At 63.2% G+C, this 55,197-nt stretch carries 53 protein-coding genes, 3 tRNA genes, 1 pseudogene and 1 riboswitch (1 of these 58 only partly in view); of the genes and pseudogenes, 23 read left to right on the plus strand and 34 right to left on the minus strand.

Annotation, left to right across the window (positions count from 1 at the left end; genetic code table 11):
- Positions 1-389, minus strand: a 389-nt coding sequence (locus Q0X18_RS12275; RefSeq protein ID WP_297563105.1) for a hypothetical protein, incomplete at its 3' end; no start/stop codon positions are given.
- Positions 390-515: 126 nt separating this feature from the next.
- Complete coding sequence (locus tag Q0X18_RS12280) at positions 516-770, minus strand: helix-turn-helix domain-containing protein (RefSeq protein ID WP_119358798.1); 255 nt, start codon at positions 768-770, stop codon at positions 516-518.
- A gap of 62 nt (positions 771-832) precedes the next feature.
- Here Q0X18_RS12280 and Q0X18_RS12285 point away from each other — a divergent pair, with 62 nt between their 5' ends.
- A complete protein-coding gene (locus tag Q0X18_RS12285; protein ID WP_297563107.1) occupies positions 833-1,537 on the plus strand; it encodes a helix-turn-helix transcriptional regulator in 705 nt (234 codons plus the stop codon).
- Positions 1,534-2,667 carry a recombinase family protein gene (locus Q0X18_RS12290; RefSeq protein ID WP_297563109.1) on the plus strand — a complete coding sequence of 378 codons (1,134 nt, stop codon included), beginning with the start codon at positions 1,534-1,536 and terminating at the stop codon, positions 2,665-2,667. The genes Q0X18_RS12285 and Q0X18_RS12290 overlap by 4 nt, the downstream gene beginning before the upstream one ends.
- Positions 2,668-2,676: 9 nt before the next feature.
- Here the strand turns inward: Q0X18_RS12290 and Q0X18_RS12295 are convergent, their stop codons facing one another.
- From Q0X18_RS12295 to Q0X18_RS12310, 4 genes and pseudogenes are all read right to left on the minus strand, one after another.
- Positions 2,677-3,237 carry an IS630 family transposase gene (locus Q0X18_RS12295; RefSeq protein WP_297563111.1) on the minus strand — a complete coding sequence of 187 codons (561 nt, stop codon included), beginning with the start codon at positions 3,235-3,237 and terminating at the stop codon, positions 2,677-2,679.
- Positions 3,237-3,749, minus strand: coding sequence for a winged helix-turn-helix domain-containing protein (locus tag Q0X18_RS12300; RefSeq protein WP_119361502.1), 513 nt, complete (start codon positions 3,747-3,749; stop codon positions 3,237-3,239). Before Q0X18_RS12300 ends, Q0X18_RS12295 begins: the two co-directional genes overlap by 1 nt.
- 9 nt (positions 3,750-3,758) lie before the next feature.
- Entirely contained in the window at positions 3,759-4,061 is a 303-nt protein-coding gene (locus tag Q0X18_RS12305) for a hypothetical protein (protein ID WP_297563113.1), read from the minus strand.
- Between the two features lie 97 nt (positions 4,062-4,158).
- Positions 4,159-5,202: pseudogene (locus Q0X18_RS12310) on the minus strand (YifB family Mg chelatase-like AAA ATPase); the annotation flags it as partial.
- Between the two features lie 144 nt (positions 5,203-5,346).
- On the opposite strand from Q0X18_RS12310, the gene Q0X18_RS12315 reads away from it, so the two are divergent.
- Both Q0X18_RS12315 and Q0X18_RS12320 read left to right on the plus strand, forming a co-directional pair.
- Positions 5,347-5,637 carry a hypothetical protein gene (locus Q0X18_RS12315; protein WP_297562782.1) on the plus strand — a complete coding sequence of 97 codons (291 nt, stop codon included), beginning with the start codon at positions 5,347-5,349 and terminating at the stop codon, positions 5,635-5,637.
- Positions 5,634-6,536, plus strand: a complete 903-nt coding sequence (locus Q0X18_RS12320) for an ROK family protein (RefSeq protein WP_297562785.1) — start codon at positions 5,634-5,636, stop codon at positions 6,534-6,536. The genes Q0X18_RS12315 and Q0X18_RS12320 overlap by 4 nt, the downstream gene beginning before the upstream one ends.
- Here Q0X18_RS12320 and Q0X18_RS12325 read toward each other — a convergent pair.
- Positions 6,533-7,468, minus strand: coding sequence for an aldo/keto reductase (locus tag Q0X18_RS12325; protein ID WP_297562787.1), 936 nt, complete (start codon positions 7,466-7,468; stop codon positions 6,533-6,535). The two genes, Q0X18_RS12320 and Q0X18_RS12325, sit on opposite strands and share 4 nt — an antisense overlap.
- A gap of 52 nt (positions 7,469-7,520) precedes the next feature.
- On the minus strand, positions 7,521-8,951 hold the full coding sequence (locus Q0X18_RS12330; RefSeq protein WP_297562789.1) for an ATP cone domain-containing protein: 1,431 nt from the start codon (positions 8,949-8,951) through the stop codon (positions 7,521-7,523).
- An 89-nt stretch (positions 8,952-9,040) separates the two neighbouring features.
- Here Q0X18_RS12330 and Q0X18_RS12335 point away from each other — a divergent pair.
- Positions 9,041-9,115: transfer RNA gene (locus tag Q0X18_RS12335), tRNA-Cys, on the plus strand.
- 49 nt (positions 9,116-9,164) lie between these two features.
- Positions 9,165-9,241 (plus strand) — tRNA-Val (locus Q0X18_RS12340).
- A gap of 68 nt (positions 9,242-9,309) precedes the next feature.
- On the opposite strand, the gene Q0X18_RS12345 is transcribed toward Q0X18_RS12340, so the two are convergent.
- The gene (locus Q0X18_RS12345; RefSeq protein ID WP_297562793.1) at positions 9,310-9,966 is read right to left on the minus strand and encodes a sigma factor-like helix-turn-helix DNA-binding protein; all 657 of its coding nucleotides are present in this window, start codon (positions 9,964-9,966) and stop codon (positions 9,310-9,312) included.
- Between the two features lie 129 nt (positions 9,967-10,095).
- Between Q0X18_RS12345 and Q0X18_RS12350 the strand changes: the two genes are divergently transcribed.
- The 3 genes from Q0X18_RS12350 to Q0X18_RS12360 all read left to right on the plus strand — a co-directional run bounded on the left by Q0X18_RS12350 (position 10,096) and on the right by Q0X18_RS12360 (position 12,768).
- Positions 10,096-10,440: a hypothetical protein gene (locus Q0X18_RS12350; protein ID WP_297562795.1), complete on the plus strand. Its 345-nt coding sequence runs from the start codon at positions 10,096-10,098 to the stop codon at positions 10,438-10,440.
- A gap of 439 nt (positions 10,441-10,879) precedes the next feature.
- Positions 10,880-12,289, plus strand: a complete 1,410-nt coding sequence (locus Q0X18_RS12355; protein WP_374707515.1) for an HD-GYP domain-containing protein — start codon at positions 10,880-10,882, stop codon at positions 12,287-12,289.
- A 23-nt stretch (positions 12,290-12,312) separates the two neighbouring features.
- Complete coding sequence (locus tag Q0X18_RS12360; RefSeq protein WP_297563990.1) at positions 12,313-12,768, plus strand: DUF5317 domain-containing protein; 456 nt, start codon at positions 12,313-12,315, stop codon at positions 12,766-12,768.
- A gap of 30 nt (positions 12,769-12,798) precedes the next feature.
- Here Q0X18_RS12360 and cax read toward each other — a convergent pair whose 3' ends face one another.
- The 6 genes from cax to Q0X18_RS12390 form a co-directional block, all read right to left on the minus strand.
- On the minus strand, positions 12,799-13,866 hold the full coding sequence (cax, locus tag Q0X18_RS12365; RefSeq protein WP_297563115.1) for a calcium/proton exchanger: 1,068 nt from the start codon (positions 13,864-13,866) through the stop codon (positions 12,799-12,801).
- Positions 13,867-13,980: 114 nt separating this feature from the next.
- Positions 13,981-14,391 (minus strand): GNAT family acetyltransferase, encoded by a 411-nt coding sequence (locus Q0X18_RS12370; RefSeq protein ID WP_297563117.1) that lies wholly within the window; start codon positions 14,389-14,391, stop codon positions 13,981-13,983.
- Between the two features lie 71 nt (positions 14,392-14,462).
- On the minus strand, positions 14,463-15,626 hold the full coding sequence (locus Q0X18_RS12375; protein WP_297563082.1) for a zinc-binding dehydrogenase: 1,164 nt from the start codon (positions 15,624-15,626) through the stop codon (positions 14,463-14,465).
- Between the two features lie 108 nt (positions 15,627-15,734).
- Positions 15,735-16,610, minus strand: coding sequence for a methylenetetrahydrofolate reductase [NAD(P)H] (gene metF / locus Q0X18_RS12380; RefSeq protein WP_297562803.1), 876 nt, complete (start codon positions 16,608-16,610; stop codon positions 15,735-15,737).
- The gene (locus Q0X18_RS12385) at positions 16,600-17,868 is read right to left on the minus strand and encodes an O-acetylhomoserine aminocarboxypropyltransferase/cysteine synthase family protein (protein WP_297562805.1); all 1,269 of its coding nucleotides are present in this window, start codon (positions 17,866-17,868) and stop codon (positions 16,600-16,602) included. Before Q0X18_RS12385 ends, metF begins: the two co-directional genes overlap by 11 nt.
- Before the next feature lie 43 nt (positions 17,869-17,911).
- Positions 17,912-18,060, minus strand: a riboswitch (SAM riboswitch).
- Between the two features lie 64 nt (positions 18,061-18,124).
- Positions 18,125-19,102 (minus strand): bifunctional oligoribonuclease/PAP phosphatase NrnA, encoded by a 978-nt coding sequence (locus Q0X18_RS12390; RefSeq protein WP_297562807.1) that lies wholly within the window; start codon positions 19,100-19,102, stop codon positions 18,125-18,127.
- Between the two features lie 136 nt (positions 19,103-19,238).
- Here Q0X18_RS12390 and aroA point away from each other — a divergent pair, with 136 nt between their 5' ends.
- Together aroA and cmk are read left to right on the plus strand one after the other, a co-directional pair.
- Positions 19,239-20,519, plus strand: coding sequence for a 3-phosphoshikimate 1-carboxyvinyltransferase (gene aroA, locus Q0X18_RS12395; RefSeq protein WP_297562810.1), 1,281 nt, complete (start codon positions 19,239-19,241; stop codon positions 20,517-20,519).
- Between the two features lie 47 nt (positions 20,520-20,566).
- Complete coding sequence (gene cmk, locus Q0X18_RS12400; protein ID WP_297563084.1) at positions 20,567-21,214, plus strand: (d)CMP kinase; 648 nt, start codon at positions 20,567-20,569, stop codon at positions 21,212-21,214.
- Positions 21,215-21,272: 58 nt separating this feature from the next.
- Here cmk and Q0X18_RS12405 read toward each other — a convergent pair whose 3' ends face one another.
- A complete protein-coding gene (locus Q0X18_RS12405; protein ID WP_297562813.1) occupies positions 21,273-22,574 on the minus strand; it encodes a 2-oxo acid dehydrogenase subunit E2 in 1,302 nt (433 codons plus the stop codon).
- Between the two features lie 35 nt (positions 22,575-22,609).
- The gene (gene aceE, locus Q0X18_RS12410) at positions 22,610-25,333 is read right to left on the minus strand and encodes a pyruvate dehydrogenase (acetyl-transferring), homodimeric type (protein WP_297562815.1); all 2,724 of its coding nucleotides are present in this window, start codon (positions 25,331-25,333) and stop codon (positions 22,610-22,612) included.
- Between the two features lie 406 nt (positions 25,334-25,739).
- On the opposite strand from aceE, the gene Q0X18_RS12415 reads away from it, so the two are divergent.
- Genes Q0X18_RS12415 through Q0X18_RS12435 form a run of 5 tightly spaced genes read left to right on the plus strand, consistent with a single transcriptional unit; the run spans position 25,740 to position 31,556 of the window.
- A complete protein-coding gene (locus Q0X18_RS12415) occupies positions 25,740-27,182 on the plus strand; it encodes an FAD-linked oxidase C-terminal domain-containing protein (RefSeq protein ID WP_297562819.1) in 1,443 nt (480 codons plus the stop codon).
- A gap of 6 nt (positions 27,183-27,188) precedes the next feature.
- Positions 27,189-28,262 (plus strand): FAD-binding protein, encoded by a 1,074-nt coding sequence (locus Q0X18_RS12420; protein WP_297562822.1) that lies wholly within the window; start codon positions 27,189-27,191, stop codon positions 28,260-28,262.
- A gap of 14 nt (positions 28,263-28,276) precedes the next feature.
- Positions 28,277-29,554 carry a glycolate oxidase subunit GlcF gene (gene glcF / locus Q0X18_RS12425; RefSeq protein WP_297562826.1) on the plus strand — a complete coding sequence of 426 codons (1,278 nt, stop codon included), beginning with the start codon at positions 28,277-28,279 and terminating at the stop codon, positions 29,552-29,554.
- Between the two features lie 32 nt (positions 29,555-29,586).
- Positions 29,587-30,837 (plus strand): glycerate kinase, encoded by a 1,251-nt coding sequence (locus Q0X18_RS12430; RefSeq protein WP_297562829.1) that lies wholly within the window; start codon positions 29,587-29,589, stop codon positions 30,835-30,837.
- A 29-nt stretch (positions 30,838-30,866) separates the two neighbouring features.
- Positions 30,867-31,556, plus strand: a complete 690-nt coding sequence (locus tag Q0X18_RS12435; RefSeq protein WP_297562832.1) for a carboxylesterase — start codon at positions 30,867-30,869, stop codon at positions 31,554-31,556.
- On the opposite strand, the gene Q0X18_RS12440 is transcribed toward Q0X18_RS12435, so the two are convergent.
- From Q0X18_RS12440 to Q0X18_RS12485, 10 genes are all read right to left on the minus strand, one after another.
- Positions 31,557-32,228, minus strand: coding sequence for an RNA-binding protein (locus tag Q0X18_RS12440; protein WP_297563086.1), 672 nt, complete (start codon positions 32,226-32,228; stop codon positions 31,557-31,559).
- A gap of 11 nt (positions 32,229-32,239) precedes the next feature.
- Positions 32,240-33,913, minus strand: coding sequence for an ABC transporter ATP-binding protein (locus Q0X18_RS12445; protein ID WP_297562836.1), 1,674 nt, complete (start codon positions 33,911-33,913; stop codon positions 32,240-32,242).
- A 48-nt stretch (positions 33,914-33,961) separates the two neighbouring features.
- Entirely contained in the window at positions 33,962-35,155 is a 1,194-nt protein-coding gene (locus Q0X18_RS12450) for a sugar synthetase (RefSeq protein WP_297562839.1), read from the minus strand.
- A complete protein-coding gene (gene lpxA / locus Q0X18_RS12455; RefSeq protein ID WP_297562842.1) occupies positions 35,145-35,930 on the minus strand; it encodes an acyl-ACP--UDP-N-acetylglucosamine O-acyltransferase in 786 nt (261 codons plus the stop codon). Before lpxA ends, Q0X18_RS12450 begins: the two co-directional genes overlap by 11 nt.
- On the minus strand, positions 35,927-36,370 hold the full coding sequence (fabZ, locus tag Q0X18_RS12460; RefSeq protein WP_297562844.1) for a 3-hydroxyacyl-ACP dehydratase FabZ: 444 nt from the start codon (positions 36,368-36,370) through the stop codon (positions 35,927-35,929). The genes lpxA and fabZ overlap by 4 nt, the downstream gene beginning before the upstream one ends.
- A 36-nt stretch (positions 36,371-36,406) precedes the next feature.
- On the minus strand, positions 36,407-37,369 hold the full coding sequence (locus Q0X18_RS12465) for a Gfo/Idh/MocA family protein (protein WP_297562846.1): 963 nt from the start codon (positions 37,367-37,369) through the stop codon (positions 36,407-36,409).
- 113 nt (positions 37,370-37,482) lie between these two features.
- Positions 37,483-38,247, minus strand: coding sequence for a UDP-3-O-acyl-N-acetylglucosamine deacetylase (gene lpxC, locus Q0X18_RS12470; RefSeq protein WP_297562848.1), 765 nt, complete (start codon positions 38,245-38,247; stop codon positions 37,483-37,485).
- 48 nt (positions 38,248-38,295) lie between these two features.
- Positions 38,296-39,297, minus strand: a complete 1,002-nt coding sequence (locus Q0X18_RS12475; protein WP_297562852.1) for a UDP-3-O-(3-hydroxymyristoyl)glucosamine N-acyltransferase — start codon at positions 39,295-39,297, stop codon at positions 38,296-38,298.
- Positions 39,298-39,402: 105 nt separating this feature from the next.
- The gene (locus Q0X18_RS12480) at positions 39,403-40,449 is read right to left on the minus strand and encodes a rod shape-determining protein (RefSeq protein ID WP_297562855.1); all 1,047 of its coding nucleotides are present in this window, start codon (positions 40,447-40,449) and stop codon (positions 39,403-39,405) included.
- 363 nt (positions 40,450-40,812) lie between these two features.
- Positions 40,813-40,887: transfer RNA gene (locus Q0X18_RS12485), tRNA-Val, on the minus strand.
- Between the two features lie 99 nt (positions 40,888-40,986).
- Here Q0X18_RS12485 and argB point away from each other — a divergent pair.
- The 3 genes from argB (at position 40,987) to Q0X18_RS12500 (ending at position 43,955) form a co-directional block, all read left to right on the plus strand.
- Positions 40,987-41,739, plus strand: a complete 753-nt coding sequence (gene argB, locus Q0X18_RS12490) for an acetylglutamate kinase (RefSeq protein WP_297563119.1) — start codon at positions 40,987-40,989, stop codon at positions 41,737-41,739.
- A gap of 80 nt (positions 41,740-41,819) precedes the next feature.
- Positions 41,820-42,848, plus strand: coding sequence for a zinc-binding dehydrogenase (locus Q0X18_RS12495; RefSeq protein ID WP_297563121.1), 1,029 nt, complete (start codon positions 41,820-41,822; stop codon positions 42,846-42,848).
- 540 nt (positions 42,849-43,388) lie between these two features.
- Positions 43,389-43,955, plus strand: coding sequence for an NYN domain-containing protein (locus tag Q0X18_RS12500; protein ID WP_297563122.1), 567 nt, complete (start codon positions 43,389-43,391; stop codon positions 43,953-43,955).
- A 45-nt stretch (positions 43,956-44,000) separates the two neighbouring features.
- Here Q0X18_RS12500 and Q0X18_RS12505 read toward each other — a convergent pair whose 3' ends face one another.
- From Q0X18_RS12505 to Q0X18_RS12530, 6 genes are all read right to left on the minus strand, one after another.
- Positions 44,001-44,288, minus strand: a complete 288-nt coding sequence (locus Q0X18_RS12505) for a hypothetical protein (protein WP_297563123.1) — start codon at positions 44,286-44,288, stop codon at positions 44,001-44,003.
- Between the two features lie 17 nt (positions 44,289-44,305).
- Complete coding sequence (locus tag Q0X18_RS12510) at positions 44,306-45,433, minus strand: FtsX-like permease family protein (RefSeq protein ID WP_297563125.1); 1,128 nt, start codon at positions 45,431-45,433, stop codon at positions 44,306-44,308.
- A gap of 134 nt (positions 45,434-45,567) precedes the next feature.
- A complete protein-coding gene (locus tag Q0X18_RS12515) occupies positions 45,568-46,005 on the minus strand; it encodes a 3D domain-containing protein (protein WP_297563126.1) in 438 nt (145 codons plus the stop codon).
- 370 nt (positions 46,006-46,375) lie between these two features.
- Positions 46,376-47,974: a DAK2 domain-containing protein gene (locus tag Q0X18_RS12520; protein WP_297563127.1), complete on the minus strand. Its 1,599-nt coding sequence runs from the start codon at positions 47,972-47,974 to the stop codon at positions 46,376-46,378.
- A 29-nt stretch (positions 47,975-48,003) separates the two neighbouring features.
- A complete protein-coding gene (locus Q0X18_RS12525) occupies positions 48,004-48,345 on the minus strand; it encodes an Asp23/Gls24 family envelope stress response protein (protein WP_297563128.1) in 342 nt (113 codons plus the stop codon).
- Positions 48,346-48,499: 154 nt separating this feature from the next.
- Entirely contained in the window at positions 48,500-49,174 is a 675-nt protein-coding gene (locus tag Q0X18_RS12530) for a DUF3108 domain-containing protein (protein WP_297563991.1), read from the minus strand.
- A gap of 142 nt (positions 49,175-49,316) precedes the next feature.
- Between Q0X18_RS12530 and wecB the strand changes: the two genes are divergently transcribed.
- The 4 genes from wecB (at position 49,317) to Q0X18_RS12550 (ending at position 54,493) form a co-directional block, all read left to right on the plus strand.
- Positions 49,317-50,453: a non-hydrolyzing UDP-N-acetylglucosamine 2-epimerase gene (gene wecB, locus Q0X18_RS12535; protein WP_297563130.1), complete on the plus strand. Its 1,137-nt coding sequence runs from the start codon at positions 49,317-49,319 to the stop codon at positions 50,451-50,453.
- Between the two features lie 17 nt (positions 50,454-50,470).
- On the plus strand, positions 50,471-51,013 hold the full coding sequence (locus Q0X18_RS12540) for a peptidylprolyl isomerase (protein WP_297563132.1): 543 nt from the start codon (positions 50,471-50,473) through the stop codon (positions 51,011-51,013).
- Positions 51,014-51,039: 26 nt separating this feature from the next.
- Complete coding sequence (locus Q0X18_RS12545) at positions 51,040-51,867, plus strand: alpha/beta hydrolase (protein ID WP_297563993.1); 828 nt, start codon at positions 51,040-51,042, stop codon at positions 51,865-51,867.
- Between the two features lie 136 nt (positions 51,868-52,003).
- Entirely contained in the window at positions 52,004-54,493 is a 2,490-nt protein-coding gene (locus Q0X18_RS12550) for a cation-transporting P-type ATPase (RefSeq protein ID WP_297563134.1), read from the plus strand.
- A 103-nt stretch (positions 54,494-54,596) separates the two neighbouring features.
- Here Q0X18_RS12550 and Q0X18_RS12555 read toward each other — a convergent pair whose 3' ends face one another.
- A protein-coding gene (locus tag Q0X18_RS12555) for an extracellular solute-binding protein (RefSeq protein ID WP_297563136.1) crosses the window boundary here: on the minus strand, positions 54,597-55,197 show its end. The gene runs 608 nt beyond the window's last position; only the last 601 of its 1,209 coding nucleotides appear in the window; its start codon lies off the right edge, out of view; it ends in the stop codon at positions 54,597-54,599.

Genomic DNA, 55,197 nt, shown 5'->3' on the forward strand with positions numbered 1-55,197 from the left:
TCAGGGTGTCCTTCACTCTCCACCTCCTCCAGCTCGTGGACGAGCACCTCCAGGCTTTCTCCGCGCCAGACCTGCACCTCGAGCCAGGCCAGCCCCACAGACACCAGGAGCCGCCCGCCCATTTCCATGCCCAAAGCCTGACAGGCAAAGCGGGCCCTGCAGGCCATCTCCAGCACCTCCTGGAGTGCGTCAGGGAGCAGGGACAGCGGGTGCAGCATCATCCCCATCCCTTCCAGATCGAAGGCGATCTCCGGAAGAGGTCGGGTGTCCGGGAGCCGTGACCGCATCTCCTGGGCAGAGCGCAGCAGCTCTGCGATTCTGCCCGCCGGGAGGCTCACCGCCAGGCGCTTGTGGCGGGGTGTCAGCAAGAACAAATCTCTCTCCAACAAATCTCTCTCCATTTGCATCACGTCGTGGTGCGCCCTGCGCACCCTGGTCATCTACTGACGCTAGCACGATTTCCAGCGCTCGCCGGACGAATGATGAGAAATCTCCGTTTTCGCTGTACTGACGCACTAATCGGACACGTCGTGATCTAGGTGGCACTCGAACCCCTCCGCGATCTGTAACAGCAGCCTCTCCTCGCTAACGCCCAGCCGCGACGCCAGCACCCTCGCCAGCTTGTGACTGCAAACCAGCGAGGGCCGCCGTATCCTGCCTTGCTCGTACTTGGTAAGTAGCGACAACGTAATACCAGCTCCCATTGCCAGCGACTCCTGGCTCAAACCAGCACGCAGCCGCAGCCGACGGATGATGTTGGGTTGGCCCATGCCAGCATGGTAACATATTACTAACCTGCTAGCAATATATTACATGTAATAAACTACTGTATATGCCTAAGAAAAGTTTCCGTACAGCCCCTACAGAAATCCACACACCCCAGTGGGCCCGACTTCTGCAGGCCCGGCGTGAGAAACTGGGTTATTCCCGCGAAGGCCTGGCCCTGGCCGCCGGAGTTTCCCCTTCCCTTGTTGCCAAGCTCGAGCGAGGAGCCCACGACATTCGCGACATGAGCGTGGGGCGTTTACAGGCTCTGCTGCGCACCCTGCACCTGCCCTCGATTGAAGTGCTGTTCGGCGAGGGCACAGCGGAAGAGTTTGCACCCTCTGCCCCTGGCGTTGTCGCCATACCCTACTACCCTGCCCTGGCCCCCGCGTGCGTGGGGGAGGAAGCGCCCAGCAGAAGCTACCTGGACACCCGCCTGCTTCCAACCCGCCCGGGCTACACCAGCTTCTTTCTGGCCTTGCTGGAGCGGGAGGCGCTGCGCTCAGAGGAGTTGCAGCTTAGCGAGGGCTCTGTACTGGTGGTCGAACGCAGAGCGGTTCTGGAACGGGGCGTTACCCTGCTCGGCTTTGTCGAGGAAATCCGCCGCCCCCTGATTTTCCGCCTCCCCTCCGAGGCCAGTCTGGTACGTCCGGTCGGGGGCACCGGGGCAACCTTCTGGCTTCTGCCCGACGGCTCACTCCAGACACCTGCGGGCCGGAAGGCCGCGTATGTTCCGGTGGGCATCGTTCATGGGGAGTTCCGCCAGCCATGAGGCAGTGCGCTATATATACCCGCGTATCCACCGAGGAGCAGGTTGAGCGCTACTCCCTCGAGGCTCAGAAGGAGGTGCTCACGCGCTGGGCTGAGGTACTGGGGTATGAGGTAGCGGCCACCTACACCGACCCTGGCTACTCAGGAGCCCAGGAGGATCGCCCTGCCCTGACCCGCCTGCTCGCGGACGCACAGGAGGGACGTTTTGCGGTGGTGCTGGTCTACCGGCTGGATCGGCTGGCCCGCAAGGTGCGTCTAGCCTACGACCTCATCGAGCGGTTGGAGCAGTGTGGCGTGGGCCTCATGAGCTACTCCGAGCCGAATATCAACACCACCACCTCCATCGGTAAGGCGGTGCTGGGAATCATGGCGGTCTTCGCCGAGTGGGAGCGGGACACCTTCGCCGAACGCAGCCGACTGGGCCTTCGCAAAGCCGCACAGAGCGGTCGGTATCTGGGAGGTATCGTGCCCTACGGCTACACCGTTGAGGACGGTCGCCTGACGCCCCAGCCCGAGGAGGGAGCGGTGGTGCGGCAGATATTTACCTGGGTTGCTGAACGGGGCTGGAGCACCGAGCGGGTTGCCCAGGAGCTCAACCGCCTGGGCGTACCTCCCAAGTACCGGCGTGAGGGGCGCGGGGTGCGGGGCAGACGCACCGCCGGGGTCTGGCGGGGAGGCGGGGTGCTGCGCATCCTCAAGAACCGCACGTATATCGGGGAGTACACCTACGGCAAGCGCACCCGCAAGCCTCAGCCCGATCTGGTGCCGGTAGCGGTACCGCCCCTGGTAGAACCCGCGCTTTTCCAGGCTGCCCAGGAGCAGCTAGCCCGAAACGCCCTGTTCGCCGCGCGTAACGCCCGCAGCGTGTACCTGCTCAAAGGGCTCATTCGCTGCGGAGTCTGCGGGCGGGCATATGTGGGCTCAAGCGACTATTACGCCTGTGTGGGGCGTGTGAACCGCCAGGCTTCTCCCATCCCCTCCATGCGCTGTACCGCTCCTCATGTGCGCCGGGCAGAGCTTGAGGAGAGCATCTGGCAGGACATCCGCACCTTCCTTCTGAACCCTGGTGAGGCTTTGCAGGCTTTTGTGAATGAGGAATCCCCGGAAAGGAATGATATGAAATCCTTTTGATTCATTCCCCTAACATCCCCCCGGCCACCAGTGAAATAGGGTGTAGCTCTGGATAAGCGCGGGCTGGGTTTGTAGGTAAGCGCACCGGGCTTCCACCTTGGCCCACAGCTCCTCTTCATCCTGCACCTGCCCATTGGCCACGACCGCGTCAATGAGCCCCCAGGTTCGTTCTACCGGCTGCAACTCGGGCGAGTAGGGTGGCAGATAACACAGCCCCAGGCCCTTGGCTGGCTCCACCCGCCCCGAGGTGTGCCAGCCAGCCTGATCCAGCACCACCAGTACCAGCTTGCCCGCCCCCGCCCCCCGTAGCCGGGCAAAGGCCTCCAACACCAACTGGAACCCCTCCACCGAGACCGAGGGCAGCAGCCAGTACTCGCTTTCCCCCGTACCCGGTCTTATGAAGGCGTACACATACAGCCAGCGATAGCGGGGCCGCTCCTGCGCTAGCGGCGTCCTCCCTCGCAAGGCCCATACCCGTCGGCGGATGGGCTTCAGCCCTATTCGGTGCTCATCAAAGCCCCACACCTCCAACTCCAGTTCAGGAAAGAGCAACCTGAACAGGAAAACCATCAGAAAGAGCTTTTTTTGAAAGCCTCCTGCCGCTTCGCATCCGCCTCCCGGTGGCGCGGCCGGGGGCGCAGCGGGGCCAGGCCCAGGCGACGCATCCAGTACCAGGCCCGCCGCCCATCCACCGGACGTCCCAGCCTTTCAGCCAGCCACTCCGCAGCGTTGCGAATGCTCCAAAGCCCGTCCCTGGGATGGGGCTGGAGGAGGGCCTGGCGGAAGCCCTCCTGGAGTTCGGGCGGTACGAGGGGGGCCCGGCCTTTGTTCTCGTGCCGCAGATTCTTCATGGGCAGGCCCTGATTGTAGCGGTGGATTACCTGACGCACCCAGCGATCGGTATAGCCCAGATTCCTGGCTACCTCGGGGATGCTCTGACCCCTGGCCAGCAGCCAGAGAGCGTGCCAGCGGGCGCGTTCGGTGTGGTCTTGGGACTCCCGGTAGAGGGCGTGGAGGTTATCCGGATGGTGTCGCAGTTGGAGTTCCAACCGGGGGCGGCGCTGATGTTGGGCCAGTTGCATGGCTCCATTTTAGTGGAAAGAGTCTTGAAGATTTCTTATGAGGTCTCCTTGCTGGAAAAACGCCTGCAGGCCCTCTTCGAAGCCCGGGCCCGCCTGCTGGATCTTTATCTGGAGGGAGGGGTGGAAAAGGAAACCTACTACGCCCGCCTCGAAGATCTGGACGCCCGCGTCCGGGAAGTCCAGGCGAGCGTGGAAACAGCCCGGCAGCGCTCCATCGCCGAGCGCCAGCGCAAGGAAGCCCTCCACTCCCTGGAGAGCCTCTCGGCCCGCCTGCGTGATCGGATAGACCGCCTTACCCCGGAAGAGAAGCAAGCCGTGGCACGAGAGCTGGTGGAGGGAGTAACCGTGCGGCCCGGAAAGGGAGAGGTCGAGGTTGAGGTGCGTTACCGGTTCGGGCAGATTGCACCTCACACGGGCAGGGGTTCATGGCCGCAATCAGCAAAAACCGCGCAGGATAGGTGAAGCTGGCCCGGGCCCGCGAGATGGTCACCACCCCGTCCTCCAGGGGCTGGCGCAGCACCTCCAGGGCATCGCGGGAAAACTCGGGGAACTCGTCCAGGAAGAGCACCCCCCGGTGGGCCAGGGAAATTTCACCCGGTTTGGGAATGGTGCCCCCGCCGATCAGGCCCGCATCGGAGACGGTGTGGTGCGGGCTGCGGAAGGGTGGGGTCTGGATCAGGCCGCGCAAGAGCCGTCCGGCGGCGGAATGAATGCGGGTGACCTCGAGCGCCTCCTGATTTTGCAAGGGTGGGAGCAGCCCCACTATGCGCTTGGCCAGCATGGTCTTGCCCGAGCCAGGGGTACCGGTCATGAGCAGGTGGTGGGCACCGGCTGCGGCAATTTCCAGGGCCCGCTTGGCCTTGGCCTGGCCCTTCACGTCCAGCAGGTCGAGGGCCACTTCAGCAGGTTCAGACTCCGGGCTGGGGCGGGTGGGGGCCAGGTCTTCCTGGCCTTGCAAGAAGCGCACCACCTGGGCCAGGTGGGCTGCTCCGAACACCTTCACCCCCTCGATGAGGGCGGCTTCCTGGGCCGAGGCCTGGGGCATCAGAAGTTGGTAGCCCTCCTGGTAGGCCCCCAAAGCCAGGTTCACCGCACCGGGCACCGCGCGCAGCTCGCCGTCCAGGCCCAGCTCACCCGCCGCCGCAAAACCTTGCAGGGCCTCGAGCGGAATGACCCCCTGCGCGCAGAGCAGCCCCAACGCGATGGGTAGGTCGTAGTGGGTGCCTTCTTTACGCAGCTCGGCCGGGGCCAGGTTGATCACCACCCGCCCCTGGGGGTAGGGAAACCCAGCGTTCTTGAGGGCCGCCCGCACCCGCTCCCGCGACTCCTCCACGGCTTTGTCGGGCAATCCCACCACCGCATAAAAAGGCATGCCCTGCGAAACGTCTACCTCGACCGTGATGGGCTGGGCCTCGAGGCCAAATAAGCTATAGGTTCGTACTTGCGCCAGCATAGCTACCGCCCTCCAGCTTAGCGGGAAGCTTTGCAAATCTTAGGTAATTGCCAAGGTCGAGCGTCCCAAACAGCTTAGGGCTTGGCGTACCCTCCACCCCACAAACCTCTCCCCTCCCGCAAGTGGCTGTTATGCTGTTAGCCAATGAACGACCATCACGACATGGGTGCGGAAGACCAGGACAACGCCATCCCCCGTCGCTTGATTGGGGAAGTACCGTACGTGCTGTTTGTATCGGCACCCAGGGTTATTGCCGAGGGCATCAAGACCCGGTTGGAACAAAGCCGGATTCCGGTTTACCTCGAGACCCCCTTTAGCCTGCCCGAAGCCTACCTGGGCACCTACACCGGGGATGTGAGCCTCTGGGTGCCCGAGGCCCTCTACCACGAGGCCACCCTGATTCTCGAGCGAGACCACCAAGGAGAAGCATCATGAGCGTAGTGGGAATTGACCTAGGCGGAACCAAGATTATGGCGGGGGTGTTCAGCGAGGGCGTGATTAAGGCCAAGGTGACCGTACCCACGCCGGAAGAAGGCGGCCAGGCCGTAATCGAGGCCATGGCCCAGGCCGCCAAGGCCGCCATCGAGGCCGGGGGCGTAGCCGTGCAAGCCATCGGCCTGGGCACGCCGGGGCCCCTCGACTTCAAGCGGGGCCGGATCAAGTTTGCCCCCAACATCGCCAACTTTACCGATTTCCCCATTGTGGAGTTGCTCGAGCAGGCCACCGGCTACAAGGTCTACATGGAAAACGACGCCAACGCCGCAGCCCTGGCCGAGCACAAGCTGGGAGCCGCCCAGGGCGCCGAAAGCACCCTCTACATGACCGTCTCGACCGGGGTGGGGGGCGGCTTTGTCTGGGGCAACAAGGTGCTGCGCGGTGTGAACGGCCAGGGGGGCGAGATTGGGCACATCACCATGCAGCCGGGCGGCCCCCTGTGCGGCTGTGGGCTGGATGGCTGCCTCGAGGCCCTGGCTACCGGCCCGGCCATGGAGCGCATGGCCCTGGCCTCCTTCAAGCGCGAGATGAGCACCCGCGAGCTGTTCGCGCTGTTCCAGCAGGGCGACCCCCGGGCCAGCCGCATCGTGCTGCAGGCCGCAAGCTGGGTGGGCATCGCGCTGGCCTCGCTGGTCAAGTGCTACGACCCCGAAGTTATCGTCCTGGGCGGCGGGGTGGCCCTCAACGCAGGGCCGGCCTACCTCGAGGAGGTGCAGCGCAGCTACCAGCGCTACATGGAGAACTGGATCACCCCACCCCTCCACCTGGCCAAGCTGGGGAGCGAGGCCGGGTTGTTGGGAGCGGCCCTGACCGCGGCCCTCGAGGTGGGCGAGCTCTAACCCGACCCTTCCCCACTGCTCAAAGCATCCAGCCGGGCCATCTGCGCCTCGGAAAGGCAGATTCGCAAAGCCCCAGCGTTTCCCTCGGCCTGGCGCGCGTTTTTTGCACCCGGAATGGGCAGGGTGCCTTTTTGTATGCACCAGCGCAGGGCCACCTGGGCGGGGGTGGCGCCCAGCGACTCGGCGATCTCGTTAAGAGCCTGAAGCAGTGCGGGAATCTGGGCCTTGCGGGTGACATAGCGCTGGGCCCGGTAGCGGCCTGGTGGGGGGTTGTCCAGGCTATACTTGCCGGTTAGCCAGCCCATAGCCAGCGGGCTGTAGGCCATCAGCACGATACCCTCGGCCTGCATGGCACGCAAAAGGCCCGTCTGTTCAGGTTTGCGCTCGAGCAGGTGGTATTCCACCTGGTTGACAGCCAGCGGCACCCGGTGCCGATCGAGTACCTTAGCCACGCGTTCAAGCTGCTGGAGGTTATGGTTGGAGACCCCTACCGCCCGGGTCAGCCCCTGCTCGTAGGCTTCGGCCAGCGAAAGCGCCCATTGCTCGAGCGGAACCGGCTTCCAGGGCCAGTGCAGCAGGTACAGATCTAGCTGCTGCATCTGCAAGCGCTGCAGGCTTTTTTTAAGCGCAGCAAACAGCGTTTTGCGGGAGAAGCGCCAGGGGTAGGGAAACAGTTTGCTCACCACCAGGGGCTTGGGCTCATAAGCGTGGTAGAAGCGCCCGATTAGCCTTTCCGAAAGACCAAAACCATAAAACTCGGCGGTGTCAAAAAGCCGTACCCCACCCTGCAAGGCCGCCCGGTAGGCTGCCTCGGTATCGCCTGCCTGGTAGCCATTGCCGTAGCCCCAGACCAGCCGGTCGCCCCACTGCCAGGTGCCGATACCCATGGGCGGGATGGCCGGAAGTCCCTTGATCTGAATCTGCTCGCTCACCCCTCGAGCCTACCTTGCCCATCCGGCCCGGGTATGTGACGTATGAGCCAGGCTACCCCTGCACCACATCGAAATAGGCCTCTTGCAGCCGGTCTACAATCACCTCGAGGCCTTTTTCAATGGCCCGATCCAGGTTCTCGGCCGGAATAAGGGGAACCCCGGCACCTCGAGCAAGTTCAATCAGGTGCTGCTGGATGAGGCGAATTTCGCCGAAGTGCTGCGCATAAGCCCCACTGGTGCGCGACCCCCCGGTCTCTCGTTCACGCAGGGCAAAGCGGTCGCGGTGCAGGGCCTCGTCCTCGAGCACCAGCATAATGGGAATCTGAATGACCTCGTGCTGGTACTGGTGGGTCATGTAGCCCGGCACCACGTGCACACCCTCCACCACCAGCGAGGTTTTTTCCCGGGCGCTGCGCTCCTGAATGGCCCGCAGACCCACCGCCACCCTCGAGACCTGATCACGAAACCCCTGCATTACCAGCGCTGCGCTGGGTTCGGCTTTCTGAGGCGTGGTCAGCACCCGCCACGACTCAAAACTGCTGGTGTGCAGGGTGGGCAGCAGGTCTTTGGGGATGGTCGCCCGCAGTATTTCCCGTACCGCATCGGTTGAAATCATGCGGGTAATGCCCAGCCGATAGGCCAGGGCCGAGGCCAGCACGCTCTTCCCTACCCCGGCCACCCCTCCAATCAGCAGATGCACCGGCTTAACCGCCCGTCGAATGCTTCGTAGCAGGTGATAGCGGCGGGCTACCTCTTCCCCGGCTTCCTCCATGAGCTCTTCCGAGACCGCTTTACGCAGGTAGTCGCGCTTGACCACAGTCGAACCGCTATCGCGCAAGCGGCGTTCCACATCGCGGGCCAGCCGGTAGGCCGCATCGGGCGATAGCCCCACCGCCATTACCGACTGGGCCAGTACCCCTTTGGAGAAAGGCACCCGCGGCTCACCTTCCCCTTCCTCCACAAAAATTTCTCCGGCCAAGGCCTGCCTTCCGGCATAGCGGTTTTTTGCAGCAGGCCCAAATAGCTCTTCGATCTCGGCTGCAATACGCCGCTCCAGCTCATCGGCATCAATCGAGCGCACCCCACTGCGGCGCAGGCGGTTTTCCAGCGAGCGGGCAATGGTCTGGGCCTCGCGCATAGAGAACCCCGCATCCTCCAGGCTGCGCACCAGCACCCCCTTGGAGAAAGGCCGGCGGCGGTAGCCCTCCCGAACCACAATGTCTTCAAAGGCCTGGGTCTGGCCCCTGAGCCGTTCGGCCATCTCGGGGCCAAAGTTTTTTTCCACCTCTTGAATCAGCATTTTTTTGAGCGCCAGGGCAGTAACTTCTGGCTTTTTGCGGGCCCGCAGTTGTTCCTCGATGGTGTGGGCCACCGACATAGCCGGCTCCATCTTGAGGCCCGCCATCATCATGGACTCCACCAGAAGCCCCTTCGAAAACGGCCAGCGAAACCCTCCCGGCGTCTTGATAAACACTTCGCGCACGGTTCAATCGTACCCGAAAAAGGTTTGACACACCCCATTCGTAGGTGCTAACCTAACGGTTGCTGAACCCCTCGAGGGGCAGCAACTGCGGCGCTGTAGCCAAGTGGTAAGGCAGAGGTCTGCAAAACCTCCATTCACCGGTTCGAATCCGGTCAGCGCCTCCAAAGGTTCTCCGCTTGTTTTAGGCGAGAATACCGGATTGAAGCCTTATGCGGGCGCGTAGCTCAGATGGCTAGAGCACTACCTTGACACGGTAGGGGTCGTTGGTTCGAGTCCAATCGCGCCCACCACGTCCAGCACGATAAACCCCCTTTATGCAAAGAGTGCATAAAGGGGGTTTTGATGCAATAAACAACGCCTAGTCAGCCGATTGAACCCCTAAAAAACGGAAAGGGTATTCGTCGCTCAGCTCGGCCCGGCCTTCGTTGACCAGCTCCTGCATTAGCTTCATCAAACGCCGACGGGACATGGGGAAGCGGGCCTCGAGGTCGTCGTAGGTGAGGGGGCTTTCAATGAGCGCAGCAGCCACCGCTGCTTTTAGCTCGGCCCATTTGCCGGCCCTCGAGCCCCGTTCCTGCCCCAGCAAATGTGACACCGCCCGATCGCGCAGGGCGGTAGCCTCGGTAATGCTCAGGCCCAGGGTAGGGGCCAGATCTGCCAGTGGTTCGCCCTTGGCATAGGCCAGAACCAGCATAGGCTGGGGTTCGGGCAGTTCCTTAACTGCTTCCTCCAGCGGCATTCCCAGGCGCTGCTCAACCGCCAGGCGAAAGCGGCGGCCCTGGGCTTGCGCGGTGATGTCTTCTTCCCGGAGCTTTTTTAGGGCCCGGATCTCAACCTGGCGCACCCCCTCGGGGGTCAGGCTTAGCCGCACACCAATGGCCCGCAAGGTTTCGCCCGCAGCCCTGGCCAGCAGAACCTCGCGCTCGAGCGGATAAAGTTGCTCGAGGTGTTCGGCCAGCTTGGTCGGTGGTACGCCCTTACTGAGGAAGTATTGCCCAGGTGTTTTTTTAGGCATATGTTCTAGGAACTCCTCACCTTTTCGATTATAATGGCATATCAGGTGCTACTGGGCAATTTCTGCACCTAAACCAGCAAGATTGCAGGTCAAAGCGTCTCAACGGCAAAGCATTACAGGCAGGAGCATATGAAACAACAAGCCATTCTCATCCTAACCTCCGAAGGTACCCACCCAGGGCTGCGTACCGCACCCGGCACCGGTTGGACTAAGCTCTTCCAGGCTGCCGACTACTACCTCGACCTCAGCTACAAACAAGACAGCGCGCAAGGTCTCCTGGTCGGTCAGGTGCTGCGCGAAGGTGGGGTTTCGTTTAGCACGGGCAAGGTCACGCTGCTTGACCCCCAGGGCACCCCCCTTCAAACCGCAGAACTGACTCCCAAAGCAGGTTTTCGCCTGACCGTAGACAACCTAGCCAAACACCGGCTCGAGCTAACCCTCGACCAGGCCACCTTCGATGTGGCCCTTTCCTAGAGCGGGCTGAAAAAAGACAGGGTCGCCACGTAACGCCTGGGGGCTTTTTGATGTGCAAAAATCACAGCCTGGCCCCCAAGCAGCCCCTAAGCTAAAGGACGTCTACTTCGGTAGGCAAGGCAAAATTGAGCTGTATTGTAATGTAGGCACATTATAAACCAAGTGCACGTATCCCTGTGTGCGTTGACCACACAGGGAGGGGTGGTGTATTGTCTTGTCCAAGGTTGGAAGTCAAAAAACAAAAGCGCTTCCACGCCGTCTAGGAGGAGGAAACTATGAAAAAGCTCGCCTTCAAGATCGCCACCCTGATCGCCGCCCTGGTTGCCCTGGCCGCAGCCGCTGGTGCTGGTGCGGATTGGCAGTAACTACGTAACGCCTTCGCGGGTGCGGTGGTGCAAACCGCACCTGTTTGCTTTGGTTTTTACCCTAGACTACAGGGGTGAAGGCCCTGTTTCCGCTGCCTCCCCTGCGCGTTCTGATCTTCTTGCTAGTGCTGTTAGGGGCTTTTGTTGGACTGATTTACCTGCTACTACCGCGCCCCAGTGCTCATCTTCCCAGTGCTCTAGATATAACCTTCTGGGTCATCTTGATTATTCTTTCTAAGCGTGTGGCAGTTACGCTGCCTTTTAACGCGTCTATGTCTCATGCATATGTGGTGGCCCTGGCCGCCATCACCCTCTTCCCCCCCGGGCTGGCCGCGGGCCTGGTGTTTGTATTTAGCTTCAACAAGGACTTCGGCCGCCCCGGCTACACCTGGTACAAAGACCTTTTCAACCGCACCCAGTCGGGCCTGGCCACCGGCCTGGCCGGCCTGGCCTGGGGCTGGGCGCAGGCCCACTTTGGCGCCCACCCCTACCTGCAGGAGGCCGCGGGGATTCTGGCCGCCTCGCTGGTGTACTTTTTTGTGAACGTCGGGAGCGTCACCTACATAATCTACCTGGCCAGCGGGGCCAGCCTGCGCAAGGTCTGGTTTGAAAACTTCGGCTGGCTCTGGGTGAGTTACCTGGTGCAGGCCCCCATCGGCCTGCTGCTGGCCAAGGCCTACCAGACCCCCCTCATCTGGGGCTGGGGCGGGTTTACGGTACTCTTTATGATGCTTTTGCTCTACTTCTCGCGCTTCTACTGGGACGAAAAGGTGAAGATCGAGGCGGCCTTCGACGACACCATCGAGGTGCTGGTGGCGGCCCTGGACGCCAAAGACCCCTTCACCCGGCTGCACTCCGAGCGGGTGGCGGCCATCGCCGGCAGCATCGCCAAGCGGATGGGCTTCGACGAGCAGGATGTAAAGCGCATCACCTATGCCGCCCGCATCCACGACATTGGCAAAGTAGCCATCCCAGACTCCATCCTGCTCAAGCCCGGCAAGCTAACCCCAGAGGAGTTTGATCTCATCAAAACCCATCCCACCAAAGGCCTCGAGGTGCTCCACCCCATGCAAAGCCGGTTATCCAAGGAGGTACAGGGTGTCATCGCCCATCACCACGAACGTTGGGATGGTAGCGGCTATCCCAGTCGGCTTAAGGAGGAGCAAATTCCACTCTGGGCGCGCATAGTAGCGCTGGCCGACGCCTACGAGGCCATGACCGCAGGCCGGGCTTACAGCCCGGCCAAAACGCCCCAGGAAGCCCTTAATGAGATAATCATGCAAGCGGGGCGGCAGTTCGACCCGCAGGTGGTCAAGCACTTCGAGGCCCTGTGGCACGAAGACCCCATCTGGAAGGATCGGGAGGAATTCTTACGACGCTATACCTTGCCAGCGCACTTATCGGGATTGCCCTTGCGCTCGGGCTCCGGGCAAGTCTCCGCGATATCGCCAGCCTCGAGCTCAGGTCGGCCTGGGCCTTCGTAGCAGCAGCGCTGCTGGAAGGGGGCCTGGCCTTTGCCACCGTTCGCGGCCTGGTGGCCCCCGAAATTGCCGGCCCAGTCGCCAAAGCCCTGGTGCTGCTGCTGGTGGGCTATGGTGTGTGGGTCAATGCCCATCTGCGCGGGCTGTGGTTTGTGGGGCTGGGGCTTTTGTGTAACGCGCTAGTTATTTTCGCCAATAGAGGGCATATGCCTGTAAGCAGCGAGGCGCTGTATAGGGTGGGGTTGGAGTCCTATATCCCCAAACTCCAGCAGCAGTACGACGCCGTCCATACCCTGATGACCGGCTCCACACAGCTATGGTTTCTGGCCGACATTATTCCGGTGCACGTGCTGGGCTACACCAACGTAATTAGCCTGGGCGACGTGTACCTGATGGTGGGCATCGCACTCACCATCGTGGGTGGGGCGTTGGAAAGCAAAAGAAAGGCACAGGAACCTATAGACATCGACTTAAGTTTCTAGTACGACGGCTTTGATTGTGCTGCACTGTTCCTATTTCGGCGTGAAAAAGAAAGCGAAGCCCAGCAGCACATATACCCCCAAGAGCATTACCCCTTCCAGCCAGTGGCTTTCTCCATCCCGCACCACCGCATTGGTGGCCAGAATCGAGGCTGCCAGGGCGGCAAGCTCTAGCGGATTTTGAAACACCAAGTCCATAGGACGGCCCGCCAGGTAACCCACAATCACCAGAATGGGGGCCACCAGGAGGGCAATTTGCAAGGAAGAGCCCACTGCAATCTGCACTGCCAGATCCATCTTGTTCTTCATGGCGAAAATTACCGCCGCGAAGTGCTCGGCAGCATTGCCCACCAGTGGAATCAGGATGATGCCCACAAAGAATTCCGAAAGCCCCAGGGTTTTGGTGGCCTCCTCGAGGCTCCCCACTAAAAACTCGGCCATCACCGCCACCCCCACCGTGGCCGCTGCCAGCACCCCCACCGCCACCGGCAGGCTCCAGTGGGCCTCGTGGTGGGCCTCGTCGGACAGGCCCGAAACCAAATCTTTGTGGGTTCTGAGCGAAAAGTAGATGTTGGCAAGGTAAATCAGGATTAGCACCCCAGCGGTGGCCAGGCTGAACATCTGGTCGGGCAGGGCCGGGTTCGACACCTTGAAAAAGTTGCGCTCGGCGATGTCAAAAAAGGCCGGCAGCATGAAGGCAATTAGGGTGAGGGTCAGCAGCGAGGTCATCACGCCCGCGGCTTTGGCGTTGAAGCGCTGGGTGCTGTAGCGCAACCCCCCCATAAAAATCGAGAGCCCCAGCACTAGCAGAAGGTTGGAGAGGATCGAGCCGGTGATGCTGGCTTTTACCACCTCGAGCTTGCCCGCCAGCAGGGCCACCAGGGCGATAATCAGCTCCGCCGCGTTGCCAAAAGTGGCGTTGAGCAGCCCCCCCACCGTGCTGCCCGCACGGGCCGCCAGCTCCTCGGTGGCCCGGCCCATAAAACCCGCCAGCGGCAGCAGGGCCAGGGCCGAGATCAGAAAAATCCAGACCGCAGGGGCGTGCAGCACTTCCAGGGCAATCGCCAGAGGGACAAAGCCCAGCAAAATGTAGTTCCACATGAGGGTTATTCTACGCCGATATCGGGCTTATAGCCGGTTCTTCTATTTGTATTTGAGCGCAAGACGCAATTCCTTACCGACCCCGTCGTCTAGAGCCCAGATGCTCGGCACAACTCAGTCCAACCACTTCTCCATGAAGATCAGGTCATCGCGGCGGTAGCCGAGCCGCTCGAAGAAATCCTGGGCCCCGGTGTAGGATGGCTCGACTAAAAGGTTTAGCTTCTGGCAGCCCTTAGCTTTGAGGCGGGCCTCGAGCTCCTCCAGCATCCGCTTACCCCAGCCCTGCCCCTGGCCAAAGGGGTGGACAGCCATGTGGTACAGCCAGCCCCGCCGCCCGTCGTAGCCCGCCAGCAAGGCCCCCAGAATCTGGCCGTCCTCCTCCACCACCAAGAACAGATCGGGGTCGCGCTCGAGCTTCTTCTGCAGCCCCTCGAAGCTATCCGAGGGGTTGAGCTCCAGGCCCGCGTCTTGCCAGAGGGCCAGTACACTCGTGTAGTCGGCCATGCGGAACTCACGGATGGGCATACTTTAGAGTAGCGCAAAACCCCACACAGAAAAAAGGCGGCCTCGAAGACAAGCGGGCACCGCGGAAGCAGTTACGGTTTGAACACCACCTTGATGCCCCGCCGGGTGGCCGCGGTTTTGATGGCCTCGGGCCAGGCCTCGAGGCCAAATTTGTGGGTGACCATGGCCTCCACACCCTCCATCTCGGGCAGCAGCCTGACCGCCTCGGCGAAGTCGTCCCAGCTATAGGCATAGCTGCCCACCAGCCTCACCTCGCGGAACCAGTAGGGCGAAAAGTCGTGCAAGGCGGTGGCCGGGGCCCCCAGCAGCAAGACCCGCCCCCCTTCCTGCACAGCCCAGCTAGCCTCCTGTAAACCCCTGGGGGAACCCGAGGCCTCCACCACCCCCTCAAAACCGCCCCGCCAGGAGGTGGCCCCCAAAATACCCCGGTAACGCCGGCCTCCGGCCGCTTGTTGAGCCGCCTGGGTGGAGGGAAAAACCTGATTAGCGCCAAACTGCCGTGCTAACTCGGCCTGGCGGGGATGGCGAGCCACCGCCCACAAAGGCCCCTCAAACCCCAGCACCCGCAGCATTTTGACGGCCAGCAGACCGATGGTTCCGGCCCCAATGACCAGTACCTGAGCAGGCCAGTTCATGCGCCAATTCATGTGATGGATTTCTGGCTTGGTGCGGGGTTTGCTTTCGCCCCAGGCCTGCCGCAGTCCGTGCAGCACCACCGCTGCAGGTTCAGTGAGTACGGCGCGCTCGTCGGGCACGCTTTCGGCAATGGGAAAGATGCGTTCGCGGTGGGCCACCATACGCTGGGCCCAGCCGCCCCCCAGGTCTTTGCAAAAGCCCAGCATACCGGGGCCAAAGTTGCCTTCGGCCACGTTGAGGCAGAGGTGATCGTCGCCCCGGGCACAGGCCGGACAGTCCGGCAGGCCGCGCTCGAGGCAGGCCAGCACCGGATTGACCGCCACCCGCACCCCCCCCAGCTCGGCTAGAATCTCGTGCCCCAGGATCGCCGGGAAGGAGAACATCCCGGAAAGGGTGGGGGCCTGTTTGCCGTAGAGCAGGGCCAGATCACTCCCGCAAATGCCCGATAGCCGCACCTTGAGGCGCTCAAAACCCGCGGGCCGTTCGGGTTCGGGTAGGGTGGCTAGCTGCAAGGAAAGCGCCCGGGCCGGGTAGCGCTTACCCAACAGCTTGGCGGCCGCGTAACGCGGGATGGAGGGAGTAAAGAGCAAACCGCGCATAAGCACCCGCGAACCAGCACCGAGGCGGGTTAGGTTTTGGGTAGCTGGAGCCGTCGCCGAGGTTTGCATGCCCCTCCATTTTGCTCCCAAATAGACTTTGGAGAAAGATCACCTCAGAACTATCTGCAGGTTTTGCATGACCCGCCGGGTGGCTGGCGATTTGTTGAGGGTGTAGAGGTGCAGGCCCGGAACCCCGGCCTCGAGCAGCTCCTGGGCCTGGCGGGTGGTGTGCTCAACCCCGATCTCCAGCACCTCCTCGGGGCTTTGGGCGCGCTCGAGGCGCGAGAGCAGCGGCCCTGGGATGCTGGCCCCGCACAGATCCATGAATCGGCGCACCTGGGCCAGGTCGGTGATGGGCATCAGGCCCGGCACGATGGGCACCCGAATCCCAATGCGGCGAGCCCGCTCCACGAAGCCAAAGTAAAGCGCGTTGTTGAAGAAAAGCTGGGTGACCACGAAGTCGAGACCGGCCTCCACCTTTTGCTTCAGGTGGCGCAGGTCGGCCTCGAGGCTCACCGCCTCTGGGTGTCCCTCGGGGTAGCCGCCCCCAGCCACCGCGAAGCGATCGCCAAACTCGGCCCGGATCAGGGCCACGAGTTCGGAGGCGTAGCGGAAACCCCCGGCCACCGGCTGGAATTCCCGTGCCCCGTGGGGGGGGTCGCCCCGCAGCGCCATGATGTTCTCCACCCCCGCCTGGGCATACTCGTGCAGGCGGGCCAGCAGTTCCTCGCGGGTGCTGCCCACGCAGGTCAGATGGGCCATGGCCGGCAGCCCCACCTCGTTCTGGATGCGGGCGGCCCACTCGGCGGTTTTGTTGCGCTCGCTGCCCCCGGCCCCATAGGTGATAGAGACAAAGGCGGGCTTCAGGGGCTTTAACTCGTGCAGGGTGCGGAACAGGGCGGCCTCGCCCTGGGGGGTTTTGGGCGGAAAGAACTCGAAGGAGAAAAGCGGTCGGCCGCTTTGCAGCAGGGTGCTAATCTTCATGGCCCACCTGCTCCACACTGGCCAACGCCTCCAGGAGCATCTGCTGGAGGTCCTGGGGGCTCTCGAGGCCCACCGAAAGGCGGATGGTCTCCGGGCCCACCCCCGCCGCCCGGCGGGCTGCCTCGGGGATGCGGCTGTGGGTGGTGGTCCAGGGGTGCACCGCCAGGGTGCGGGCATCCCCCACGTTGGGCGCCTGGATGATCTTCAGGTTGGCAAGGAAGCGGCTGGCCCCCTCGAGCCCTCCCCGGATGCCAAAGGTCAGGATGCTGCCAAACCCCCCGCGCAGGTACTGGGCGGCCCGGGGGTGGGCCGGGTCGGTGGGCAGGCCGGGGTAGCGCACCCAGGCCACCTGGGGCTGGGACTCGAGCCAGCGGGCCAGGGTCAGGGCGGTCTGGCTGGCCCGCTCGATGCGCAGCGCCAGGGTCTCGAGGCCCTGAAAAAGCAAATAGGCGTTGAAGGGCGAGAGCACCATCCCGCCCAGCGAGAGCCCCAACTGGCGCACCCGCTCCAGGAAACACCGCGCCCCAAACTGCTCCCAGGGGATTTTGCCCTGGGCATCGGGGCTGGTGAACTGCGGGTAATGCTGCCAGAGGGCGGTTTCCCGCGAGAGCACCGCACCCCCCAGAATTGAGCCGTGGCCGCTGGCCCACTTGGTTAAGCTGTGCACCACCACGTGCGCCCCGTGCTCCAGGGGGCGGGCCAGGGCCCCCACCGCGCCAAAGGTGTTGTCCACCACCAGGGCCACCCGGTGGGCCTCGCACAGCCCGGCCAGCCCTTGCAGGTCGGGGAGCTCGAGCGAGGGGTTGCCCAGCACCTCCACGAAAACCGCCCGGGTCTTCTCGTTCAAAGCCGCCTGCACCGCCGCCACTTCGGGCGCCACAAAGTGCACCCGCACCCCCATCAGGCCAAACACCTGGTTCAAAAGGCCCACCGTGCCGCCAAACAAGCCGGGGCTGGCTATCACCTCGTCGCCCGCGCGCACCAGGGCCAGCAGGCTGGCAAAGCTGGCGGCCTGCCCCGAGGCCAGGCAGACCGCCCCCAAAGCCCCTTCCAGGGCGGTGAGGCGGGCCTCGAGGGCCGCCACCGTGGGGTTCTGGAGGCGGGTATAGGTGTAGCCCTGGTTGGTGGCAAACTTGTGGGCGCCGTCCTCCAGGTCGGCGAAACCATAGGCCGCCGTCGCATAGATCGGCACGCCCACCGCGTTATGGGGATCTTGTGGGGGAAGCCCACTCAAAACAGCCAGACTAGAAAACTCCATCTACCCTCCTTCTGTCCTGCACGAAGAAGGGCTTTGTTCCCTTCTTCCATCTTTCCCCTGGTGCCTTTGCTGTGCCTAGCGACACCGGGGCGGATTTGGCACCAAGCGCGGGGGTTTCTCGGTAATGGGCGATTACCCCCGCAGGTTGCCGCAGCTTCATCGGGCCGTTCCCTCCGCTGCTCTGGATAGAAGAACTGCTTACCCTGGGTGGGTAAGGTTCTATGCAATGGTATGGGCTGGGAGAAGCGTCGTCAAGCTACAGGTAGCCCACCCGCCGGAGCTCCTCCTCCACCGTCGCCAGCACCTTTCGGTAGGCCTCCTCCAGCGTCACCCCCCGCAGGGTGGCCCCCGCCGCCGGCACATGGCCTCCACCGCCCAGCTTGACCGCCACCGCCTGGGCCGAGACCCCCCCACGGCTGCGAATGCTGATTTTCACACCTTCCTCGCGTTCGCGCAGAAAAACCGCAATCTGGCTGCCTTCGGCGTAGCGGATGATACCCACAAAGTCGTCGGAGTCTTCCTCGTTAATCCCGGGGGGCATATGGGCCGTCACCAGCAGCCCCCCAAAGTGAAACTCCACCGTGGAAAGCACCGCCCCCATCACCTTGAAGTAGCCCACCGGCCGCCACTGCAGGCGGTCGGTCAGCTCGGCCAGTTGCACCCCGTGCCCCACCAGCTCGGCGGCGGTGTGCAGCACCTCGGGGGTGGTGTTGGCAAAGCGAAAGTTGCCGGTGTCGGTGATCAGGCCGGTCAGCACCGGGGTGGCAATCTCGGGTGTCCAGGTGACCCCCAGCGCATCAATCAGGTCTTTGACGATCTGGGCGGTGGCAGCCTTGGAGGGATCCACCACCGAAAGGTAGCCAAAGCGCGGGTTGGTGCCGTGGTGGTCAATGTTGATCACGAATCCCTCCACCGGCGCGCCCGCCACCCGGCTGGGCTCCGCCGAGTCCAGCACCACCAGGGTGGCCCCCTCCGGCACCTGCTGGATGGGGTCGCTGTACTCGTCTTCCCGCACCAAAAACCGCAGGAAACGCGGGGGGTTGGCAATCCAGGTCACATTTTTATCCAGGGCTCTGAGGGCTCGAAAGAGCCCCAGCGACGAGCCAATGGCATCGCCATCGGGGTCTACGTGCGAGACCACGATGATGGGGCCCTCGAGCTCGCGCAAGGTGTCGGCCACGGTTCGAATCTTCTCCCAGTAGCGGGGCTCGGGGGCGTTGTGTGCAGCGTCCATAGCATCTCACTATAACGGCAAATCGCCCGGCCAAGTGAGTACGCTATTCGCCAACTCCCCTCCTCACAGCGGAAAAAATCAACGCCCCAATATCTCGGGCCGGTTGCGCGTACAGGCTATAATCCCGGTTGGACTTATGGAACGGCTCATCTCCCCCACCCCCTCCCTCAAGGGCACCCTTCGCGTTCCCGGCGACAAGTCGGTCACCCACCGCGGCCTTATGCTGGGCACGCTGGCCCAGGGCGAAAGCACCCTCTACTACCCGCTTAAGGCCGGCGACACCCTCTCCACCGCGCAGGTGATGCGCCAGCTTGGGGCCGAAATTACCGAGCAGGGCGAGCATTTTCACATCAAGGGGGTGGGCCTTCGGCTCAAAGAACCCGGCGACGTGCTCGACTGCGGCAACGCCGGCACCCTGATGCGGCTGGTGGCGGGGCTTTTGTCGGGGCAGGAAATTTTCGCGGTGCTCACTGGCGATGCCTCGCTCCGGCGGCGGCCCATGGGCCGGGTGACCCTCCCCTTGCGGCAGATGGGTGCCCGCATCGAAGGCCGCGAGAACGGCAGGCTGGCCCCCTTAGCTATCCGGGGCGGCGGGCTGCGGGGCATCCACTACGAGCTGCCGGTAGCCAGCGCCCAGGTCAAGAGTGCCCTTCTGCTGGCGGGGCTTTTTGCCGAAGAAGACACCGAGGTGCTGGAGCCGGCCCCCACCCGCGACCACACCGAGCGGGTCTTCAGGCACTACGGCCTGCCGATCGAGGTGGAAGGACGCCTGATTCGCACCCGCCGGGCCGAACCCTTCGCCGCCAAAGATCTGACCGTACCCGGCGACTTTAGCAGCGCGGCCTTTTTTATTGTGGCTGCCCTGATCACCCCCGATTCCGAGGTGACCTTGGAGGGTGTGGGCCTCAACCCCACCCGCACCGGGCTGCTCACGGTGCTCAAAGAGATGGGGGCCGACCTGAGCTGGGAAGTGACCGAGGGGCAGGACGGCGAGCCGGTGGGCTGGATCCGGGCCCGTTCCTCCCAGCTCCGGGGTGTGGCGGTAGACCCCCAACTCATCCCACTAATGGTGGACGAGGTGCCCATCCTGGCGGCGGCGGCGGCCTGGGCCGAGGGCGAGACCTATATTCCGGGCCTCGAGGAGCTGCGGGTCAAGGAGTCCGACCGGGTGGCGGCCATCGCCAAAAACCTGCAAAACCTGGGCGTGCCGGTCGAGGTAGGCCCCGACTGGCTGCGGATTCGCGGCGGCCGCGTGGCGGGGGGCGGCCTGGTTGAACCCTTCCACGACCACCGCATCGCCATGGCCTTTGCGGTCTGCGGCCTACCCAAAGGGGTCACAGTGCAGGATGCCGAGTGGGCCAGCATCAGCTTCCCGAGCTTCTGGGAAGATTTAGAACGACTCGCAGGTAACAAGTAAGGATTTTAGCCTTGAACACCGCACAAGACCAGCAACCCCACCACCGCATGACTGAGATCATCACCATAGACGGCCCCTCCGCCTCGGGCAAAACCAGCGTGGCCAAACTGGTGGCCCAGCGTCTGGGCATTCCCTACATCTCCAGCGGCCTGCTGTACCGGGCGGTGGCCCTGATGTGCTTGCTCGAGAACGTTTCTGCCGAGGAGATAGAGACGCGCTTGGCAAAGCACCGCCTCGAGCTCCAGCCCACTGCCACCCAGAACCTGGTTTTTCTGGACGGCCACGAGGTGAGCGAGGCCTTGCACAGCCTCGAGGTAGACCAGGTTGTTTCGGCGGTAGCCGTGCGCCCCGCCATCCGGGAATACGTCAACCAGGTGCTGCGCCAGATTCCGCCCCCTTTCGTGGTGGACGGGCGCGACATGGGCAGCACGGTGTTTCCCCAGGCCCGCTACAAGTTCTATCTCACCGCCAACCCCGAGGTACGGGCCCAGCGCCGCGTCCCCGAGCGGGGCGCCGCCTTCGACACGGTGCTGGCCGAAATCATCCGGCGCGACGAGGCCGACAAACGCCAGAGCGCCCCGGCCAAGGATGCCATTATCCTGGACACCAGCTACCTCGACCTCGACGGGGTGGTGCAAAGGGTGCTCGAGCACATCACCCCGCCGTCCGGGGCATCTAGCACTACCCCGTCCTGACAAAGCCAGGACGGGGACTTACCAAATCCTTTGTCTGCAAACTGCACAAAGGGTACGCCTATCCTTCAAACCCCAGCAAGAAGGGATCCTCCAGCAGCTCGGCCACAAAGCGGCAGAAGCGGGCCGCGTCGGCCCCGTCAATCAGGCGGTGGTCGTAGGAAAGCGAGAAGGGCATCATGTTGCGCGGTTCAAAAGTGCCTTTCTCAGCATTCCACACCGGCTCCATGCTGCTGCGCGAGACACCCATAATAGCCACCTCAGGCCAGTTAACAATGGGGGTAAAGCCCGTGCCACCAATACCGCCCAGGTTGGAGATGGTAAAGGTAGCCCCTTGCATCTCCTCCGGGGTCAGCTTGCGGTCGCGGGCTTTGGCGGCAATCTCGCCCAGCTCTTTAGCCAGGGCTATCACCCCCTTCTTGTCCACGTCGCGCACCACCGGCACCAGCAGGCCCGTGGGGGTGTCCACCGCCACTCCGATGTGGATGTAATCTTTGTAGATTATCTCGTTGGTAGCCGTATCAATCGAGGCGTTGAACTTGGGGAACTGCTTGAGGGCCGCCGCAGCTATTTTAAGCAGGATGGCGGTCATGGTGACCTTGGCCCCCCGTTGCTCGGCCCTGGGGGCCATCCGCTTGCGCAGGGCCTCCATCTCGGTGATGTCGGCCTTGTCGAACTGGGTAACCATGGGGATGGTGCTCCAGGCCTGGGCCATGCTACGCACGGTGGCCCGGCGAACCCCCGACATGGCCTCGCGGCGCACCGGGCCAAACTTGCTGAAATCGGGCAGGGCAGGCGCAGGTGTGCTGGAGGGCTGTGGCGCCGAAACCGCCGGAGCTTCCCCCGCCGCAAAACGCTTGAGATCGTTTTCCGAGATGCGGTAGGCCGGGCCGCTGCCCACCACTTCCAGCAGGTTAATGCCCATCTCCCGCGCCAGCCTGCGCACGCTGGGGGCCGCCGGAATCAGCCTGCGCTGGCCCGCCGGTGCCGGCGGAACCGGCGGGCGGGGCGCCGCCGCAGGAGCGGATGGGGTGGCTGCGGGTGCTGGTGAGGGGGCAGGCGCTGGCGCGGCTTTTTCCTCTTTGCGTTCCGGCTCCTTTTTGAGTTCCTGCTTCTCTGCGCTGGAGGCGGCATCCCCCAGCACCGCAATTACCTGTCCGCTCTTAACCTCGTCGCCGGGTTTGACCAAAACCTTGGAAACCGTGCCGCCCTCGGAAGCAGGGGCTTCCATCACGGCTTTATCGGTTTCCAGCTCCAACACCGGCTGGCCTGCCGCAATGGTATCGCCTTCTTTGATCAGCACCCCCACCACCACAGCGGAGGTTACGTTATCGCCCAGATCGGGTAGTTTCAATTCAGCCATGTTTGCTCCCGTATATCGCGCCAACAGTCCAACATTTAGCGTTTGTGCGGATGCTCCCGCTTGGGGTCAATGCCGAGCTTCTTGATGGCTTCGGTAAAGGTACTGGCGCTGACCTTACCCTCACCGCGCAACGCCGAAAGAGCTGTTATCAGTACGTGCCTGGCGTCCACTTCGAAGAAGTCGCGCAAGGCTTCGCGGGTCTCGGAGCGCCCGAAGCCGTCGGTGCCCAGACTGTGGATGGGGCGGTTCAGGAAGCCTGAGACCATTGCGGGCAGAACCTTCATGTAATCGGAGGCTGCCACAATGGGGCCTTCGGTGGGGTTCAGGCACTGGGCCACATAGGGCAGCCTGGCTTTGCTACCAGGGTTAAGGCGGTTGTGGCGGGCCACCTCGATGGCATCGTAGTAGAGGGCCTTGTAGCTGGTAGCACTCCAGACATCGGCCGCGATGCCGTAGTCGCGCTCGAGCATCTCCGCCGCTTTGATCACCTCGTTCAGGATGGTGCCGCTGCCCAGGAGCTGCACCCTGGCCTTGGGCTTCTTAAGCTCACTTTTCTTGAACAAATACAGGCCCTTCAGGATGCCCTGGCGGGTTTCCTCGCGCGGCTCGGGCATGGCCGGCTGGACATAGTTCTCGTTCATCAGGGTGATGTAGTAGAAGATGTCCTCACCGTCCTGGTACATGCGTTTCATCCCATCCTGCAGGATCACCGCCAGCTCGTAGGCAAAGGCCGGGTCGTAGGCCGGCATGTTGGGCACCGGCAGGGCCAGCACGTGAGAGTGGCCGTCTTCGTGTTGCAGACCCTCGCCGTTCAGGGTGGTGCGGCCCGCCGTAGCCCCTAGCAAAAAGCCCTTGGTGCGCTGGTCGCCGGCAGCCCAGACCAGATCACCCACCCGCTGGAGGCCAAACATCGAGTAGTAGATGTAAAAGGGAATGGTGGGAATGCCGTGGTGGGCGTAGGCGGTTCCGGCGGCGATGAAGCTGCTCATGGCCCCGGCCTCGTTGATGCCCTCCTGCAGCAGTTGGCCGGTCTCGGACTCACGGTAGACGGTCACGGTGCCGGCGTCCACCGGGGTGTAGAGCTGGCCCTTGGGCGAGTAGATGCCCACCGTGCTGATCACCCCTTCCATGCCAAAGGTACGGGCCTCGTCGGGCACGATGGGCACGATGTATTTGCCCACCTCGGGGTGGCGCACCAGCTTGGTCAGCATCCGCACGAAGGCCATGGTGGTGGAGATTTCGCGCCCGCCGGAGCCTGCCAGGAACTCCTCGAAGAAGGCCAGATCGGGGGTTTTGAGCCGGTATTCGCGCACCCGCCGCTCGGGAATCAGGCCGCCCAGGGCTTTACGGCGCTCGAGCATGTACCTGACCTCCGGCGAGTCTTTGCCGGGGTGGTAGAAGGGGGTTTTCTCCAGCTCTTCGTCGGGGATGGGAATACCCAGGTGATCCCGCGCCTCCCGCAGGTCTTCCAGGGTGAGCTTCTTGACCTGGTGGGCCACGTTCTTGGCCTGGGCGGTGGGGCCCAGGCAGTAGCCCTTAACCGTGCGGGCGATGATGACGGTGGGTGAGCCGCGGTGCTCCATAGCGGCTTTATAGGCAGCGTAGATCTTGCGGTTGTCGTGGCCCCCGCGCGAAAGGGTCAGGCGGTCGAGGTCTTCGTCGCTCAGGCCCTCAATCAGTTTTTTGAGGGCGGGGGTGTTAAAGAACTTCTCGCGCAGCTCCTTGCCGCCGTAGGCCGCGTAGCGCTGGCTCTCGCCGTCCACGAGCTGCTCCATGCGCTCGAGCAGCACACCTTCGGTATCTTTGGCGAACAGCTCGTCCCAGGCGCTGCCCCAGACCACCTTGATCACGTTCCAGCCGTTGCCCCGGTAGACGCTCTCGAGCTCCTGGATCACCTTGGAGTTACCCCGCACCGGCCCGTCGAGGCGCTGCAGGTTGGCGTTGATCACGAAGATCAGGTTGTCGAGTTCCTCGCTCGCAGCCACCCGCAAAGCCCCCAGGGTTTCGACCTCGTCCTGCTCGCCATCGCCCAGAAAAGCCCAGACCTTGGCGTTGGTTTTTGGCTTGAGGCCCCGGTCTTCCAGGTAGCGCATGAAGCGGGCCTGGTAGATGGCCTGCAGGGGCCCCAGCCCCATGCTGACGGTGGGAAACTCCCAGTAGTCGGGCATCAGCCAGGGGTGGGGGTAGCTGGAAAGGCCCCGGCCCGGCCCACCCAAAAGCTCACGGCGGAACTTGCCCAGGTCGTCCTCGGTCAGGCGGCCCTCCAGGTAGCTGCGGGCATAGATGCCCGGCGACATGTGCCCCTGGTAGAAGACCAGATCGCGGTCGGGGCTATCGTGCCCGCGGAAAAAGTGGTTGAAGCCCATCTCCATCAGCTCGGCAATGCTGGCGTAGGTGGCGATATGCCCGCCGATACCGTCGGATTTTTTGTTGGCCTGCTGCACGATGGCGATGGTGTTCCAGCGCAGGATGTTGGCGATGCGCTGCTCGAGCTCGAGGTCGCCCGGATAGGGGGGCTGGTGCTCCACCGAGATGGTGTTCACGTAGGGGGTGTTGACCTTGTCGTGGATGACCACCCCGTTGCGGTAGGCGTAGTTCTCGAGCATCTCCATGAGCTGCGCCACCCGGTCGCGTCCGGCAGTGCGCAGGACGTACTCGAGGCTCTCGCGCCACTCCTGGTTCTCGAGGTCTTCTAGCCTGATCTGCTCTTCGGCAGATAGCCCGGCACGGGCGGCAATCAGTTCGCGGTCTTCAACCATGGGGGCCTCCTCTGGACCAATCGCCGACAAGACCCGGCTTCAGCGCCCCAGGCATTCGGCATTTGGCGGCTATTCTTTGTCATCAGCCTTACATTACAGCAGATTTTTATTTGTCCAATCGTAAGGAAGTGTTTTTTTTACAGCTTATAAAAAACTTTTATCAAATGGTAAATAAAGACCCGGGCATTCCCGTGGAGTACGCAATTCAGCAATTTTTACTGGCAGGCTATCGCTGGCGCATTTTCCTGTTCCATTTTTTATACATAAAAAATATTTTTATATATTGACAAAATTTCAAAGTACAGCTAGCTTCAAAGCACACGGGGGCCTGCATGCAGTCTAGAGCTAGAAGCATCTGCAAATCTTCCGGGCATGCAAAGGCCAGGGCCGACCGCTGGAGCACTCCATGAGCCCTGCTCTACACGAGCTAGCCCAGCTCTTCCCACCCAGTCGCCTGCTGCACAAACCCGGCGAACTGACCCCTTACGAGTCCGATGCCCTTACGGCCTTCCGGGCCCGGCCCCTGGCGGTGGTACTGCCCGAAAGCCACGAGGAGGTGGTGGCCGCGGTGCGCTGGTGTGCCAGGCACCGGATACCCTATGTGGCCCGTGGCTCCGGCACCAGCCTTTCGGGGGGCTCGCTACCGATTGATGGGGGGCTTTTGATTGGCCTCAACAGGATGAACAAACTGCTGCGGCTGGATCCACAGGAACGCATCGCGGTGGTAGAGCCGGGCTTTATCAACCTCCAGGTCTCAAACGCCGCCGCCCCCTATGGCCTTTACTACGCCCCCGACCCCTCCTCCCAGCCGGTCTCGACCATCGGGGGGAACCTGGCCTTTAACTCGGGCGGGGCCCACTGCCTCAAGTACGGCATGACCTCCAACCACGTGCTGGCGGCCAAGGTGGTGCTGCCCGACGGCGAGACCGTGGTGCTGGGCAGCGAGAGCCTGGAAAACACCGGCCCCGACTGGCTGGGCTTGTTCGTGGGCAGCGAGGGACTGCTGGGCATCGCCACCGAGATCACCCTGCGCCTTTTGCCCAAACCCGAGACCTATCACACCGTGCTGGCCGCCTACGACTCGCTGGAGAAAGCCGGCGACGCGGTGGCCGCAGTGGTGGCCTCCGGGCTTTTGCCCGGCGCGATGGAGATTATGGACTCGCTGGCGATCGAAGCCGCCGAGGCCGCGGTCAAAGCCGGTTATCCAAGGGAGGCCCGGGCCCTGTTGATCGTGGAGCTCGAGGGCGAAACCCCCCAGGTGGAGGCCGAGGCCCGCTACCTGGACGAAGTCATCCGGCGCTCGGGGGCCTACGAGGTGCGGGTGGCCCAGAGCGCCGAGGAGCGCCTGAAAATCTGGAAAGGGCGCAAGGCCGCCTTCTCGGCGGTGGGGCGGCTCTCGCCCGACTACATCGTGCAGGACGGGGTGGTTCCCCGCTCCCGGCTGGGCCAGGCCCTGGCCGAGATCGAGCGGCTCTCCGCGCGGTATGGCCTGCGGGTCGCCAACGTCTTCCACGCCGGAGATGGCAACCTGCACCCCCTGATTCTCTACAACGGGCGGGTGGCCGGGGAGTTCGAGCGGGCCGAGGAGCTGGCGGGGGAGATCCTGCGCCTGTGCGTGGCCCTGGGCGGCTCCATCACCGGCGAGCACGGGGTGGGCATGGAGAAGAAAGCCTACATGCCCGAGATGTTCTCCGAGGCCGACCTGGCCGCCATGCGGCGCATCCGTCTGGCCCTCGATCCCCTCGAGCTTTCCAACCGCGGCAAGATGTTCCCCGGCGGCGAAGCCCCTGCGCTGCACCAGGCCGGGCCCCACCCCCTGGAGCGGGCCGGGGTTATCTCGAGGGAGTAGGCTGCCATGACCGTGCTCTACCCCACCAGCCCCGCCGAGGTGCAGGAGGCCATCCGGGCCCACAGCCGGGTGCGGGCCAGGGGCGGCGGCAGCAAACCGGCCCTTTCCACGCCAACAGAAGACCAGACCGTTCTGGAGATGCGCGGCCTCTCGGGGGTGAAGGAGTACGACCCCGGCGAGTACGTGCTGGTAGCCCGGGCCGGAACCCCCCTGGCCGAGGTGGAGCGGCTTCTGGCCCAGCACGGGCAGTACCTGCCCTTCGACCCGCCCCTGGTGGAACAGGGGGCCACCCTGGGGGGCACGGTGGCCGCCGGGCTTTCCGGCCCCATGCGGCAGCGCTATGGGGGGGTGCGCGACTTCATCCTGGGGGTGCAGTTCGTGGACGGCACGGGCCAACTGGTGCGAGCAGGTGGCAAGGTTGTCAAGAACGCCGCTGGCTTCGACCTGCCCAAGCTGATGGTGGGCAGCCTGGGGCGGCTGGGCCTCCTCACTGAGCTGGCCTTCAAGGTCTTCCCCTACCCCAAAGCCACCGCCACCCTGCGGGTGGCCTTCCCCAAGCTGGAAGCGGCCCTCGAGGCCCTCTACCGGCTGGCGGGCTCGTCCATCGAGCTCTACGCCCTCGACCTCGAGCCCCCCGCCACCCTGGCCCTCCGCCTGGGGGGCCTGCCCGAAGCCCTTCCGGCCCGGCTGGAGCGGCTCACAGCCTTTATGGGCAGGGCCGGCGACCTCCTGCAAGGCGAGGCCGAAGCCCGGTACTGGCGCGACCTGAACCGGCTCGAGCTGGGCGCGGGTTATCTGGTTAAAGTAGCCCCCTCTGCCCGGCAGATCCCCGCCCTGGAACAGGCCCTGGGCAGTGTCCCCCGCCGGTACATGAGCGCAGGCAACCTGCTATACCTGGCCTGGAACGACGAGCTGGCCCAGTTGGATACCCTGTTACGATCTCAGAACTTATCTGGTCTGGTTCTGAGGGGCCACACCGCTCGCCCCCAGATTGGAATAGACTTGGAACAGGTCTTTGGTCAGCGGGTGGCCGCCGCCCTCGATCCTCAAGGCCGGTTCAGCCCTACTCCACCCCAGTAACCCCAGGAAAACCTATGCAGCACAAGATTGACGTCGAAAAGCTCGGCCCCCAGGGTGAAATCATGGCCCACGCCATCGAGGCCTGCGTGCACTGTGGCTTCTGCCTGCCGGCCTGCCCCACCTACCAGGTGCTGGGCGAGGAGATGGACTCCCCCAGAGGGCGGATTTTTCTGATGAAAGAGGTGCTGGAGGGCAACCTGAGCATGGAGGAAGCCCAGCCCTACCTCGATAAGTGCCTGGGCTGCCAGGGCTGCGTGACGGCCTGCCCCAGCGGCGTGCCCTACGGCGAGCTCATCGCCACCTACCGGGGCTGGAGCGAGCCCCAGCGCCACCGCTCCCCTTTCCAGAAGCTCTTTCGCATCGGCCTTCAGGAGACCCTCCCCTACCCCTCGCGCTTCCGTGCTGCGGCCACCCTGGGCCGGCTGGGCAAGCCGATCAAGCCGCTGCTGCCGCCCCTGCTGCAAGCCCCGCTCGAGCTGCTCCCCGACCAACTGCCCAAACACCAGCCCCTGCCCGAGCTGGTTCCCGCCGAGGGCGAACGGCGGGCTCGAGTGGCCTTTCTGGCCGGCTGTGCCCAGCAGGTGTTGCAGCCCAACTTCAACCACGCCACCCTGCGGGTGCTGGCCCGCAACGGGGTGGAGGTGGTGATCCCCAAAGGCCAGGGCTGCTGCGGCGCGCTGGCGATGCACACCGGCGAGCGCGCGCGGGCCCTGCGCTTCGCCCGCACCAACCTCAGTGCCTTTGCCGGTGAGTTCGATGCCATCCTCACCAACGCCGCCGGCTGTGGCTCGGGCCTCAAGGAGTACCCCCTGCTCTTCCACGGGGAACCCGAGCAGGCCCAGGCCAGTCAGATGGCCGCCAAAGTCCGGGATGTCTCGGTTTTCCTGGTCGAGCTGGGCCTGAAAGCCGTGCCCCCGCTGAAGCGACCCCTCAAGGTGGCCTACCACGACGCCTGCCACCTGGCCCACGCCCAGCAGGTGCGGGCCGAGCCGCGCCAACTGCTGAAAAGCATTCCGGGCCTCGAGCTTGTGGAAATTCCCGAAGGCGAGCTGTGCTGTGGCTCGGCGGGTACCTACAACCTCGAGCAACCCGAAATCGCCGCCACCCTGGGCGAGCGCAAAGCCCGTAACATCCTGGCTACGGGGGCCGAGCTGGTGGTCACCGGCAACATCGGCTGCTTCACCCAGATCCAAAGCCACCTGCGCAAGCTGGGCCGGGAGATTCCGGTGCTACACACCCTCGAGCTGCTGGATCGGGCCTACGCCCAAAGCCCCATCCTTCCGGGCCGCTAAAGCAACCCCGCACCCTGGATAAAATGCCTCTTATGCGCGAGCTGCTCATCGCCAGCTTTCGGCAGGCCCTGGAGCAAACCCACCCCGCCCACCTCACCGCCCAGCACCTCCCCCAGGAGACCCCGGCGCTGATCGTTTCGGTGGGGAAAGCCGCCATGAGCATGCTGGCCGCCGCCCAGGAGCGGTTTCCCCAGGTGCCCTTTATAGCGGTGCCCAAAGCCGAGCCGGGCCGGGACTGGCCGCAAGCGGAACGTGGTCAGATCATACCGGCCCGCCACCCCATGCCCGACGAGCAGAGCATGCGGGCCGCGCAAACCATCCTCCAGGCCGTCTCGCGTTTGCAAACCAGCGATCTTCTGCTGGTTCTGGTCTCTGGGGGCGGCAGCGCGCTGTTGTGTGCACCCTGGGGGATTGACCTCCCCACCAAACAGGCCCTGACCCAGGCCCTTTTGCGCTCGGGGGCCGACATTCAGGAGATTAACGCGGTGCGAAAGCACGTCTCCGCCATCAAGGGGGGGCGGCTGGCCGCGGCCACCCCCGCCCGCATCCACGCCCTGTATCTATCGGATGTTCCGGGCGACGACCTCTCGGTGATTGCCTCGGGCCCCACCGTACCCGACGAGACCACCTTCGCCCAGGCCCTGGCGGTGCTCGACAAGTACGGCCTGGACTTCCCCGAGGTGCGCTCCCACCTGGAGCAAGGCGCAAAGGGTGCCCTGCCCGAGTCGCCCAAGCCGGGCCAGGCCCTCTTCCAGCGGGTGGAAAACCGGCTGATTGGCAGCAACCAGGTTCTGCTCGAGGCCGCCCAGCGCTTCTGGCAGGCCCAGGGCTACCCAGCGGTCATCCTCTCCGACCGCTTCCAGGGCGAGGCCCGCGAGCTGGCCCGCTTTCACGCCAACCTGGTGCAGAGCATCCGCACCCACGGGCACCCCTTCCGCCCCCCGGTGGTGCTGCTCTCCGGCGGCGAGGCCAGCGTGATGGTGCGCGGTTCGGGCCAGGGGGGGCGCAACCAGGAGTTTCTGGCCTGGCTGGGCTTTTACCTGGGCCCGGATGGGGTCTGGGCCCTGGCCGCCGACTCCGATGGCATCGACGGCAACACCCCCGCAGCGGGCGCTATCCTGGCGCCCGACACCTGGAGCCGAGCCCAGCAGCAGGGCCTCGACCTCAAGGCCCTGCTGCACGACAACAACGCGCACGGGTTTTTCCAGGCCCTGGGGGGGTTGCTCATCACCGGCGAGACCGCCAACAACCTCAACGATTTTCGGGTGCTGGTGGTGGAGTAAGCCGCACTGCGGTAAGCTAGGGCCGGCCCATGTCGAACGTTCTGGTTTTGCACGGCTTTACCTCCCACCCCACCCTGACCATGGGGCCGCTCCCCGAAACCCTGCGCAAGGCTGGGTTTACCGTGGCCCAGCCCACCCTGCCCGGCCACGGCACCCGGCCCGAAGACCTGCGCGGTGTGCGCTGGCTGGACTGGCTCCAGACCGCTCGAGAAGCCTATCTGGCACTCCCCGAGCCCAGGGCGGTGGTGGGCCTCTCGATGGGGGGGCTGCTGGCCGGCTGGCTGGCCGCCGAGCACAAGACCGCCGCCCTGGTGGCCCTGGCCCCGGCGCTGGGCTTCAAGAACCGCCTGGCCTACCTGGCCCCGCTGCTGCACTACGTCAAACCCTGGGCCCATAGCACCGACCCCGCCGAAGAGGCCCGGCGGCGGGCGCGGAGCCCCAACTACCCCAATTTTCCGACCGTGGCCCTGACCCAGCTAATCGCGCTCCAGCAACGGGTGCCCGAACTTTTACCCAGGGTCTGGGCCCCGGCTTTGGTGCTCGAGGCCGCCCACGACGACACCGTGCCGGAAGCCGCGGTGCGCCGCTATTTCGCCCTGATTGGGGGCCCCCATAAGGAATACCGGGTCTACCAGAGCCAGCACGATATGCTCCTGGATCCGCTGGCCCAGCAGATCTCCGACGATATCGCGGCCTGGCTGAAAGAAAAGCTGGTGTAGCTATCGGTGCACCTCGAGCTCCAGCTTCACATTGCCGCGCTTGGTCTGGCCCAGCACCTTTTTGACCACCAGGCTGCCCAGCCCTTCGGCCATCAGGTGGTCGCCCTCGGTTATCTCGTCCTTGGCCGAGGCGGTCTTGCCCCGGAGTTTGACCTTGCCGGCCTTGACCCCCTGGGCAAAGTAGGTGCGCGAGACCCCAAAACCCTTGGCCCCCACCACGTCCACCCGCAGGCTGGGCACCACCACGCTGCGGGTGCGCTCGCGCGTTCTGGGCAACTGCTCGGGCGCAGCTTCTTTGGCCTGGAGGCCGGCTTCTTGCAGGGTTTTGAGGCCTTTGGGAAGGGTGGCCAGCAGAAAGCCGTCCTGGGTCTCCTCGAGATCCCCCAGCAGCCCCGGCTCCAGCAGCGCGCGCAGCCTGTCTTCCAGGGCCTCGAGGTCGCCCTCGAAGGTCAGGAAGACCACCACGGTGGGGTCGGATACCGCAGGAATGTGTTCGGGGAAGAGCACCGCCACCTTCCTCGAGGCCATGGGCAACCCCCCGAAGGCCTCGAGGCGCAGCCCCTCCTGCTGGGCCTGCCGGCGGAGTTCCTCCAGCGACTCGGCCTCCAGAAAGGGGGTCTGTACCACCCGGCCCCCTCGAGCTTTTTTCAGGTATTCCTGCATGGCGTCCATCCTTTCAATCGTCAACTTTTCCAAAAGTCCGCGTAGAGGCCGGGCAAACCCATCAGCTCGGCGTGGCTGCCCACCTGCACGATCCGGCCCTTTTCCATCACCACGATCTGATCGGCGTGCTGCACGGTGGCTAGGCGGTGCGCCACCACAATCACCGTGCGGCCCGGGCGGGCGGCCTCGAGGGCGGCCATCACCTGCCCCTCGCTGTGGCGGTCGAGGGCGCTGGTAATCTCGTCTAGCAAAAGAATTTTGGCCTCCCGTAGCAGGGCCGCCGCAATCGCCAGGCGCTGCCGCTGCCCCACCGAAAGCCCGCCCCCGTCGTCCTCGAGCGGGGTTTGCAGGCCAATTTCCCGGCCCAGGCCCACGGTGTCCAGGGCTTGCTGCATGGCTTCCGGGCGGGCGCCAGGGGCCAGCGCGGCCAGGTTCTCCTGGACGGTTCCGGCGAACAGCAGGGGCTCCTGCGGAACCCAGGCCATGCGGGCCCGCAACCACCCCGCCTCGTAGCTGTGTAGCTCGAGGCCATCCAGCAAGACCTGCCCCGCACTGGGGCGGTACAGGCCCAGCAGCAAGCGCAGCAGGGTGCTCTTGCCCGCCCCCGAGGGGCCCACAATGGCCGTGAAGGAGCCCGGCGCGATGCGCAGGTTGAGGTTTTGCAGGGTGGCCGGGCTACCGGGGTAGGCGAAGCTAAGGTTGCAGAGCTCGAGGCCCCCCGCCAGGGTCTGGGGTCGGAGCTGCCCCATGGCCGGGGCCGGGGGCAGCTCGAGCAGCTCCACCAGGCGGGCCGCGGCTCCCTCGGCCTGGGCAAACCCAGTGCCGATGCGGCTCAGCAGTTGCAGGGGAGTCACCGCCAGCCCCAGCAAGGTGAGGAACGCGGTCAGATCGCCGGGGGTCATCTGCCCCCGCTGCACCGCCCCAACCCCCAGGGCCAGCAGCAGGCCCAGCAGCAGCGTGGTAGCGAGCTGCCCTAGGGGCAGGTTGAGGGCCGCAATCAGGGCGCGGGTGCGCCCCAAGCGGTACTGCTGCTGGTTGCTGTGTCGGAAGCGCGCCTGGGCAAAGGCCTGCAAGTTCAGGGCCCGGATCAGCTCCAGACGCCCGAACCCCTCGGCCATGCGGGCGGCCAGGCGCTCCATAGCGGCCTGGGTGCGCCGGCTGTAGCGGGTCACCCAGGCCCCAAGCCAGCCCAGCAGCAAGGCCATGAAGGGCAGCACCAGCAGCAGGTACAGGGTGAGCTGGGCGTAGTGCAACAAGAGCTGGGCTAGCAGAGCCAGCAGCAGAATCCCCTGTACCAGCAGCCCCCCCAGGCTGTAGAACAAAAAGCCCTCGAGCTCCTTCAGATCGGCCACCAGCCGCCCGGTCAGCCCGCCGGAGGAGGCCGGAAGGGCCATCAGGTCGGCTTGCAGCAATCGCTCAAACACCCGCTCCCGCCAGACCGCCGGAATTTTGAGGGAAAGGTAGCCTATAAAGGCCTCGAGCACATACCCGCTCACCACCAGCACCGCCAGCAGGCCCGCCCCCACCAGGAGCACCTCTCCGAGCCGCTCCCACTGCCCCGACAGCACCTGATCGAACAGCGGCTTGACCACCAGGGTGGGCAGCCAGGCCTGGGCCGCCGCCGGCAGCAAAGCCAGCCCGGCCGCCAGCAGAATTTGCGGCAAAAAGGGACGCAGTAGCCGGAGAAGGTTCATGGAAGAAAAGTTTCACCGCTGCCGGAATTTCTAAGCCGTCGCCGGGTATCAGCAGTGGGCCAGCACATACTCCACCAGCTTATCGGCTCCGGGCCGGGCGTCCAGGCGCTTTAGCCGGGCCCGGACTTCCTGGGCCCGCTGGGGCTCGAGCAGCTCGAGGCCCGCAGAGGCCACCTCCGTCGGGCTAAAAACCCCGCGCAACTCGGGGAAAACCCGCTCGTTTAGCCACAGGTTGGGCAGGGCCAGGTGGGGCATGCCCGCCACCAGCCGCCAGACGAAGCGCTGCTTGAGGCTGCGGAGGCCCGGCCCGCTCAAAAGCCAGTGCCAGAAGCCCTCCAGCGGTAGCATCTCCGGCTTGTGCAAGGGCAAGAGCACCAGCGAGGGCAGGCCGGCCAGGGCCAGCTCGAGGGTGTTGGTTCCGGGAATGGTAATCGCCAGCTGCGCGCAGCGCATGGCCGCATAGCGCTGGGGCTCATCCAGCACCAGAACCTCGAGGCCCCCGGTGGTTTGCAGGCGATCGCCCACCCAGCGGGCCCCCACCCCGCCCAGATCTTTCACCAACTCTGCTTCCAGCGCCTCGGCCACCACCGCCTCCGGCAGCAAGCGGCTCTTGACCCAGGCAAACCGCAGGTCGGGCCGGGCTTTAGCCATCTGCTCGGCCACCGCCAGCAAAAACCCCAGCAGGTAGCGGGCCGCAAAAGGGCGGCTACCGGCCAGCAGCAGCACCTCGGCGGCGGGGGCAGGCACTATCGACGCCTCTTGGAGGGCATCCACCACCAGATTGCCCACCACCTCGATGCGGGCCGGGTTCACCCCGCGAGCCTGCATGGCCGCCCGGGTGCGCTCGGAATCCACCAGCACCGCCCGCAAGCCGGGGTGATGGGCCTTGGCATCGAAGGTGTAGGAAAAAGCCGGGTAGCCCGTGGCCCGGCCCAGCAGCACCGCGTCGCGGGGCGCCCCTCCCAGCATCAGCACCAGCCCACGGCGGCCCGTCTTGCGCTCCAAGAGCCTGCGGAAAAGCGCGGAGCGGCCCGAGAGGGCGTCCAGTTGCAGTGCTTCGGCCTTGGTCTGCTCGGTTCCGGCGGCAAACTGGTCGCGGATCAGGAACAGCTCGATGCGGGCCCCGGGCACCCGCTGCCGCAGGCGCGTCAACACAGGCGGCACCCAGGTCGAAAGCTCGCCGGGGCCGTTGGTCAATAGCAGAATTTCGTCCAGCATCTTGGGTTCGACTTCAGACCTCAAAATCCGGCTCGCCCCGCACGAAGCCCGAGAGACGGCGCCTGGAAGGCCCCGCCAGGAAGGCTTTGAGCATCTGTACCTCCTCGGTATCGGGCAGGCCCTCGAGGGGGCGGCCCTCGCGCAGCGCCCGGAAGGCTTGCTCGAGGGCCCGGTAGCGCTCGCCGTGGATGCCGGCCCGGCGCAGCCCCACCGTGTTGAGACGGTAGTGCCGGGCCGGACTGCCGTCGGCCAGGGTAAAGGGCAGGATATCGCGGGTGGGCTTGGAGAGGGCCCCTACCATGGCCCGGGTGCCAATCCGCACAAACTGATGGATACCGGCCAGCCCCCCCACCACCGCATAAGGGCCAATCTCTACGTGGCCGGCCACCGCCACGCCCTGGGTCAGAATCACACCGTCGCCCACCTGGGCGTCGTGGCCCACGTGCACATGGCCCATCAGGTAGCAGCCCGCGCCGATCCGGGTGGGCGCTTCTTCCTTGGTGGAGCGGTGCAGGATCACCCCTTCGCGCAAGACTGTGTTTTCCCCGACCTCGAGCCAGGTCTCCTGCCCTTTGAAGCTTAAATCCTGCGGGAGGCCCCCCAGCACCGAGTGGGGCCCCACCCGAACCCCGGCGGCCAGCCGCACATACGGGTGGATGACCACATGGGGCCCTAGCTCCACCCCAGGGCCTATCTCACAGGGGCCTTCCACCACTGCATACGGGCCAATCTTCACGTCCGGGGCCAGATGGGCTTGGGGGGAAACCACCGCGGTGGGGTGGATGGCAACCCGGCTCACGAAACAGCGCCTCCTGTATCGGAGCGCAACACAAAGGTTAGGGTGGCCTCGGCCCGCAACTCGCCCTCTACCCTGGCTTCGACCTTCACCTTCCCCAAACCCCGCCGGTAGGCTAGCAGTTCCCCTTCCAGAATCAGGGTGTCGCCCGGAACCACCGGCTTCTTGAAGCGGGCCTCCTCCACCCCCACCAGAAACACCAGCCCCCCCGGCTTGAATTCCGGCTGTTTGGTCACCACCGCCACCGAACCCTGGGCCATGGCCTCGATCAACAACACCCCGGGCATGATGGGATAGCCAGGAAAATGGCCTTGAAAATGCGGCTCGTTAAACGAAACGTTCTTCAAGGCCCGAAAACGCTTTTCGTCGGCTTCCAGCACCCGATCAATTAGCAAGAACGGGTAACGGTGCGGCAGGAGCTTGAGAATCTCGTAAATGTCCACGGCTTAATACTAAAGGGCCGGGGCCGCCAAGGGGTTTCAGCGGCTCATCACCGGCTGGAGGGCGTTGGAAAGCTCCAGGGCCAGCTCGAGGGCCTGCAGATCGTCCTCGAGGGTCACCAGCGAGGGTTCCCCTTTCTGAATCCGATCCACAAAATGCTTAAGCTGGCGCCGCAGGGGGTTGTCGTTGTGAATGGCGATGCGCTCGGTCTGAACCTGGGTGCGCCCGTTGGGCTCGACGCGGTCGGGGTCGGGTTGCACAGGCGGCGAGCGGTGCAGCGAGAGCTCGGTGTACTCGCTGTTGAAATCCAGCCGCAGCACCTCGCCGGGCTGGGTGATGGTGAGCGAGCGCTCGGCCTGGGGCGAGATTCGACTCGCGGTAAACAGCGCCCGGGCCCCCGAGGGGAAGTCCACCACGGCCTGGGCGTACTCATCCAGCCCCTCCACCTGCCGGCCCACCACGCTGTAGCGCAAAGGCTTCTCCCGCAGCAGCAGGAGAACCAGGTCCAGGTCGTGAATCATCAGGTCGAGTACCACCCCAATGTCGCGTATCCGACGGTTATTGCCTATGCGACGGGCCTCGAGCACCCAGGGGGTTTTGACCATGTTCATCAGGTCGTTCACGGCCCGGTAAAAACGTACGATGTGCCCTACCTGCAAGACCACGCCGCGTTTTTCGGCCAGCCGCACCAGCTCCCGCGCCTCTTGCATGGTGCGGGTCATGGGCTTTTCCAAAAGCACATGTACCCCGGCCTCCAAAAACATGCGGGCCTGCTCGTAGTGAAAAGAGGTAGGGGAAGCAATCGAAACCGCCTGCACCTTACCCAGCAGGTCTTCCGGGCTGGCAAATGCCGGTACCTCCAGGTCCTGCTCGATGGCGGCCTGACGAAACGGGTCGGGGTCGGCCACCCCCACCAACCGAACCCCCGGCAATCCTGCGTATACCTGAGCGTGGTACGTCCCCATCACACCAACACCCACAACGCCTACATTTAGCTCCATAGAATCCTCGTAACGTGATGCACAAACCCTGCGTCCCAAGCAGGATGATACACTTAACACCCATTTGCAACCACTTTTTCATCAGGCTGGGCTTTAGAGAAAGCTCAGAAACGTCACAGCCTGGGTGTTGCCTCGAGCAGCCTGGCCAGCTCCACGTGCAAACGGTGCGAGGCCCGGTGGGCGACGAACTGCCCTTGGTAGGGCCTGCCGGCCAGGTACAGGTCGCCCAGAAAATCCAGGGCCTTGTGGTACACGGGCTCGTGCAGCATGCGGGGCGTATTGACCAGGCCGTACTCGCTAAAAACCAGGGCATTCTCCAAAGAAGCCCCCTGGATGAGGCCCTGGGCCCGCAGGGCTTCTACCTCGTGCAGAAAGCCAAAAGTACGGGCCGGGGCCAGCGCCTCCAGAGGCGTGGGGGGGCACTGCACCTGCTGGTAGCCAATCCTGGGGTGCGGGAAAAGGATGGTGGTGGTGAGGGCAAACCGCTCCCCCGGCTGGGCCAGCACGCTGCTGCGCCCTTCCTCGACGCGGACAGCACCGCTCAACGGCACCGCCTCCGGGCCCAGCGCCGGAACCCCCTCCAAGGCCGCCAGCCATTCCTGGGCACTACCGTCCAGTATGGGAATCTCCGGGCCGGTCACCTCGATGACCAGACCTTCCCAGATGCCCCGGATAAAGAGCGCGGCCAGCAGGTGTTCTACAGTCATCAGCCGCAGGTTATGCCCCCCCAACACCGTGCAGCGAGCGGTATCTACCACGCTCGAGGCCAGCGGGCGCAGCTCGAGCCCCCCAACCCAAAAACGCACCGGCCCTTCGGCCGGGTGAAACCGCACCGTACCCTGTTCGCCGCTGTGGAGGCCTGTTCCTCGAACCATCATAGGTATCTGACGCGTTTGATAAGCATTCCGGCGGAACCGGTATGAGGCTCACTTCTCCGGTGGAATTCCTTTTAGAAGTTGGCGCAAGCTACGCTCAACGCCCACCAGCCAGTCGAGTACGGCCAGACGCCGCCAGTGCTTGCGGATGGGCTGGGCAGGAATTCCGCTGGCCCAGGTTTCGCCGGGGGGAACCTCTTTGGAAACCCCACTACCCCCCGTCAGGCGGGCCCCTTTGCCCACCCGCACATGGTCGGCAATCACCACCCAGCCCCCCATCAACACCCCATCCTCCACCATGGCGCTGCCGCCAATGGCGCTGCTACCCACCATGACCACGTTTTTTCCTATCTGAACGTTGTGGCCGATGTCGGTGAGGTCGCCAATTTTGCTGAAAGCGCCGATACGGGTCTCCCCCACCACGCTGCGCTGCACCACGCAGTTGGCCCCCAGCTCCACCCCATCCTCCAGCACCACCCGGCCGGTATGGGGCAGGCGCCGGTTGTCTTGAAAGCCAAATCCAATAGCGCCCAGCACCGTGCCCGTACCGATGTGGCAGCCCGCCCCCACACGGGTGCGCGGGTAGAGTGTTACACGGGGCTCGAGCACCGTCCGGGGGCCAACCTCCACGTTCTCGCCCACGTAGCAGTAGGGCCCAACCACCGCACCAGCCCCCACTCTGGCCCCCCGGCACACCAGCGCATACGCCCCTATTGCAGCGGTGGGGTCTACTTCCGCCCCCGCCTCGAGGGTAGCGGTGGGGTGCACGCCCACCTCCGCCCAGGTTTCGGGTCGGTTGAAAAGGGCCAGCACCAGCGGCCAGGCTTTTTGCACCGAGGCAACGCGAATCCGGCTGACACCCGATGGGCACTGGGTTGTTTCATCCAGGATCAAAGCCGCTCCCGTCTCCAGAGCCGCCGGCAAAAACCGGGCCTCCCGCACCACCACCAGCTCGCCCGGCCTGGCCCGGTCGGGCGGGGCCAAGTCGGTAATCTCGGTATCGGGGCCCTCGAGGCGACCCCCCAGACGTTGGGCAATTTCAGAGAGCAGCATACGAAGCCAAAATTAAGCTCCCAGTCAACCCCACCCAAGGCCGTATCGGCTTTGAAAAAAACGAAACCGGGTATGAGCCAACCTAGCTCGTCTGGGAGACCTCGATTACCGCCGCAGTACGTTATCGGAGGTGACCAGGGCATCCCGCAGCACGTGCAGCATATCGAGGGCCTTGCCAGTACCCAAAGCCACCGCCTCCACAGCATTCTCGGCCACCACCACCGGTACGCCGGTGGCTTCTTGTAGCAGCAGATCCAGGTTACGCAGCAGTGCCCCCCCGCCGGTCAGCAAAATGCCCCGGTCAATGATGTCGGCCACCAGTTCGGGCGGGGTGGTCTCGAGCACGCTTTTCACCCCTTGGACAATCTTCTCCAGGGGCTCCTTGAGGGCTTCGATCACATCGTCGGCGGTTACCTCGATGCTCTTGGGCAGGCCCGAAATTAGGTCGCGACCTCGCACCTCGGCTACCATGCCCTGCTCACCCGGTGCCAGCTTGGCCGCCCCGATCTTGATTTTGAGCTCCTCGGCGGTGCGTTCCCCTATCAGCAGGTTGTACTTGTTGCGGATGAATCGAATGATGGAATCGTCGAATTCGTTGCCGGCAATGCGCAGGCTGGTCGAGCGCACGATACCGCCCAACGAGATAACCGCGATATCGCTGGAACCGCCCCCAATATCCACCACCATGCTGCCGGTAGGCTCGGCAATTTTGATGCCGGCCCCAATGGCTGCGGCCAGGGGTTCATCAATCAGATAGGCCCGCTTGGCACCGGCTTCTACGATGGCCTGCACCACCGCCCGGCGTTCGACCTCGGTCACCCCGGAGGGCACCCCTACCATCACCTGGGGCCTAAAAAAGCGCAAAGGGGGCAAAACTTTCTTGATGAAGAGGGTAAGCATCCGTTCGGTCAGGGTGTAGTCGGCGATCACGCCATCCTTCAGAGGGCGGGCCGCCACGATATTGCCCGGTGTACGCCCCAGCATCCGGTAGGCTTCGGCCCCTACGGCCTTGACTTCTTTGGTGTCGCTGACCATGGCAATAACCGAGGGCTCCCGCAACACAATACCCTTGCCACGCATGTAAATGAGCACCGAGGCGGTACCCAAGTCAATGCCTACGTCTTCCCCGCGAAACGAAAATAACCCAGCCATAGCGATTTATTGTACAGGTTTGCATGTGAAGCACAAAGTGTGGTTTTGTCAAAAGGGTTTTATACCGTTTCAGCTTGAATCCTTCACCGTTGGCCGTAGTCAGAGGTGAAGGATTCAAGCCGACCAAAGGGAGTAGAAAAGCATTTCGGTAGGATCGTTTAGGCTTGTCAAAGTGAACGATACTACCGAAATGCTTATTATGCTGTTTATGACAGTGGAACCCCCGCCTCGAGCCAGCGGGCGCTGCGCTTCGAGGTTCAGCATCCAGCAAGGTGAACCCTTCTGGGTTGGCTTCTCAGATGAGCCTGGGAGTATAAAGCAAAACCGGAGCCCTGACGACTCCGGTTTTTTGCGTCCTGGACTTGGTGGGCGATGTAGGATTTGAACCTACGACCCCACGCGTGTGAAGCGTGTGCTCTCCCGCTGAGCTAATCGCCCAATTTTCTGCTTGCTCACGCAAGCGCACTGAAAAGGGTAACACCGGCTGGGAGGCGTGTCAAGCCAAGGCCTGGGTATCCCCTGGGTATGATTATGGCTATGGAGCAGGCCTTACTTGTAAAAATCGGGGGCAGCCTCAAAGAGGCTGATGATTTGCTCGAGGAGATAAGCGCCTACCCTGGCCCTTTGGTACTGGTTCACGGAGGCGGCCCTCGAATTGCTGAGTGGCTCAACCGATTGGGCTTCGAAACCCACTTTCACCAGGGGTTACGCATCACCCCACCCGAACAAATGGAGGTGGTGGAGATGGTGCTGACCACTCTAGGTAAGCACCTTGCTGATGGGCTTTCTAAGCGTGGACGGCCCAGCGTAGCCCTAACTGGAAGGGATGCAGGGTTACTCGAGGCCCGTTTGTTAGATCCCATGCTGGGCCGGGTGGGCGAGGTCACTCGAGTTAATACCCGTGTTCTGCAGGGGCTGTTGCAGGCTGGCCTAACCCCCCTGATAGCCCCCATTGGCCTCGATGCACAGGACTCGCTTAACATAAACGCCGACATTGCCGCCGGGGCCATTGCTGGAGCGCTTGGCCTACCGGCCATCTTCCTAACCGATGTAGTGGGTGTGTTACGCGACCCCAAAGACCCCACAAGCCGCCTTGTCCAGCTTAACCAGTCACAGGTGCAGGCTTTGCTTCAAGAAGGAATTATTTCCGGCGGCATGATTCCAAAAGTAGAGGCCGCTCTCAACGCCGTGCAGAAAGGCGCCCCCTGGGCCACCATCGCCAGGGGCGGACGGGACATCCTGCGTGGGGTTCTGGAGGGCAGAGCAGGCACGCGCATTTTGGAACAGTAATTCAAACGTTTCCACTCCCAGCTCTCAGCAGGGGTTCAGGAGGTTTGACTGGCTACCACATCAGGTGACACAATCGCCCCATGCGAGCGGTATGGATGGAGTCCAGGGGCGGGCCAGAGGTCTTACGCTATGGCGAAATGCCCCCTCCCACGCTGGAAGCAGGACAGGTGCGGGTTGCTGTAAAAGCTGTGGCGCTCAACCATCTCGATGTTTGGGTGCGTAAGGGCGTGGCCAGCCCCAAGCTACCCCTGCCCCACATTCTCGGATGCGACATCGCTGGGGAAGTAGAGTCGGTAGGTGCTGGCGTTGAGGGCATAAAACCTGGAGATGCCGTGGTAGTGAACCCCGGCGTCTCATGTGGCCGGTGCCAGCGCTGCCTGGCCGGACAGGATAACCTCTGCCCGGAATATCAGATTCTGGGCGAACACCGGTGGGGTGGGTACGCCGAATTGGTCACGGTTCCCTTGGCCAATATCCTGCCCAAACCGGCTGGATTGAGCTGGCTCGAGGCCGCCTCGCTGCCCCTCACCTTCCTAACCGCCTGGCAGATGGTAGTGGACAAATTACAGGTTCGGCCTGGCGAGGACGTGCTGGTCATGGCAGCGGGCTCGGGGGTCTCGGTAGCTGCAATTCAGATTGCCAAACTACACGGGGCACGGGTTATCGCCACCGCCAGCAGCGACGGAAAACTGGCTCAAGCCAGGGCCCTGGGCGCCGATGAAGGGGTGAACTACAGCCTGCCCGACTGGTACAAAGAAGTCCGTCGGCTCACCGGGGGCAAGGGGGCCGATGCAGTGGTCGATCACACGGGGGCGCAGTACTGGGAGGGAGTGATCAAGGCCACTGCCTGGGGTGGGCGGATCAGCCTGGCCGGGGCTTCTTCGGGGTATGAGGCCACAACCCCACTTTCGCACATCTTTTACCGGCAGCTCTCCATTTTTGGCTCCACCATGGCTTCAAAAAGCCGTCTATTCCCTATTCTGCAGTTTGTAGCAGAGGGGCGCTTACGGCCTGTGATCGGCGCCACCCTACCCCTTAGCCAGGCGGCCGAGGGCCACCAGCTACTAGAAGAACGTCGTGTGTTTGGCAAGGTGGTTTTGGAGGTGTGAAACCGGTTGACCTGGAGCGGCTCCGTGAAGCACGATAAAGTACAATAAGGCAGTCAAATTTGGTTTAGCTTCTTATACCCGGTCTGAATAACGCCGCCTGCAGCTTGGTAAAGCAGCACAGATCCGGCTGTCATAAAAACCCGTTCCCGCCCGCTTATAAACAGGCTGTCTGGGTCTTGTGGCTTTGCACATACACCAACGCGGCACGTACAGCATGGGCCTGTGCTCGCAGGGGTTGGTTTGGGGAAGGGTCGAGCAAGTAAGCCTCGATACCGTGCAGGAGTAGGTTCTTGAAAAGTTCCTCTTTTGCCCGCCAGTCAACGGCCTCCTGCACCTCGAGTCCCGCCAAACCCGTTACGGCGCTTGGAAATTGACGGGCAATGTCGCATGATGTAAAGAGCAGAGCTAGGGGTGGCCCTGTCTGGATTAGCAACGGTTGCTCGAGCGAACCGAGATAGTAGATTGGGCTGTCTAGGTGTACCATACACATCTAGCGTAGCGGATGGCCCCTCCGCAAACCAGGAAGCGAGATAAAAGACAATGAAGACGGCTTTGTTTATTGACGGTTCCTACATGTACGACGCGGCCAAGCGTTTGGGCTGGAACATTGACCACCGCAAAGCGATTGGGGTTTTTTCCAAGCCCGAGGATCTATACAACGCCTTCTATTATGCCCCCGTCACCGACAGCAACGATGAGCGTCAGCAAAAATTCCTCGATGCGTTGGTGTTCATGGGCTACACTGTGCGCAGCCGCGAAACCCACGGTGATCCCCGCTTCGAAGCTATGATTGCCACCGACCTGCTCGTAACCGCGCCCCGCTGGGAACGGGCTGTGGTGGCCAGTGGCTCAGGCGACCTGGCCCATACCCTTTCGGCCCTGCGGGCCCAGGGTAAAGAGATTCACCTGCTGGGTGTACCCGAACTCACCGACCTCGAGCTGCGCAACCAAAGCGACCGCTACCTGGACCTGCGGGAACTGCAGGCCCAGCTCGAGCGCACTGGCGGCGGGCGACGGACGTATCCCAGCGTGGAGGAGGGTTTTGCCAGCGAGGAACAAAGCAGCCTCAGACGTTTGATGGACAACCTCGAGGACGAACTGCAGTAACCCTTCCTTCAGTGGGTTCGCCCCTACCCGACGGGTAGGGGTTTTTTACGTCCATTCCCTGATGGGAATCAGCTCACCACCCTCCACTACCTTGCGCGTGGGGCGGTAGGTGCGGTCAAACCAGATTTCCAGCACAGCCCGATCCAGGTGCTGCGGTGATACGATAATCTTGCGCACGTAGTACCCCCCTTCGTCCGCAGCAGAAATCTCGTTGCCCTTGGTAAGCCGCAATTCTACGACATCACCGTTACGCGCCGTACGCACCCGCACACGGAAGGCCGACTCACCCTCCCGCTGAACATGCTTATCCGGTTTGCGGAAAAAACCAAACATGCCCTTAGTTTACGCCCCTAGCGCAACACCTCCCCGGGTTTAATCCGCAAAGCCCGCCAAAGCGGCAACAGCGAGGCCAGGAGCACCACCAGCAAGCTCATGGCTGAGACCCAGGCAAAGTCTGAGGGCTTAATTTCTACAGGCAAACGGGTGAGAAAGTAAAGCTCGCCGGGAATCTGTACAGGCCGCCAGGCAAAGTAACTGGAGAGACCAAAGCCCAGCAGGTTGCCCAGTCCAATGCCCAGCGTACCCAGCACCAGGCCCTCGAGCGCGAACACACCCGCCACCTGGCTGGCTCTGGCCCCCATCACCCGGAGCAGAGCGATATCCGGAGTTTTTTCGATGACCGTAAGCACCAGCACGCTGGCCATACCCAAAGCTGCCACCACCACAATCAGAAAAACCACAATGCCAATCACTCGTTTCTGCAGGGCCAGCTGCTCGATTAGGGTACGGTTGCTTGACTGCCAGGTCTGGGGGAAGTAGTGCCAGCCAGCCAGGGCTTGCCCCACCTGGGGGGCCTGCTCGGGGTCGCGCAGGCGAATCTGATACCCCGAGAGAGCCGTGGGGGCCTCCATGAGGTTGCGGACATCCTGCAGGGTGGTGAAGGCGAAGCCTGCATCGAGCAGGTAGTTACCGGTCTGGAAAGAACCCACTACCCGAAGCTCGATACGTTTTTGATTGATGGAAACCAGGAAAAGTTTGTCACCGGGGTAAGCCCCTAGGCTCCGGGCTAGGGCACTACCGAGCACGATGGTACCGGGCTTTAGCTTGGATAGGTCAAGCTCGGGGTAAACCGCAGCGCCACCGTCTCCTAGCCCAATCAGGGTGGCGAAGTCGGCCCCGGCGCTACGGCCTACCTCAGCCCTTCGGGTCAGCAGGGCCTTGGTCAGGAGCACCGGAGCCTGGCCCACCACCTGGGGATGCGGGGGAGGCGGTGGGTTCTCCTCGAGGTTCAGGCTTTGCAGGTAAATGTGGGGTACGGCCTTAAGGGTGGCCTCCACCAGCCCCTTAATGAAGCCGTTGGTCAGTGAGAGGGCCGTGGTAAGCACCATAATGCCCACTGCCACCCCCAGCAGGCTGATGAGGCTCTGGGTGCGGCGGTAGCGCAGGTGACGCGATGCAAGAAACCAGACAAAGCGCATAGGAGTTGGGGTAGGGGCAGGCACCCCGCGGCTTTTCTATAAGCGATTTGTCGCTGCGTATGCCTAAATGCTGTACACAGGGGCAAACCCAGCCTCAAGCCGCTGAGGCAAGCAGCCTCCTACACCCGACCATCTTACCCTCGGCCCCGCTGGATCACAGTTACCCGAACGTTGCGTACACCGAAACGAATGGCCGTGCTGCGGTCGGGTAGCCAGACGTCGAGCTGCTCGCGTTTGCGGGGGTGCATGGTATCCTCCACCACAAAAACCCGGCCTTTGAACAGGTAGTTGAAGCGGCCCTTGCCCCTACCGCCTGGCGTGCCCAGATCCTCGAGTATCACTTTGGAGCCATAGGGCAGCTCGCGCAGCATGTCACGACTGACCGCAATGATGCCGATGCGGGTACGAGCACCGGTAGCAGTGATAAAGGGTGTGCTGTCGGTTTCTCGAACCGAAGAGGTGTAGGCTGTGGCTTTGAGGGTCATCACCCTGGGGGCTTGGGCCCAACTCAATCCAAACGCTACCAAGAGCAGGATTAAAGGCGTAATTCGGAGGTGCAATAACCATCCCATACGCCTCTGAGGCTAGGGGGGTAGTTCTCAGGTTCTCTTAGAACAAGCGGTTACGTCTCTCATCTAGCTGGATCGTATGGCGCATATTCAGGCGGGCCTGTTTACTTTTTGCCGGGTCAATAAGGGACTTATTTGCATGCATATTTTATGAGTACAACCTAAAGCACCTCTTTACTTTTCTCATCCTTGCCATGATGCCTACCTGGCGGGGTTCTTCTCACAAAATTCGGAATTGGTATCGTGTCCTACGAGCTTATTGAAATATCAATTAATCAGGCTCCATTACATAATGGGGCATGGCACGTAACGCCAGGATACAAAAAGCTGCCCGATGTTCAAATCGGGCAGCATCCTTGTCTTGAGAACTGGACTACTCCAGTACTGCAAGGTAGTCGTAGAGATCCGGCCCGCCCGGATGAATTTCTATACTCAGCTCGGGAAACGCCTGGGTGATTCGGTTCGTCAAGGCTTCCAGGGCTTCTTTGGTAACCGTAGCACCATGAAAAATGGTCAGAATCTCGCGCTCATTCTCGCGAGCAGCCAGGCTCACCAGATTAAACAAGGCCTCCTCGGGTGTATCGGCGGCCAAAGCCAGCTTATCGTCGCGCAATCCGATAGGCTGTCCCTCGGTCACACTGACCCCACCAATCTCCACGCTACGGCTGGCCCGTGTAACCTCTAGGGTAGCTGCGCGCATAGAAGCCTCCTCCATTTCGGGCAGGAGTTCACTCGAGGGCAAGTCCGGTTGATAGAACACGCTGGCCGCCAGCCCCTGCCCCATGGTGCGGGTAGGTATGACGTGTACAGTTTTCCCCTCAGCTAGGCTAGCAGCCTGCTGGGCCGCCATAATCACGTTGCTGTTGTTGGGCAGCACAATGACCTCAGGGTTGGGCAGGCTGCGAATAGCGTCTAGGATGTCCTGCACGCTGGGATTAGCGGTCTGGCCCCCGGCCACCACCCGGGCCCCAAATCCCCGGAAAGCCTTGACCAGGCCCCACCCATTGGCCACCACCACCAGACCGGTAGGCGGCGGCGCTTCGTCGGCAGCTCCAGCCATGGAGAGTATCTCGGTGTGCTGCTGGGACATGTCCTCGACCTTGGTACGAATCATCCGACCATAGCGGGCCACGGTCGCCAGCAGGCCGTCGGGATCGTTGGTGTGGATATGGCCCTTGACATAACCCTCGGCCCCTACCACCAGCAGCGAGTCACCAAAGGATGAAACCGCCTCGCGGATTTGCTCGATGGGTTCGGCCACCCCTTCCATCAGGAATTCAGTGCAGTAACCAAACTCTTCTTCCTCGAAAGCGGTCTGGGCGTAACGCTCAATTTTGGGTGGTTCGGGTAAAGGCAAGCCCTCGAGGTAGCCCTCGAGGCCCTCAATAAGGTGCAGCAAACCCACCCCACCAGCATCCACCACCCCGGCTTGCTTGAGCACCGGTAGCAGTTCGGGAGTGCGAAGGGAGGCTTCGCGGCCCCTTTGCAGTGCACCCTGCAACACCTCCTCGAGGCTGGCGGCACCCTTCTCTACCGCCTCGCGCGCGCCTTCGGCCACCCCACGTGACACCGTAAGGATGGTGCCCTCTACCGGCTTCATCACCGCCTTATAGCCCATACGCGAGCCTTCCTCAAGAGCCTGGGCCAGTAGCTCTGGCGACACTGAAGCCGCCTCTTTGATACGCTCGGCGAAACCCTTAAGAATCTGGGAGGTGATCACCCCCGAGTTGCCCCGAGCACCCAGCAGCGAGCCGTAGCTGATAGCTCGAGCCACCTCACCCATTTTGGAGGTATCGGCCAGGTCAAGTTCCCGCCGCACCGACTGAAGCGTGAGGTGCATGTTGGTACCGGTATCGCCGTCGGGCACCGGGTAGACGTTGAGCGCATTAACTTCTTCTACATAAACCGCAAACCAATCGGTCGCGTAGCGAAAGGCCTCGGCCAGTTTGGCAGGGGGAAGTTTATTGGTCATGGCGCACCTCCAGCGGCCCTCTGGCTGGCCTAGCCACGGCTCACCCCTACCACATGGACGCGCACAGTAGAAAGCTCGGCCCCGGCCAGGCTCTTGGCCGCCCAGCGTACCCGCTCTCCGATGCTATCTACCACAGTAGGTATACGGGCCCCAAAGGCAACTATTACGTACAGGTCGGCCTGATACTTCCCGCTGGCCGCCGGGTCGGGCTTAACCACCACGCCTTCACTGGCCTCGCTACGGCCCAAAACACGGCTAATGGACTCACGGATTCCTGCAGGGCTCATGCCCAGCACACCTGGCACTTCATGTGCAGCCAGGCCTAAAATAGCAGCCAACGCACTTTCTGTTACAGTGATGTTTCCTTTCAAAACCTGCCTCCAGATTTGCTCAGTCTTGCAGTCAACCCTTCCGATAGCTTTGGAGCTTGAGGGGGTCAACTTGGTTTCCTATGGGGCAACTATAACTTACCCAAACCCAGTTTCCAAGTTACAGCCATGCAACCCAGAAACCGTCTGGGCAAAATTATCGCCCATTGCCGGTTTCGATAATGGTAGCTTCCAATCGGCCAAAGTCGCGTCCGAAAACGAAGCGAACAGGGGTGCGCCGGGCGTCCTGGCGGTACCAGACTTCTATCAGAACGTCATCCCGAGCAAACCGGTAGCCCACCAAGCCATTGTTGGTTGGCAAGACCTCGAGGCGCCCCTGGGCCGGTTTGGGATAGTCTACAGCGTAAATCTGGCGGGTATCGGGACGCCAGCGCAGGTAGTAAATGAGCGCGAGCTGATCCAGTATCTGGTCGTTTGCACTACTCCAGCTCGTCTGCCTGCCGTCGGGGTGTATCACCCGGGCCCACGAACCGCTGTTTTCCTGTCGTTCATACTCCAGCCGGGTAGTGCCCTTGAACGGTTCGGTCAGGTTTTGCCAGAAGCGGTCGGTAATAAAGTCGAAGCCCACCTGGCTTTCGGACTCGAGCCCGTATCCCAGGGTTTTGGCTAGCCCGGTGGGCTCCAGCCTAAGCCGAAAGCGCCATCCACCCTCCACCGGGTCGGCGCTAAGGTAAACCTTGCCTACACCAATACCTTGCCAGGTCAGGTTGTAGCCCAGCCGCTCACCGGGCGGCCAAGGCACACCCTGGGCCTGAGCCAGCACACCAGCGCCCAGCAAAGCGCCAACAAGCCCCCATCCCGCCCAGAGCATATGCTTCACCTCTTCAGCGTACTGCATCTACCAAGCACCCCTTCGATCGAAGGGCTTCGGCACAGCTGCAACGCCCTCGAGCTGTACAATAGTTCGACAGGATGAAGACCTCGCATTTATCCCTCAATTGCCCGGAGACCCTATGGACAAGCGTGTAGTACTGGCCTTTGGAACCCGCCCTGAGGCCATCAAGATGGCCCCGGTCATCTTTGCTATGCGCAAGCGGGTAGGCATCGAGACCGTGGTGCTGTCCACCGGGCAACACCGCACACAGCTCGAGGACGCTCTGCGGGTGTTTGGTATCGAGCCCGATGCCGATCTCCAGGTGATGACCGACCGCCAAACCCTCCCCGACCTCATGGGGCGTATCGTACCGGCTGCGGCAGCCAAGCTCAGAGAGCTTCGCGCCGATTATGTAGTGGTGCACGGCGATACCCTGACCACCTTTGCCGTAACCCTGGCCGCTTTTTTTGAGCAGATTCCGGTAGCACACGTCGAGGCCGGACTGAGAAGTTTCAACATGCTCGAGCCCTTTCCCGAAGAAGCCAACCGCCGCCTGACCGATGTGCTCACCGACCTGGATCTGCCCCCTACCCATACCTCTAAAGAAAACCTGCTGCGCGAGGGCAAGCCGGCCCAGAACATCGTCGTAACGGGCCAGACCGAGGTAGACGCAGTGCTCTATGCCAGCGAGCGCGGTACCCCCCCTCCCCTACCCGAGGGCAAGCGCATCGTGACCGTAACCATGCACCGCCGGGAAAATCTCCCCTTCATGCATGAGCTGGCTGCGGCCCTGGCTCGAGTAGCCCGAGCCCACCCCGAGTGTCATTTTGTGTATCCGGTACACCTTAACCCGGCGGTACGGGAAGCCGTGGTGCCGGCGCTGGAGCAGGTACCCAACTTTACGCTGCTCGAGCCCCTGGAGTTCGGGGCCATGGCTGGCCTGATGAAGCGCTCAACCCTGCTGGTCACCGACTCCGGCGGGGTTCAGGAGAGCGGGGCTACCCTGGGCGTCCCAGTGGTGGTGCTACGCAACGTAACCGAGCGACCCGAGGGGCTCGAGGTAGGGGCCTTGAAGCTGGCCGGAACCAATCCAGAGCAAGTGTTCGTCACCATCGACAAGCTGCTTTCAGACGAGACCACCCTGCAGGCTATGCGCCACCGTCCCAATCCCTATGGCGATGGCAAGGCGGGTGAACGCTGTGCCCAGGGCGTAGCCTGGCGACTGGGTCTGGCGGAGCGCCCAGCCGACTGGGAAGGCTACGCAGTAGCCCGATGAGCAATAAGCAGGCTTTTATGGACATTAACCCAAAGGTACGAATTCAGACCGAGCTGGGCCAGATAATCCTCGAGCTGTTTCCCCAGCAAGCCCCCCGCACGGTAGCCAACTTCCTGCGGTATGTGGATGAAGATCGCTACCAGGGCGCAACCTTTTACCGCACCGTGCGTCTGGATAACCAGGCCCAGAGCCCCATCAAGATCGAGGTAATTCAAGGTGGGCTGGGCATGGGCGAGCACCCAGCCAAGCTGCCGCCCATCTTGCTGGAGACCACCACCCAGACCGGCCTCCGGCATCGGAACGGTACGGTCTCGATGGCCCGCCTCGAACCAGACTCGGCCCAGTCCGAGTTTTTCATCTGTATCGGTGACCAGCCCGAGCTCGACCATGGTGGACGACGTAACCCCGATGGACAGGGTTTTGCCGCTTTTGGCCTGGTAGTAAAGGGTATGGAGGTTGTCCGGAGTATCCACCAGCGGCCTTCGGGGGGCAATACCCCACCCGTAGAGGGGCAGTGGTTGCTAGAGCCAGTTCACATTCTTGCAATCGATTACGTATAATGCAGTCGCATTTGGTTGACAAGGTTATGCTTATAGACGAAGGATTCTACCCAGGGTTCACCTTAGGCTTGTATTACCAACGGTGGAGGCCCGCTAAGCCCAAAGCGGTTGTGATGGTAGTCCATGGGTTTGGCGAGCATGGTGGGCGCTATGCACACGTAGCAGAGCATCTGGCCGCGCACGGCTACTGTGTGTACATCCCCGATCTACGGGGACATGGCCGCTCACCCGAACAGCGTGGACACATCCAAGCGTGGAGCGAGTACTGGTACGACCTGACCCTCCTCCGCAACTTTGTGGAATCCAGCGAAGGCCCGATACCGCAGTTCGTCTACGGCCACAGTCTGGGTAGTCTGGTGGTGCTGGACTTTCTGGTAAAGCAGCCGCCCGGGCTGCAAGGTGCTATCTTGAGCGGTGTGCTGCTCGCGCCTGGCAAAGTGGCCAACCCCCTCCTAGTAGCCACCGCCCGCCTGCTCTCCAGGTACCAGCCTACCCTTTCGCTCAGGCTGGGGCTGAACGCCCGCGCTCTTTCACGCGACCCAGCCGTGGTCGAAGCCTATCGCAAAGACCCTTTGGTGCACAATCGGGCCAGTGTTCGCTGGGGCAACGAGGTGCTAAATGCCATTGCAGTGGTCAAGGCCCAGGCTAAAAAAATCATTGATCCTCTGCTCATCCTGCACGGCGAGGCCGATACTATCAACCGCGTGGAGGGTGCACACTGGCTATTCCGGGAGGTATCCTCCACCGACAAGGAGCTTCGTATTTACCCTGGAGGCTACCACGAGCCCCACAACGACCTGCAAAAAGCACAGGTATTGCACGACATCACCGACTGGCTTGAACGGCACCTGTAGGGCAATTTTCAAAAATAGCCTTAGAACTGACGATATCCTTCAGGACTTACGCTCGCACCCTCACTGTTTGGCAAGCATCGTGGGTTGGTAATGCTTCGGTAACGGAGGCCCTCCACGGTGATTCTGGAGGGCTACTATGCGCGTTCAATCATCGTTTTCCGGTTTGAGCGAGTCCGAGGCTCGAGCGCGTCTGGCCCGCATCGGCCCCAACGCCCTGCCCGAAAAGCCTCCCGAGCCGCTGTGGCGCCGGTTTTTGCATCAGTTCAAAAGCCCGCTCATCTACATCTTGCTGTTTGCCCTGGTGGTGGATTTTGCGGTGTGGTGGCTCGAGGGTCGGCATGGCTGGCCCTTGGAGTCCCTGGTAATTGGCCTGATTCTGCTGCTCAATGCCGGGCTGGGCACCTGGCAGGAGCGCAAGTCGGAAGCGGCCCTGAACAAGCTCAAGCGGCTGTCCAGCCCCCTGGTCTGGGTCGAGCGCGATGGGGTCTGGGTGCAGCGCCCCAGCCGCGAGCTGGTGCCCGGCGATCTGGTGCGCCTCGAGGCCGGCGACCGGGTACCCGCCGACGTGGAGGTAAAGGAGGGCAGCCCGCTGGTAGACGAGTCGGTTCTGACCGGCGAGAGCCTCCCGGTGGAGAAAGAAGCAGGCCAGGAGTTGTTTAGTGGAACCCTGCTGGTGCGGGGCAAGGCCTTTGCCGAGGTACGGCGCACCGGCCCGCAGAGCGCCCTGGGCCGGCTGGCCGTCCTGCTGGGCGAGATCAAGGCCGAACCCACCCCGCTCGAGCACGACCTGCACCACTTCGGCAACCAGGTGGCCCGGTGGGTGCTGGTTCTGGCCGGGTTGCTGGTGCTCCTGGGTCTGTTCACCGAGGGGGTGGGGCGGCTCCCACAGGTCTTTCTGTTTGCGGTGGCCCTGGCAGTGGCCGCCGTGCCCGAGGGGCTTCCGGCCGTGCTCACCCTCACCCTTTCGCTGGGGGTGGAGCGCATGGCCGGGCGCAAGGCGGTGGTGCGCAAACTCTCGGCGGTGGAGGCCCTGGGCTCGGTTACGGTCATCGCCACCGACAAAACCGGCACCCTGACCGAAAACCGCATGGAAGTGCGGGCCCTGGACAGCCCCGACCCGGCCCTGGCCCAAGTAGCCCTGGCCCTGGCCAACGACGCCGACCACGGCATCGGCGACCCGATGGATCTGGCCTTGCTGGACTATGTCAGGCAACAAGGGTTGGATGTGGAGGCCCTGCGGCAAAGCCGCCCCCGCCACTCCGAGCGGGCCTTCGAGAGCAGCCACAAGTTCCAGCGGGTCACGGTGCAGACCGAGGAAGGCCTGGCAAGCTACCTCAAGGGCGCCCCCGAAGTGCTCCTGGGCCGCTCCAACCTCGCTGCCGAGGAGCGGCAAACCTGGCTCGAGAAAGCCCTGGCCTACGCCGCCGAGGGCTACCGGGTGCTGGGGGCGGCCTGGGGCAGCGGCGAAACCGAGGAGGGCTTGCAGTTTTTGGGCCTGGTGCTGTTCTGGGACCCGCCCCGGCCCGAGGTGCCCGAGGCCATCCGCAAGGCTCAGGAAGCCGGCATCCGGGTCTTGATGGTTACTGGCGACCATCCAGCCACCGCGCTGGCCATCGCCCATCAGATTGGCATTCCGGGCGAGCGGGTCATCACCGGCAACGACCTGGAAAAGTTCAGCCCGCAGGCGTTGCTCAAGGCCATCCGCGAGGTGAATGTATTTGCCCGGGTCTCCCCCGAGCACAAACTGCGGTTGGTGGAGCTGCTCCAGTCCAGCGGCGAGGTGGTGGCCATGACCGGCGACGGCGTGAACGACGCCCCGGCCCTCAAGCGCGCCGATGTGGGCGTGGCCATGGGGCAGCGCGGCTCGGACGTGAGCCGCGAGGTGGCCGACCTGGTGCTCTTGGATGACAACTTCGCCACCATCGTGGCGGCTGTAGAAGAGGGCCGCAGCATCTACGAGAACATCCAGAAATTTATCCGCTTCCTCTTCTCCACCAACCTTTCCGAGGTGCTGGTGGTGTCCATTGGAGCCCTGGCCGCCGCACTTCTAAACCTGCGCGATGCTACGGGAGCCCTATTGCTCCCCCTTACCGCCGCGCAAATTCTGTGGATCAACCTGATCACCGACGGCCTTCCGGCCCTGGCCCTGACCCTCGACAAAAACCCCGGCGTCATGCAGTATCCGCCGCGGCCTCCCAAAGCCCCTTTGCTGGATCAAAAGTCCCTGCGCTTTGTGCTGGTAAGCGGCGGCATCAAAGCGCTGTGCGCGTTGGCGCTTCTGGGCATCCTGCCGCGTTTAGGGTATAGCCTCGAGGCCACCCGCAGCGTGGCCTTCCACTTCATGGCCATCGGGCAGCTCTTTTTCGCCTACCCCGCCCGCCACACCCACCTCTTCCCCCTGCCCAACCGCTGGCTTCATGGCGCGGTGCTGCTGGGGATGGCCGTGCAGTTTGGGGTGGGTATGCTGCCCGCCAGCATGCTGGCGCTGAACCTGGTGCCGCTGCCCCTGCTTTTGTGGGGGGTACTGCTGGGCACGGCCCTGCTGGCCTGGGGGCTGGCCGAGCTGACCAACCGGGTTTTCTGGCGCAACAACCACCCCACCCATCACGGGGTTGCCTCGAGCTAACTCGAGCTTTGTGCGTTCACGCACGCAGCCAGCGCCTCAAAAGGGTTGCCTTCGACAGGCAGCGCTGTAGCTCTCGAGCTGTAAGTTGAGCAAGCTGGGGTTGCTAACGACGTTCGACCGTCAGGGCTTTGCGCTGGGCTTCTTCCAGGGCCTGACGGGGGTTGGCGTTGCCCTTCAAAACGCGCTCGAGGGCCTCTTCCAGAAAGCCGTACCACAGGGTTACCTCGGGGTCTTGCGTCCAGACCGCGGCCTGCTCGAGGCCCCCCAGCACCACCCGGCGGCGGGGGTCTTCGCGGTAGAAATCCTCCAGCAAAGGCTGGGCCGAACGGCGCAGGGGCAGGCAGTAGGTGGCCTGAACCCAGGCTGCCTGCACAGCCGGCTCCATCCAGTAGCGCCACAGCGCCACCGCCCCGCGGGCCTGGGCCTCGCTGGCCCCGCGCAGCACCATCAGGTTGCCCCCGGCCAGCGGCAGCCTGCCCTCGGGGGTGCGGGGCAGCGGGGCCACCCCCAGCCGGAAAGGAATGGGGGTGCGCTTTTCCAGGGTGGGCCAGACGGTGATGGGGGCCACCCCCATAAACACCTTGGTGCGGACAAAATCCACCATGGCAAAGGGGGCCTCGGCGATGTTGCGGCTCACCGCGTACCCCGAGCGCACCAGGTTCTGCAGGTACTCGAGGCTCTGCACCACCTTGGCATCGGTAAAG

The sequence above is a fragment of the Meiothermus sp. genome, from assembly GCF_026004075.1.
Classification (GTDB): domain Bacteria; phylum Deinococcota; class Deinococci; order Deinococcales; family Thermaceae; genus Meiothermus.

What these genes read in the sequence shown, in the direction of transcription:
- Q0X18_RS12505 (WP_297563123.1), bottom strand. Translation starts at nt 44,288, where the DNA reads ATGTTTGGTTTTTTCCGCAAACCGGATAAGCATGTTCAGCGGGAGGGT.
- Q0X18_RS12280 (WP_119358798.1), bottom strand. Translation starts at nt 770, where the DNA reads ATGGGCCAACCCAACATCATCCGTCGGCTGCGGCTGCGTGCTGGTTTG.
- Q0X18_RS12375 (WP_297563082.1), bottom strand. Translation starts at nt 15,626, where the DNA reads ATGCGCGGTTTGCTCTTTACTCCCTCCATCCCGCGTTACGCGGCCGCC.
- aroA (WP_297562810.1), top strand. Translation starts at nt 19,239, where the DNA reads ATGGAACGGCTCATCTCCCCCACCCCCTCCCTCAAGGGCACCCTTCGC.
- Q0X18_RS12515 (WP_297563126.1), bottom strand. Translation starts at nt 46,005, where the DNA reads ATGGGATGGTTATTGCACCTCCGAATTACGCCTTTAATCCTGCTCTTG.
- Q0X18_RS12290 (WP_297563109.1), top strand. Translation starts at nt 1,534, where the DNA reads ATGAGGCAGTGCGCTATATATACCCGCGTATCCACCGAGGAGCAGGTT.
- Q0X18_RS12315 (WP_297562782.1), top strand. Translation starts at nt 5,347, where the DNA reads ATGAACGACCATCACGACATGGGTGCGGAAGACCAGGACAACGCCATC.
- Q0X18_RS12540 (WP_297563132.1), top strand. Translation starts at nt 50,471, where the DNA reads ATGGACATTAACCCAAAGGTACGAATTCAGACCGAGCTGGGCCAGATA.
- Q0X18_RS12520 (WP_297563127.1), bottom strand. Translation starts at nt 47,974, where the DNA reads ATGACCAATAAACTTCCCCCTGCCAAACTGGCCGAGGCCTTTCGCTAC.
- lpxC (WP_297562848.1), bottom strand. Translation starts at nt 38,247, where the DNA reads ATGATGGTTCGAGGAACAGGCCTCCACAGCGGCGAACAGGGTACGGTG.
- Q0X18_RS12300 (WP_119361502.1), bottom strand. Translation starts at nt 3,749, where the DNA reads ATGCAACTGGCCCAACATCAGCGCCGCCCCCGGTTGGAACTCCAACTG.
- Q0X18_RS12465 (WP_297562846.1), bottom strand. Translation starts at nt 37,369, where the DNA reads ATGGAGCTAAATGTAGGCGTTGTGGGTGTTGGTGTGATGGGGACGTAC.
- aceE (WP_297562815.1), bottom strand. Translation starts at nt 25,333, where the DNA reads ATGGTTGAAGACCGCGAACTGATTGCCGCCCGTGCCGGGCTATCTGCC.
- Q0X18_RS12440 (WP_297563086.1), bottom strand. Translation starts at nt 32,228, where the DNA reads ATGGACGCCATGCAGGAATACCTGAAAAAAGCTCGAGGGGGCCGGGTG.
- Q0X18_RS12370 (WP_297563117.1), bottom strand. Translation starts at nt 14,391, where the DNA reads ATGCCCATCCGTGAGTTCCGCATGGCCGACTACACGAGTGTACTGGCC.
- Q0X18_RS12435 (WP_297562832.1), top strand. Translation starts at nt 30,867, where the DNA reads ATGTCGAACGTTCTGGTTTTGCACGGCTTTACCTCCCACCCCACCCTG.
- Q0X18_RS12385 (WP_297562805.1), bottom strand. Translation starts at nt 17,868, where the DNA reads ATGGAGTTTTCTAGTCTGGCTGTTTTGAGTGGGCTTCCCCCACAAGAT.
- Q0X18_RS12550 (WP_297563134.1), top strand. Translation starts at nt 52,004, where the DNA reads ATGCGCGTTCAATCATCGTTTTCCGGTTTGAGCGAGTCCGAGGCTCGA.
- Q0X18_RS12480 (WP_297562855.1), bottom strand. Translation starts at nt 40,449, where the DNA reads ATGGCTGGGTTATTTTCGTTTCGCGGGGAAGACGTAGGCATTGACTTG.
- Q0X18_RS12430 (WP_297562829.1), top strand. Translation starts at nt 29,587, where the DNA reads ATGCGCGAGCTGCTCATCGCCAGCTTTCGGCAGGCCCTGGAGCAAACC.
- Q0X18_RS12415 (WP_297562819.1), top strand. Translation starts at nt 25,740, where the DNA reads ATGAGCCCTGCTCTACACGAGCTAGCCCAGCTCTTCCCACCCAGTCGC.
- Q0X18_RS12390 (WP_297562807.1), bottom strand. Translation starts at nt 19,102, where the DNA reads ATGGACGCTGCACACAACGCCCCCGAGCCCCGCTACTGGGAGAAGATT.
- metF (WP_297562803.1), bottom strand. Translation starts at nt 16,610, where the DNA reads ATGAAGATTAGCACCCTGCTGCAAAGCGGCCGACCGCTTTTCTCCTTC.
- Q0X18_RS12345 (WP_297562793.1), bottom strand. Translation starts at nt 9,966, where the DNA reads ATGCCTAAAAAAACACCTGGGCAATACTTCCTCAGTAAGGGCGTACCA.
- Q0X18_RS12420 (WP_297562822.1), top strand. Translation starts at nt 27,189, where the DNA reads ATGACCGTGCTCTACCCCACCAGCCCCGCCGAGGTGCAGGAGGCCATC.
- Q0X18_RS12445 (WP_297562836.1), bottom strand. Translation starts at nt 33,913, where the DNA reads ATGAACCTTCTCCGGCTACTGCGTCCCTTTTTGCCGCAAATTCTGCTG.
- Q0X18_RS12545 (WP_297563993.1), top strand. Translation starts at nt 51,040, where the DNA reads ATGCTTATAGACGAAGGATTCTACCCAGGGTTCACCTTAGGCTTGTAT.
- Q0X18_RS12495 (WP_297563121.1), top strand. Translation starts at nt 41,820, where the DNA reads ATGCGAGCGGTATGGATGGAGTCCAGGGGCGGGCCAGAGGTCTTACGC.
- Q0X18_RS12500 (WP_297563122.1), top strand. Translation starts at nt 43,389, where the DNA reads ATGAAGACGGCTTTGTTTATTGACGGTTCCTACATGTACGACGCGGCC.
- cax (WP_297563115.1), bottom strand. Translation starts at nt 13,866, where the DNA reads ATGTGGAACTACATTTTGCTGGGCTTTGTCCCTCTGGCGATTGCCCTG.
- Q0X18_RS12405 (WP_297562813.1), bottom strand. Translation starts at nt 22,574, where the DNA reads ATGGCTGAATTGAAACTACCCGATCTGGGCGATAACGTAACCTCCGCT.
- Q0X18_RS12285 (WP_297563107.1), top strand. Translation starts at nt 833, where the DNA reads ATGCCTAAGAAAAGTTTCCGTACAGCCCCTACAGAAATCCACACACCC.
- glcF (WP_297562826.1), top strand. Translation starts at nt 28,277, where the DNA reads ATGCAGCACAAGATTGACGTCGAAAAGCTCGGCCCCCAGGGTGAAATC.
- Q0X18_RS12350 (WP_297562795.1), top strand. Translation starts at nt 10,096, where the DNA reads ATGAAACAACAAGCCATTCTCATCCTAACCTCCGAAGGTACCCACCCA.
- Q0X18_RS12530 (WP_297563991.1), bottom strand. Translation starts at nt 49,174, where the DNA reads ATGCTCTGGGCGGGATGGGGGCTTGTTGGCGCTTTGCTGGGCGCTGGT.
- Q0X18_RS12510 (WP_297563125.1), bottom strand. Translation starts at nt 45,433, where the DNA reads ATGCGCTTTGTCTGGTTTCTTGCATCGCGTCACCTGCGCTACCGCCGC.
- Q0X18_RS12320 (WP_297562785.1), top strand. Translation starts at nt 5,634, where the DNA reads ATGAGCGTAGTGGGAATTGACCTAGGCGGAACCAAGATTATGGCGGGG.
- wecB (WP_297563130.1), top strand. Translation starts at nt 49,317, where the DNA reads ATGGACAAGCGTGTAGTACTGGCCTTTGGAACCCGCCCTGAGGCCATC.
- Q0X18_RS12475 (WP_297562852.1), bottom strand. Translation starts at nt 39,297, where the DNA reads ATGCTGCTCTCTGAAATTGCCCAACGTCTGGGGGGTCGCCTCGAGGGC.
- Q0X18_RS12295 (WP_297563111.1), bottom strand. Translation starts at nt 3,237, where the DNA reads ATGGTTTTCCTGTTCAGGTTGCTCTTTCCTGAACTGGAGTTGGAGGTG.
- argB (WP_297563119.1), top strand. Translation starts at nt 40,987, where the DNA reads ATGGAGCAGGCCTTACTTGTAAAAATCGGGGGCAGCCTCAAAGAGGCT.
- cmk (WP_297563084.1), top strand. Translation starts at nt 20,567, where the DNA reads ATGACTGAGATCATCACCATAGACGGCCCCTCCGCCTCGGGCAAAACC.